Origin of the sequence: Streptomyces sp. NPDC050549, from assembly GCF_040655035.1 — a bacterium.
In the GTDB taxonomy this organism is placed as follows: domain Bacteria; phylum Actinomycetota; class Actinomycetes; order Streptomycetales; family Streptomycetaceae; genus Streptomyces.
In genome coordinates this window covers 1-56,498 of the sequence record NZ_JBFAJD010000039.1, presented here as the reverse complement: position 1 = coordinate 56,498, position 56,498 = coordinate 1, and the positions used below count along the sequence as shown (strand labels likewise).

Here is a 56,498-nt window from a genome sequence, read left to right as displayed (position 1 = left end):
CGGCTCCGTGACGGTGCCGGACGTGCTGGAGGGGACGTGCCCGCCGTCCTCCGTGCCCGTGTCGGACGTGATGCGGCCGTCGGCGAGCCGGACGGTGCGCCGGGTGCACGACTCGGCCAGAGCCAGGTCGTGCGTGACCACGAGGATCGTCTGACCGTCGGCGTTCAACTCCCGCAGCAGCCGGCTGACGTCCTCCCCGGACGCGGAGTCCAGCGCGCCGGTCGGTTCGTCGGCCAGCAGCAGTGCGGGACGGTTCATCAACGCCCGTGCCACCGCGACCCGTTGACGCTCACCGCCGGACAACCGGCTGGGAAATGCGCCGGCGTGCCGGGCGATGCCGAGCGACTCCAGCAACTCGGCCGTCCTGGTCCGGGATTCGCGCCGCCCGAGGCCGCTCAGCTGGGCGGGCAGGGCGATGTTGTCGGCGACCGACAGATCTTCCAGCAGATTGAAGAACTGGAACACCGTCCCGATCCGTGCCCGCCGGTAACGGGCCGCCCCGGCCTCGCCCAGCCGGTCGACACGTACGCCGTCCACCGTGACCGTCCCGGAGTCGGGCCGGTCCAGACCGGCGACGAGATTCAGCAGCGTCGACTTGCCGCTGCCCGAAGGTCCGAGGACCGCGACGGCCTCACCGGCCCGCACGCTCAGCGACGCGTCCTCCAGCGCGGGCGGTCCGCTGCCGTAGCGGCGGCTCACGTCGAGGAGTTCGATGAGCGGTGTCGTCATGGTGGCCTTCTTCAGGGTGAGTTGCTCGCATCGGACGCCACCGACGCTAGGAACACCCCCGCCCGGGGCGCGCCGGTCGCCCGGGGTAATTGCCGTACCGCACCGGGCCGATGGCCCGGGATCTCATCCCCGAGATGTAGCCGCCGGATGTAGGCGGCCCGTCCGCCGGAGGGATTCCGGGCGGTGCGATCACCCGGGACAATGGGCCGGTGACGGTGGGAGAGGAAGTTCCGGTCCGGCTGCGCCGGGCGGCCCGGGCGCTGCTGCGTCCCGGTGGCCTGCTGCCGCGCCCCACAGGACAACAGCGGCTCGTCGACGCCGCGTTGGCGCTCGTCCTCACCTTCGTGGCGATGCAGTACGCGTGGGGCGACGGCTACGACGAGGCGCACCGGCACCGTATGACCGACCTGGTGGTCGTCGTGTTCCTGGCCTCGGCCTCGCTGGCGTGGCGGCGCCGCTACCCGCTCGCCGTGCTGTGGATCGTGACGGCCGCGATGGCACTGACCCCGGACGACGTGGCCCGCCTCACCTTCTACTCCTGCGTCATCGCCGCCTACAGCGCGGCGGCCTACAGCCCCCACCGGCTGCCCACCCTGGCGAGCCTCACCGTGGCGATCGTCCTCATCAGCAGGTCGGGCGCCACGGGGCCGCCCAATCCGTACGCCTACGTCGCACCCACCGTGCCCACCCAGTACGTCGCCCTCTTCATCTCGGCGCCGCTCGTCGTGGCCGCCATCGGTCTCAGGACCTGGAAGCTGCGGGCGGCCGAGACCCACACCCGGCTGACGGCGGTGCAGAACGCCAGGACCGAAGAGCTCCACCGGGCCGTGGAACACGAACGCGCCCGTATCGCCCGCGAGTTGCACGACGTCGTCACGCACAACGTCAGCGTGATGGTCATCCAGGCCGGTGCCGCCCGCAAGATCATGGACAAGTCCCCCGACCGGGCGCGCGAGGCGCTCCTCGCGGTCGAGGCGGGCGGCCGGGCGGCGATGGGGGAACTGCGCGACGTGATGGGCCTGCTCACGATGGACGTGCGCACCGAGATGGACGCGGGTGACGAAGAGGGCTTCGAGCCTGCGGGGACGGAGCCGGAGACTCTCGCCCCGCAACCGGGCCTGGACCGGCTGGAGGCCCTGGTCGGCCGGATACGCGGTGTCGGAGTGCCGGTCGAACTGACCGTCTCCGCAACCCCACGCGCACTGTCCCCGGGAGTCGAACTGGCCGCCTACCGCGTGGTCCAGGAGGCCCTGACCAACACCGTGAAGCACGCGTCCGGAGCCCGTGCGAGGGTCCAGGTGTCGTACGGCGAGGACGAACTCCGCGTCGAGGTCACCGACACCGGCGGCAGGCCCGGCCCCGCCGCGGCCACCGGCAACGGCCGCGGACTGATCGGCCTGCGCGAACGCCTCGCCGTCTACGGCGGCACCCTGCGCACGGGCCCCCGCGCCCTCGGCGGCTACCGCGTACAGGCCCGGATCCCGCTGCTTCCCCTGGGGGACTTGTGAACGGCGCGCCGCGCGTTGTGGTCGCGGACGACCAGGCCCTCGTACGCACCGGCTTCCGGCTGATCCTCGACGCCGACGGGATCGAGGTCGTCGCCGAGGCGACCGACGGCGCCGAAGCCGTCGAGGCGGTCCGCCGTACCCGGCCCGACGTGGTGCTGATGGACATCCGGATGCCCGACATGGACGGTCTGGAGGCAACCCGGCGCATCCTCGGTGGTGCCGCGGACGCGCCGCGCGTGGTCATGCTCACCACGTTCGACCTCGACCACTACGTCTACGCGGCGCTCGCCGCCGGAGCCAGCGGCTTCCTCCTCAAGGACGTCACGCCGGAACACCTCGTGGCCGCCGTCCGCACGGTCCGGGCCGGCGACGCGCTGCTCGCCCCCGCCATCACCCGCCGCCTGGTCCAGCGATTCGCCCGCCGCAGTGCGGAACGACCGTCCCTGCACCGCGACCTGGCCGCCCTCACACCCCGCGAACTGGACGTCCTGCGCCTCCTCGCCCAGGGCCTGAGCAACGCCGAACTGGCCACCGGACTCCACCTGTCCGAGGCCACGGTGAAGACCCATGTCTCCCACATCCTCGGCAAACTCACCCTCCGCGACCGCGCCCAGGCAGTCGTCGTCGCCTACGAGACGGGCCTTGTCAGCCCCGGGTCGTACGACAACGGTGATGGCGCGGAGCCGCGCGGGTGGCCGCGCGGGGCGTAATGGCTTGGTCGTCACCGCGTGTCGCGGAGCCGAAGAAGGTACGTGGCGGTCAGCGCGACGGCACGGTCACCGTCCTGCGCCAGTTCCACCAGGGCACGTGAGGCCGTCGGCCCCGGAATGTCCGCCAGTGCCTGGGTCAGCCGTCCGCGTGCGGGTGCCTCGGTGGTGTCGTCGGCAAGGCGGTCGACGAGTCCGGTCGCGATCCGGTCCGCTGTTTCCGTGCCGCTCGCCAGCACGCTCAGCGCGTCGGCTGCGTCGGTGTCGTTCCTTCCCTCCACGACCATGGCGATGAGCGCCGGGACCGCGTCGGCCACACCACGTGTACCGAGCGCCAGAGCCGCATACCCGCGGACCACGGCGTCGGGGCTCGCGAGGGCGTCCCGCAGCCGCGCGGCGGCTTCGTCGCCGGGCAGCTCGACGAGGGCTTGCACAGCACGTTCCCGCACCGTGGCCACCGGTGAGCCGAGGGCCTCCGCCAGCAGCGCCGGGGCGCCGCCGTCCTCCGATCGCGCGAGCGCCCAGCGCAGGGCGCCCGCGACGTTCGGCTCGCTCTCGCCGAGTGCCGCCTCGACGAGAGCCTCCACGGGAACCTCGTCGCCCGAGGAGAGGACCGCGCGCTGACGCGCGTCGGCGCTCTTCGACCCCAGTGCCTGGAGGAGCGCGACGATCTGGAGCACATCCTCCCAGCCGGCGGGGTCCGCGGCACGGATCCGGCGGAGCCGGGTGAGCAGCTCGGTCTCCGCCGCGATGCGGTCACACGTCTGCCGGACCAGGTCGCCGACGAGCGCCGAGGGCGTGAAACCGGGGTCGTCGAGCGCGCCCGATGTCACGCAGCGACAGGCCCAGCGACCGTAGGCTCTCGATGTGGAAGATCCGCCGGATGTCCTCCGGGGAGTACTCCCGATAACCGGATCCCGTACGACCCGAAGGCCGCACCAGGCCGAGGGATTCGTAGTGCCGGAGCATGCGGGCACTGACTCCGGACCGTCTCGCCACCTCACCGATCAGCACGGTTCTCATCGTCCGTCCCGGGCGCGCCGGTGAGGGCCACGACGCGCTTGGCCTCCTCGATCGCCGATTCGAACCCGGCGTCCGGGTCGCGCAGCAGCCTCTGTGTGGCGAGTGCGTGCGCACGCACCTGGGGGGCGGGGGACGTCGTCGCAGCACGCAGAGCCGGCACGATCACCTCGCCCAGCGCGACCAGCGCCTTGCTCAGACTCAGCTGTGTCCCCTGCTCACCGCGCCCGAGTTGCGTCGCCAGCGCCGTGGCCAGCGCGGACTCCTCGCCTTCCGGCACAAGCACGACCGCGGCCCGCCACGCGCTCCTCGCCACCTCCTCGTCGGCGTCGGACAACAGTGCCCGGGTGATTGCCGGCCATGCCTGCCGGTCCCCGATCTTGGACAGCGTGTGCAACGCCTGGCTGCGTGCCTGCGCACGCTCCGAACGGACTTCGCGGAACAGCTCGGGGAGCGTCAGGGACACCGGATGGCGGGTGAGCGCCCAGGTCAGCATGTCCCGGATGAAGAACTCGGGCTCGATCGCGCATCGCTCGACGAGCTTGCCGACGAAGCCCGGGTCAGGCGCCGTCCCGACCGCCAGGGCCGCCCGCAGCCGCACGGACGAGCTCGTGTCCTCCAGCGCCTGGAGCGTACGTATCGCATCCGTGTCCTGTCTCGTCATGGTCATCGGGACCACCTCCTGGCAAGCAGTGAAGACCTTGTCACCGTGTCAAGGTCAAACGGTGGTGCACGCACCGCGGTCCGTTCGAAGGGTCCGGACCCTTCGGTGCGTCCGCCGGGCAGGTCATCGGTCGGTGGACAGGGCGAGGAGGTCGGCGAACAGGCCGCCTCCGGCGGCGAGCTGGTCGTAGGGGCCCTGTTCGGCGATCCGGCCGTGGTCCATGACGAGGATCCGGTCGGCGATCTTGGTGTTGACGAGCTGGTGGGTCACCACGATCGTGATGCAGTCGCCGGAGAGCGCCTTGATCCTCCGGAGGATGGTGTGCTCGCCGCGGGCGTCCATCTCCGAGGTCGGCTCGTCCAGGATCAGCAGTCCCGCCCTGCGGTAGAGGGCGCGTGCGCAGGCCAGGCGCTGCCACTGCCCGCCGGAGAACTCACTGCCGCCCCACACGTCCCGGGCCAGCAACGTGTCCAGCCCGGCCGGGAGTTGGCGCACGGCCTCGGTCAGGCCGACCGCGTCGATCGCCTCCCGGACCAGGGCGTCGCCGTCCTCGCGGGGCTGGCCGAGGGTGACGTTGTCGCGCACCGACAGCGGCCACTGCGCGAAGGACTGGGGCACCAGCCCGGACCGGACCCACAGACTGTCGGGGTCGAGGCGGGTGACGTCCTCGCCGTTCCAGGAGACCGTGCCCTTGTCGGCCAGGAGGATTCCGGCGAGCAGCCGGACCAGGGTGGACTTCCCGGACCCGTTCTCACCGACCAGGGCGAGGATCTCCCCCCGGCGCACGGTCAGCGACACTCCGGCGACGGCCGGGGCCTCCTTGCCCGGATACCGGTACACCGCCTCTTCGACCCGGATCTCCGTGACCGGCCCGGTCACCGTCGACTCACCCCGTTTGGGGGCGTGTTGGTCGGCGTAGTCGAGGAAGGAGTCCATGTCGGCGAGGTAGAGCGAGGTGTGGAACATGGCCGCGCCGTAGATGACGACCTGGGAGAGCGCCGCGAGGGTGGTCTGCACGGCGACGACCGCGGTCCCGGCGATCGCCGGCTCGATCCTCCCGGTGCTCACCAGCCACGCCAGCGCCGCCCAGGTCGCGACGAGGAAGATCCCGCCGATCGCCGAACTGGACAGCACGATTCTCAGCATCCGGGGAGCGGCGGTCAGCGTGCGGGCGTCGATCCGCTCGGAGATCGTCCGGTACCAGAAGTTGAGATAGCCGGTCATCGTGTTGGCGCGGATCTCGTCGGTGAACTTCGCGCTGGTCGCCCAACCCCGCAGGTTCTGGCGGACGTTGCGGTCCCCCACGTTCGCGTAGTGCGTCTCGTAGGTGACCCGGGCGTGCAGCACGGCGCCGACGCCGGCGGGGACCACGGCGAGCAGCAGCAGGGGCAGCAGCAGCGGGTGCAGCACCGTCAGCACCCCGCTCGCGGTGACCATCCGGATGACGGCGGCGGTGAGACGGGTGGCGTCCTGGACCATGACGTGGCCGCGGACCACACCCATCTCCGCGGCCTCCTGCCGGTCCGCGCACCCGTCCTCGGCGCGCGCGGCGGCCTCGATCCGGCACACCGCGGCCACCAGGGAACTGTCCGCCTCCGTGGTCAGCACCGGAGTGATCCGGCCGTCGGCGTACGACGACAGCGCGGTCGCCGTCCTGCTGACGATCGCGGCCACCGTGATGACGAGGAGGGCGGGCAGCGCCTGGTGGAGGCGGTCGGGCACCGGGCCGGTGCCGAAGACCGCGCGCATCGCGTGCGCGGTGGCCGTCAGCTGGACCGCGGCGCCGGCGCCGACAGCCAACTGGCAGCCGGCCAGCAGCAGTACGGCCTGCCGGTCGATCGCCCAGGCCGTGCACGCGGTCCGCGACAGCACCGACGGCAGCCGCCGCACCATCGCCGCGAACGAGACCTCCTCCAAGGGGTTCTTGCTGTACTTGCCGCCGTAGCGCAGCTCGGCGGGCGGCGGCGGAGCGACCCGCCCCGCCCCCACGGGCAGCGTCGGCCGGGAAGCGGCGCTCACCGGGCCGCTCCCCGTGCCTCGCCCGGGCAGCACACGGATGCCCGGCCGGACGGTACGGCCTTCGGATCGGGCCTCACACGCCCACCTCGCTCTTGAGCCGGTCCAGTACCGTCCTGGCGGTGTCGGCCGCCGCCCGGTCCTCGCGGACCAGACCCCCGGCCAGCGACCGCACCGCGTGCAGCCCCGTCAGACAGCGCAGGGCCTGCTGCTCCTCGGCGCTCGGCGTGCGGCCGTAGCCTTCGAAGAACGCGGCGCGCACCCGCGGCCGTTCGGCCCACGGCCCGTGGGCGAGGTGGACGAAGTCGACGACGACCGGGGCGAAACGCGCCCGGTCGAAGTCCTGGAGGGCCGGCCGCGCGGCGCCGGACCAGCGGAGGCCGGCTTCGACGCCGCCTCCGTGGACGAAGCCCAGGGGCAGCCGGTCCAGGACGCGCAGGTGGTCGGCGAGCGATGTGACGAACTTCCGTTCCGCCGAAGACAGTTGGTCACCGACCGCGTCGGTATGGCGGGCGGCCGCGTCGGCGAGACGGGACAGGAACGCGGACGCCTCACGGCGCGCGGTGGGGGTGGGCCGTCCGGCCTGGTGCAGTTCGGCGACGAGCATTCCGGCCCGCCAGTGGACCGTCTGCAGCGCGGTCTCCGTCAGCCGTGCCTGTGACAGGGGTGTGCCGGGCAGGGGGGTCAGGATCATCGCCAGGTGCCGGGCCGAAGTAGCCACCAGGCGCGGTGCGTTGCCGGGACCGAGGGCGGGCACGGCGTGCCGGTAGGCGAACGTCTCCCGGGTGAAGGCCCCTGGCGACGGCGCGGTCTTGAGGTGGAAACGGGCGTTGTCCGACCCGCGGACCACATGCCACACGGCCGCGGGCGACGAGCCGGGCGGGAGACGGCGTACGCCGGTGAGCGGGCCCAGGGTCTTCTCGGCCCAGGAACGGAGCGGGGACGCAAGGAAGTTCGGGTCGGTCATGCCCCCCACCTCGGTGTCGGTCGTGACATATCCGCGACGGGCGACACGGCGGCCCTGGCACCGGACGCCGTGACGGCGGCACCGGTACCGCACGTCGGACGAGGACCGGCAGCCGCCCGAGTGGCCTCGGGCCGACCGGGGACGGGATGGGCGCAGACGACGGGGGTGGGGTTCATGGTTCCTCCAGTGGTCGGTCAGGCGGGCATCACCAACAGGGCTGCGTACAGGCAGGGTTGGGGATGACTGATGATGACCGGGACAACGAGGCCGCCGCTGGTTTCGAACACGCGTGTTTGAGCCGCTTCCTCACCGCGTGGTTGCGGGGCGTCCCGGTCGGCCACCCCTGAATTGCGGGGCTCACGGGGGTACCGGTCGTGGCCGAATCGCCGCCTGCGGCACCGCGGCACCGCGTCGGCGATGTAGCCGCGAGCGCGCACGCGACTGGCGGTCGGGGGCGGGGCGCAGGTCGCCGAGATCGCGCTGGAGATGTTTCTGTCGCGCGGCTTCGAGCGGACCGCGATCGAGGGGATCGCCAAGGCCGCGGCCAGGTCCCGGGCGACGTTCTTCCGCTACTTCCCCACCAGGATGACGTCCTCCTGGTCATGACGGAGGACCACGTCCGGCACGCGCAGGAAGCCCTTGAGCGGCGGCCGGACGACGACCGATCGGACGGCGCTGCGGCACGCCCCGGAGCCCGCCGTTCGGCAGGGCGAGGACGGTGCCGCCGCACTCCGGACGGCCCGGGCGATCCTTCGGTCGCCCTCGGTGCGCGGCCGCTACCAGGAGCACCACCCGCAGATGCGGGAACTGCGGCGCCCCGAGGTGGTCCGCCGGACCGGCGCGGCGGCCGACCCGGGTGCGTCGGCTCTCATCGCCGGCGCCCTCGGCCGCCTCGACGCGGCCATCGAGACCCGGGCCGGGCGCGACGGCACCGTCCCTCTGCCCCAGCGCTTCTCGACCAGGCCATGGGCGCGGTTCACCCACTCATCCCGTAGCCCTGGCCCACCTGCCGCGCACCCCGGCGTCCGGGACCGTGAGCGCTGCCCACCCCCGGCCCGGACACGCTCGACCACCGGTAACAACCCGGAAACCTGCACCTTGCAAGTTGCGTTGCTCGCAACCTGGTGCGTATGGCGATACCCGTATTAGCATGCCTCGCGTATCTACGGCGCGAGCGAGACGAGAGATCATGGCTCCCCTGCAATACGACTTCGTCATCGTCGGCGGTGGATCCGCCGGCAGCGCACTGGCGAACCGGCTCTCCGCGGACCCGGGCAACCAGGTGCTCGTCCTGGAGGCAGGCCGGCCCGACTACCCGTGGGACGTCTTCATCCACATGCCCGCCGCGCTGACCTACCCGATCGGCAGCCGGTTCTACGACTGGAAGTACGAGTCGGAACCCGAGCCGCACATGGGCGACCGGCGCGTCTACCACGCGCGCGGCAAGGTGCTGGGCGGTTCCAGCAGCATCAACGGCATGATCTTCCAGCGTGGCAACCCCATGGACTACGAGCGCTGGGCCGCCGACGCCGGCATGGAGAGCTGGGACTACGCGCACTGTCTGCCGTACTTCAAGCGCATGGAGAACTGCCTCGCGGCCGAGCCCGACGACGAGTTCCGCGGCCACGACGGCCCGCTCGTCCTCGAACGCGGGCCCGCCACCAACCCGTTGTTCGGCGCCTTCCTCAAGGCCGTGCAGGAAGCGGGCTATCCGCGCACCGACGACGTCAACGGCTACCAGCAGGAGGGCTTCGCGCCCTTCGACCGCAACGTCAGCCGGGGCCGCCGCCTCTCCGCCTCCAAGGCCTACCTGAAGCCCGTACGCAAGCGGCCCAACCTCACCGTCACCACCCGCGCGATGGTCAACCGAGTCCTCTTCGAGGGCAAGAAGGCCGTCGGAGTCGAGTACCGGCACCGCGGCAGGATCCACCAGGTGCGCGCCCGCGAGGTCATCCTCTGCGGCGGCGCCATCAACTCCCCCCAGCTGCTTCAGCTTTCGGGCGTCGGCAACGCGGAGGAGCTGAGCGCGCTCGGCATCGACGTCGTCCACGACCTGCCGGGCGTCGGCGAGAACATGCAGGACCACCTGGAGGTGTACATCCAGTACGCCTGCAAGCAGCCCGTCTCCATGCAGCCGTACATGGCGAAGTGGCGCGCCCCCTTCATCGGCCTGCAGTGGCTCTTGCGCAAGGGCCCCGCCGCCACCAACCACTTCGAGGCCGGCGGCTTCGCCCGCAGCAACGAGGACGTCGACTACCCCAACCTGATGTTCCACTTCCTGCCGATCGCGGTCCGCTACGACGGCTCCTCGCCGGCCGGCGGCCACGGCTACCAGGTGCACGTGGGGCCCATGTACTCCGACGCGATCGGCTCGGTGAAGATCAAGAGCAAGGACCCGCTGGAGCACCCGGCGCTGCGCTTCAACTACCTGTCCACGGAACAGGACCGCCGTGAGTGGGTCGAGTCGATCCGGGTCGCCCGCAAGCTCCTCAACCAGCCCGCGCTGGCCCCGTACAACGACGGGGAGATCTCGCCCGGCCCGTCCGTCGAGACCGACGAGGAGATCCTCGCCTGGGTCGCCAAGGAGGGCGAGACCGCCCTGCATCCCTCCTGCACCTGCAAGATGGGCACCGACGAGATGTCGGTCGTCGACCCGACCAGCATGCGAGTGCACGGAGTCGAGGGGCTGCGGGTGGTCGACGCGTCGGTGATGCCGTACGTCACCAACGGCAACATCTACGCGCCCGTCATGATGATCGCCGAGAAGGCGGCCGATCTGATCCTGGGGAAGGAGCCGCCGGCTCCCTCCAAGGCCGTCTACTACCGCCACCGCGACGCCCAGAAACAGGCCGGGTAGGCCGCGTTGGGCGGCGACGGTCTCAAGGCGCTGCTGGCGAGCGTCCGTTACGAGGTGCTGCCCGCGAAGACGACCGAGGAGAAGGTCCTCGCCCATGTACCGCGCGATGTCGTCGTCACCGTGACGGCGTCGCCGGTCAAGGGGCTGGAACCGACCCTCGACCTCGTCGGACGGCTCGCGGCACACGGCTACCGCGTGGTCCCGCATGTGCCCGCGCGGCTGCTGCGGGACGACGCGCACCTCAAGGATGTCGTCGACCGGCTCCGCCAGGCCGGCGTCGACGACGTGTTCGTCCCGGCGGGCGACGCCGATCCGCCTGCCGGGGCCTACGACGGGGCACTGCCGGTACTGCGCCGGCTCGGTGAACTGGGCGGTCCGTTCGCCCACGTCGGCATCACCGGCTACCCCGAGAGCCACCCCCTCATCCACGACGACCTCACCATCCAGGCCATGTGGGACAAGCGCGCGCACGCCACGTACATCGTGAGCAACCTGTGCTTCGACGCGCGCGTGCTGGGGGAGTGGGTCGGCCGGATCCGCCGCCGTGACGTCACCCTGCCGCTGTACGTGGGCGTCGCGGGGCCGGTGCAGCGGGCGAAGCTGCTGGCCATGGCGACGAAGATCGGCGTGGGGGAGTCGACCCGCTTCCTCACGAAGCACGCGTCCTGGTTCCTGCGGTTCGCCGCGCCCGGTGGTTACTCGCCGGACCGGCTCCTCACCCGTACCGCGGGGGCGCTCACCGCGCCCTCCGCGGGGGTCGCCGGCCTGCACGTCTTCACCTTCAACCAGCTCGCGGAGACCGAGCGTTGGCGTCGCGCGGCGCTGGACCGGCTGGGCGGCTAGCCGAACCGCGCCCGTATACGAGCGTCGCTCAGCGGAACACCACCGTACGGTTCCCGTCCACCATCACCCGGCTCTCGCTGTGCCACTTCACCGCGTGCGCCAGCACCTGCGCCTCCACGTCCCGCCCCACCGTCACCAGCTCCTCCGCGTCGAGCGAGTGGTCGACGCGGACCACGTCCTGGTCGATGATCTGGCCCTCGTCCAGCTCCGGCGTCACATAGTGCGCGGTCGCGCCCACGAGCTTCACCCCGCGGTCGTACGCCTGCTGGTAGGGGCGGGCGCCCTTGAAACTGGGGAGGAAGGAGTGGTGGATGTTGATGGCGCGCCCCTCCAGCTCCTTGCACAGGTCGTCGGAGAGGACCTGCATATAGCGGGCCAGCACCACCAGTTCGATGTCCAGGTCGCGTACCAGCTCCAGAAGACGCGCCTCGGCCTCGGCCTTCGTGTCCCTGGTGACCGGGATGTGGTGGAAGGGAATGCCGTAGGTGTCCGCGAGGCCCTCGAAGTCCCGGTGGTTGGAGACGATCGCGGGGATCTCGATGTTGAGGGCGCCGGTGCGCTTGCGGAAGAGCAGGTCGTTCAGGCAGTGGCCGAACCTGGACACCATGATCAGGGTGCGGGTCGGCGTCGAGGCGTCCCGGAGGGTCCAGGAGATGCGGTAGGCCTCGGCGACCGGACCGAATCGGTAACGCAGTGTTTTCAGGTCGGCGTTTGGATCGGAAACGTCGAAGTGGACCCTCATGAAGAAGCGGCCCTTGAGCCGATCATCGAATTGCCGGCTCTCCAGGATGTTTCCGGAGTTCCGGACGAGGAAGCCGCTCACGGCATGGACCAGTCCGGTGGTGTCCGGGCACGAGAGGGTGAGGACGAATTCGCGGCCAGGGTGCGGTCGAGGGGACATGGGCGGCCTCCGTCGGTGCGTGTTGCGCAACATGGTGAGCAATACGCAACATGGTTGGGCCGGGCGCCGCTCGCGGTCAAGAGGTGGCCGGGCAATGGGCCGCATGGCGAAATCGTCATCTGCCAACCCCTTGACGTATGTCTGCACATTCGCCAGGGTGTTCCACCACAAGCAATACGGTGCACAATGCGCAACGGAATTCGCTCGAAGGGCTCCACACGTGGCAGACCTGTATGTGGACGGAGAATGGCGCGACGCGGTGGCCGGTGGTCACCGTGAGATCCGCTGTCCCGCCGACGGCACGCTCACCGCGACCGTGTCCGAGGGAACACGTCCCGACACCGAGGCCGCGATCGCCGCCGCCCGCCGCGCCTTCGACGAAGGACCCTGGCCGCGCACCCCGGAGCCCGAGCGCGCCGCGCTGCTGCTGCGCACCGCCGACATCCTCGAGCGCGACGCCAAGGAGTTCGCCCGCGCCGAGTCGCTGGACAGCGGCAAGCGGCTGGTGGAGAGCGAGTACGACATCGCCGACGTCGTCTCCTGCTTCCGCTACTACGGCGGGATCGGCGGCACCGACGCCGGACGGGTCGTCGACACCGGGCGCGAGGACGCCGTAAGCCGGGTCGTCTATGAGCCTGTTGGAGTGTGCGGGCTCATCACGCCCTGGAACTACCCGCTGCTGCAGGCCAGTTGGAAGGTCGCCCCGGCGCTCCTCGCGGGCAACACGATCGTCCTCAAGCCCAGCGAGCTGACGCCCTCCACCTCCATCCTGCTGATGAAGGCGCTGGAGGAGGCCGGACTGCCGGCCGGTGCCGCCAACCTCGTCCTCGGGACCGGGCCCGAGGTGGGCGCACCGCTCTCCGAGGACCCCGCCGTCGACATGGTCTCCTTCACCGGAGGCCTGGAGACCGGCAAACGCATCATGGCCACCGCCGCCGCGACCGTGAAGAAGGTGGCGCTGGAGCTGGGCGGCAAGAACCCCAACGTCGTCTTCGCCGACGCCGACTTCGAGACGGCCGTGGACTTCGCGCTCACGGCCGTCTTCCTGCACTCGGGCCAAGTCTGCTCCGCCGGCGCCCGGTTGATCGTCGAGGACTCGCTGCACGACCGGTTCGTGGATGAAGTCGTCCGCCGTGCACGGCAGATCAGGCTCGGCGGCCCGTTCGACCCCGAGGCCGAGACCGGGGCGCTGATCTCCGCACAGCACCGGGAGAAGGTCGAGGCGTATGTCGCGGCCGGTATCGCGGAAGGAGCCGTGCTGCGGTGTGGTGGGGAGCGGCCGGCCGAACCCGCCCTCGCCGACGGGCACTTCTACCCGCCGACCGTCCTCGACGGCTGCACGCAGGACATGCGGGTGGTGCACGAGGAGTCCTTCGGGCCCGTGCTGACCGTCGAGCGCTTCACCGACGAGGACGACGCCGTACGCATCGCCAACGACACCGAGTACGGACTCGCCGGCGCCGTCTGGACCCAGGACGCGGGCAAGGCCCAGCGGGTCGCCCGGCGGCTGCGGCACGGCACGGTGTGGATCAACGACTACCACCCCTATGTGCCGCAGGCGGAATGGGGTGGCTTCGGACACTCGGGCGTGGGACGGGAGTTGGGACCGACCGGCCTGAACGAGTACCGAGAGCCCAAGCACATCTGGCAGAACATCCAACCCCGGCCGCAGCACTGGTTCCGCGGCTGAACGCCGAAAAGAGGTCGATCGTGACCCCAGCACAGACCGAGGTGCCGCAGCGGCGCGGCACGCCCCAGGACTCGGCTCCCACCCCGGTCATATCCGTGCGCAAGCTGTGGAAGGTGTTCGGGCCGAAGGCGGACCAGGTACCCGACTCAGAGGAACTGTGCGGGCTCACCCGCCGTGAGCTGATGGACCGCACGGGCTGCACCGCCGCCGTACGCGATGTGAACTTCGAGGTCTCGCCCGGCGAGGTCTTCGTCGTCATGGGCCTGTCCGGCTCCGGGAAGTCCACCCTGGTGCGATGTCTGACCCGGCTGATCGAACCCACCTCCGGTGAGATCGTCTTCGAGGGCGAGGACATCCGGGACGCGGACGCCAAGCGGCTGCGCGAACTGCGGCGCCGCAAGTTCTCCATGGTCTTCCAGCACTTCGGGCTGCTGCCGCACCGCAGGGTCGTCGACAACGTGTCGTTCGGCCTGGAGATCCGTGGCATGAGCAAGGCCGAGCGCACCAAACGGGCCCTGGAAGTCGTCGAGTTGGTGGGCCTGTCGGGATACGAGAACTCCTACCCCGACCAGCTCTCCGGCGGTATGCAGCAACGCGTCGGTCTCGCCCGGGCGTTGGCGGGCGACCCGGACGTCCTCCTTTTCGACGAACCGTTCTCCGCGCTCGACCCGCTGATCCGCCGCGACATGCAGAACGAGGTCATCCGGCTGCACCACGAGGTCGGCAAGACCATGGTGTTCATCACCCACGACCTGTCCGAGGCCCTCAAGTTGGGCGACCGCATCCTCATCATGCGCGACGGCAAGATGGTGCAGTGCGGTACCGGGGACGAGCTGGTCGGCGCCCCCGCCGACGACTACGTACGCGAGTTCGTGAAGGACGTGCCGCGCGGCGACGTCCTCACCCTGCGCTGGATCATGCGCCCGGCGGTGGACGGAGACGCCCTGGACGGCCCCGAGCTGGGCCCGGACGTCGTCGTACGTGAGGCCACGCGCGCGGTGCTCGCGGCCGACAAGCCCGTCAAGGTCGTCGAGAACGGCAAGCTGCTCGGCATCGTCGGCGACGAGGAGATCCTCGCGGTCGTCGCCGGGCAGGAAGGCGACGAGTGATGACCGTCGCCGTGGAGAAACCGGAGCCGGCGCAGCAAGTCGCGGACGCCGCACCGGACTTGAAGGGTCCGCGACGCAAGGTCACCCGGCCCATGATGGTCGGCGCCATCCTCGTCGTGTGGCTGGTGCTGTTCGCCGTGCTGCGCGGGAAGCAGACGCTGACGCTCGCGGCGGCCGACCTCACCGGACTGCACCGGTGGTTCAACGACCTCAACGACTCGGTCGGCGCCAACCGCAACTCCAACCCGCTCTTCCTCTACTTCTTCAACGAGATCCGCCTGGTCATCGACAACCTGGTGACCTTCGTCCAGGACCTGATCTCACAGCCGAGCGGAGACCGCCCGCTGCCGCAGATCGGCTGGCTCGGGGTCGTCGGCATCGCCGGCTTCGTCTCCTGGGCCGTGGGCAACTGGCGGGTCGCGCTCCTGGCCATGGCCGGCTTCGCCTTCTTCGGGCTCCAGGGCCTGTGGCAGGAGAGCATGGACACCCTGGCGCTGACGCTCTCCGCCGTGCTCGTGGCGCTGGTGTTCGCGATCCCGCTGGGGGTGTGGGCGGGGCTGTCCGACCGGTTCAACCGGATCATCACGCCCTTCCTGGACTTCATGCAGACGATGCCGACCTTCGTCTACCTGGCCCCGCTGACCCTGATCTTCCTGATCGGCCCGGCCTCCGCCGTCATCGCCACGGTGATCTACGCGGCCCCGCCGGCGATCCGCATCACCGCGCACGGCATCCGCTCAGTGCCGGAGACGACCGTCGAGGCGGCCGACTCGATGGGCTCGACCCGCTGGCAGTCGCTGCTGAAGGTGCTGCTGCCGATGGCCAAGCGGACCGTGGTGGTGGGCGTGAACCAGACCATCATGGCCGCCCTGGCCATGGTGACCATCGCCGCCCTGATCGACGCACCTGGTCTCGGCAAGACCGTCATGCAGGCACTGCAGTCGCTCGACGTCGGTACGGCCTTCAACGCGGGCCTGGCCATCGTCGTCATGGCGATCGTGCTGGACCGGGTCACGACGGCGTCCAGCACGCGTGCGGAGCAGGCCCGGAACTCGACGGGCCGCTTCCTGAAGTGGCGCCGCCCGCTGCTCGGTGCGGGCGCGATCGGCGTCGTAGTGCTGGTCTATCTCTCCCACACGTATCTGTGGGCGGCGCAGTTCCCCGGCGACGGCACCACCGGCAGCCACATCGCCAGCGCGGCGGACAGCGTGACGACCTGGGTGCAGGACAACCTGTCGGGCCTCACGAACGCCTTCCGCAACGCGATCACCAACGGCCTGCTCAACCCGTTCCAGTCGCTGCTCACCGACTCCCCGTGGTGGCTCGTCGGCGCGGTGCTGGTCGGGCTCGCCGTGGTGCTCGGCGGGTGGAAGGTCTCCGTCACCACGGCCGTGTGCGTGGGCCTGCTGGTGGGCACCGGCATGTGGTCGGACGCCATGACGACGCTGGCCTCGACGATCGTGGCGACGGTACTGGTGATGGTGTTCGGCATCGCCTTCGGTGTGTGGATGGGGCGCAGCATGATGGTGGACCGGCTGCTGCGGCCCACACTCGACGCGGCACAGGTCATGCCGCCCTTCGTCTATCTCGTGCCGTTCCTCGCATTGTTCGGCCCGTCGCGCTTCACCGCGATCGTCGCCGCCGTCGTGTACGCCGTACCGGTCGCCATCAAGATCACCGCCGACGGGATCCGGGACGTGCCCGAGACCACCGTCGAGGCGGCGACCGCAGCCGGCTGCAACACCTGGCAGATCATCACCAAGGTTCAACTCCCGATGGCACGCAGCGCCCTGACTCTTGCGACCAACCAGGGCCTGATCTATGTGCTGTCGATGGTTGTTGTGGGCGGCCTGGTGGGAGCCGGCGCCCTCGGCTACGACGTCGTAGCCGGATTCTCGCAGGGCGAGCTGTTCGGAAAGGGCCTGGCGGCGGGGCTGGCCATCGTACTGCTCGGAGTCATGTTCGACCGGATCACGCAGGCGGCGGCGCGCCGAACCAGCGCTTAAGGAGCTCGACACCATGGCAAGACACTGGCGAACCGGCGCGGCCGGTCTGGCCGTCCTCGGCCTCACCCTCACCGCCTGCGGCGGGGCGAAGGTAGGCGACACGTCCTCGGGATCGAGCAGCAGCTCGGGCAAGTGCGGGACCTTCAACCTCGCGGTCAACCCGTGGGTGGGCTACGAGGCGGACGCGGCGGTCGTCGCGTACGTCGCCCAGCACCAACTCGGCTGTACGGTCAACAAGAAGGACCTCAAGGAGGAGATCGCCTGGCAGGGCTTCGGGACCGGCGAGGTCGACGCCGTCCTGGAGAACTGGGGCCACGACGACCTCAAGAAGAAGTACATCACCGGCCAGAAGACCGCCGTCGAGGCCGGCCAGACCGGCAACAAAGGCCTCATCGGCTGGTACGTGCCGCCGTGGCTCGCGAAGGCCCACCCGGACATCCTGAACTACAAGAACCTCAACAAGTACGCGTCCAAGTTCAAGACCTCCGAGTCGGGCGGCAAGGGTCAGCTCCTCGACGGCGACCCCTCGTACGTCACCAACGACGCCGCGCTGGTGAAGAACCTGAAGCTGGACTTCAAGGTGGTGTACGCGGGCAGCGAGACCGCGCTCATCCAGGCCTTCCGCACCGCCGAGAAGAACAAGCAGTGGGTCATCGGCTACTTCTACGAGCCGCAGTGGTTCCTCTCCGAGGTGGCGCTCAAGAAGGTGTCGCTGCCCGCGTACACGACGGGCTGTGACGCCGTCGCGTCGAAGATCGCCTGCGACTACCCGGTCTACAACCTCGACAAGATCGTCAGCGCGAAGTTCGCCAAGTCGGGCAGCCCCGCCTACAACCTGGTGAAGAACTTCAACTGGACGAACGAGGACCAGAACACCGTCGCCAAGTACATAGCGCAGGACAAGTTGTCCGACGACGCGGCGGCCAAGAAGTGGGTCGACGCCAACAAGGACAAGGTGGACGCCTGGCTCAAGTAGCCGTAGCGGAAAGCCGGTTGACCATGCCCGGTGGGCGGTGCGCGCGGACGCGTACCGCCCACCGGGCATCGCCGTGTTCGGGCCGGTGATCAGGGGCGTCGCCCGGCGTCTCGGACCTCTTGACACCCGCTCCTCGCGCCGGGCACATTGAGTTGCGCAACCTGAAGCATGTTGCGCAGACAGCAACTGGATTGCTTTCTAGCCGGAGGTGCGGCGATGGCGGGACCCCGAGTGGTCATCATCGGAGCGGGCGTCGTGGGGGCGGCGCTCGCGGACGAGATCTCCGCGCGAGGCTGGACCGAAGTGACCGTGGTCGACCAGGGCCCGCTGCCCGCCACCGGCGGCTCCTCCTCGCACGCGCCAGGACTGGTCTTCCAGACCAACTCCTCCAAGACCATGACCGAGTTGGCCCGCTACACCGTCGAGAAGTTCTGCTCCCTCGACGTCGACGGAAAGCCCTGCTTCCTCCAGGTCGGCGGCCTCGAAGTCGCCACCACCCCCGAGCGCGTCGCCGAGCTCCACCGCCGCCACGGCTGGATCACCGCCTGGGGCATCGAGGCCCGCCTGCTCACCCCCGAGGAGTGCGTCGCACAGCACCCGCTCCTCAACCCCGACAAGGTCCTCGGCGGTCTCCTGGTCCCCACCGACGGACTCGCGAAGGCCGTCCTCGCCGTCGAGGCCCAGATCCGCCGTGCCACGGACCGCGGCGTGACCTTCCTCGCCCGCCACGAGGTCCTGGACGTTCAGCAGTCCGAGGGCCGCGTCACCGGCGTCCTCACCGACCAGGGCGAGATCCCCGCCGACATCGTCGTGTGCTGCGCCGGCATCTGGGGCCCGAAGATCGCCCGCATGGTCGGCATGAACCTCCCGCTGACCCCGCTCGGCCACCAGCTCGCCTGGACCGGCCCGGTCCCCGCCCTCGCCGGCCAGACCGAGGAGGCCGTCCGCCCGATCCTGCGCCACCAGGACGCCGACCTCTACTACCGCGACCGCTTCGACGCCATCGGCATCGGCTACTACGGCCACCGCCCCATGCCGATCTCGGCCGACGACATCCTCTCGGTCGACGAGGCCGACGACATGCCGTCCGTCCTCAAGTTCACCGAGGACGACTTCGCACCCGCCTGGACCGAGACCCGGTCCCTGCTCCCCGCGACGAAGGACGCGAAGGTCGAGGAGGGCATCAACGGCCTCTTCTCCTTCACCACCGACAACTTCCCCCTCCTCGGCGAGTCCCCGGACGTCAAGGGCTTCTGGGTCGCCGAGGCCGTCTGGGTCACCCACTCGGCGGGCGTGGGCCGCGCGATGGCGGAGTGGCTGGCCGACGGCCACTGCTCGTCCTTCGACCTCCACGAGTGCGACGTCAACCGCTTCGAGCAGCACCAGCTCGCCCCGGAATACGTCCTGGCCCGCGACTGCCAGAACTTCGTCGAGGTCTACGACATCCTCCACCCCCTCCAGCCCTCCGGGAAGCCACGCCCGATCCGCACCAGCCCCTTCCACACCCGCCAGCAGGAACACGGAGCGTTCTTCCTGGAGGCGAACGGCTGGGAGCGCCCGCAGTGGTACGAGTCCAACTCGGGCCTGGTGGAAGGCCGTTCGATCCCCACCCCGAACGACTGGGCGGCCCAGTACTGGTCGCCCATCGTCGGCGCCGAGGCACAGGCCACCCGCGAGACCGTCGCGATGTACGACATGACGGCCCTCAAACGCCTGGAAGTGACCGGCCCCGGCGCCGCCGACTTCCTGGAGGGCCTGGTCACCGGCAAGGTCGCCAAGTCGGTCGGCTCGGTGACGTACACCCTCCTCCTGGACGAGGACGGCGGCATCCGCAGCGACATCACCGTCGCCCGCCTGTCCCGCGACCTCTTCCAGGTCGGCGCCAACGGCAACCTGGACCTCGACTGGTTCACCCGCCACCTCCCGGCCGACGGCACGGTCCAGGTCCGCGACATCACCCCCGGCACCTGCTGCATCGGCCTGTGGGGTCCACTGGCCCGCAAGGTCCTCCAGCCCCTGACGGACGAGGACTTCAGCAACGACGGCCTCAAGTACTTCCGCGCCAAGAAGGCCTACATCGGCACGGTCCCCGTCACCGCCATGCGCCTCTCCTACGTCGGTGAACTCGGCTGGGAGCTGTACACCACCGCCGACCAGGGCCAGAAACTCTGGGACACCCTGTGGCAGGCCGCTCAACCGCTTGGCGGTGTCATCGCAGGCCGCGGCGCCTTCAACAGCCTCCGCCTGGAGAAGGGTTACCGCTCCTTCGGCACCGACATGACCTACGAGCACGACCCCTACGAGGCCGGCGTCGGCTTCGCCGTCAAGCTCGACAAGGGCGACTTCGTGGGCAAGGCGGCCCTTGAGCGCCGAAAGGCCGACGTGCAGAGGCAGTTGACCTGCCTCACCATCGACGACCCCGGCTCCGTGGTCATGGGCAAGGAGCCGGTCTACGACGGCGAGCGCGCCGTCGGCTACGTCACCAGCGCCGCCTACGGCTACACGATCGGCAAGGGCATCGCCTACGCCTGGCTGCCGTCCGAACTCACCACGCCCGGCACGACGTTGCACATCGGCTACTTCGACGAGCGCGTCGAGGCGGTCGTCGCCCAGGAGCCACTGTTCGACCCGACGATGTCCCGCCTCCGCGGTTAGCCGGAAGGACGAGAACGCCGAATGAACGCGCTGAACACCCCCCTGTCGGAACTGGACCCCGAGGTCCACGCCGCGCTCCGCGCCGAACTGCACCGCCAGCAGTCCACGTTGGAGATGATCGCCTCCGAGAACTTCGCGCCCTCCGCAGTCCTGGAGGCGCAGGGCTCGGTCCTCACCAACAAGTACGCGGAGGGCTACCCGGGCCGCCGCTACTACGGCGGCTGCGAACACGTCGACGTCACCGAGCGGTTGGCGATCGAGCGGGTCAAGTCCCTGTTCGGCGCGGGCTTCGCGAACGTCCAGCCGCACTCGGGCGCACAGGCCAACACGGCAGTCTTCTTCGCCCTGTTGAAGCCCGGCGACACGATCCTCGGCCTCGACCTCGCGCACGGCGGCCACCTCACGCACGGCATGCGCCTCAACTACAGCGGCAAGATGCTGAACGTGGTGCCGTACCACGTCTCCGAGACCGACAACCTCGTCGACATGGACGAGGTGGAACGCCTCGCCAAGGAACACCGCCCCAAGATGATCATCGCGGGCTGGTCGGCGTATCCACGGCAGTTGGACTTCGCGGCGTTCCGGCGGATCGCCGACGAGGTGGGCGCCCTGCTGATGGTCGACATGGCGCACTTCGCGGGCCTGGTCGCCGCAGGCCTGCACCCCAGCCCGGTCCCGCACGCACACGTGACCACGACGACGACGCACAAAACCCTCGGCGGCCCGCGTGGCGGAGTCATCCTCACCAACGAGGCCGACCTCGCCAAGAAGATCAACTCGGCGGTGTTCCCCGGCATGCAGGGCGGCCCCCTGGAGCACGTCATCGCCGCGAAGGCGGTGTCGTTCAAGGTCGCGGCCTCACCCGAGTTCGCCGAACGCCAGGCCCGCACACTCGCCGGCTCCCGCATCCTCGCCGAACGCCTCACGCGGCCGGACGTGGCGGACACCGGGGTGAAGGTCCTCACCGGCGGCACGGACGTCCACCTGGTCCTCGTCGACCTGCGCGACTCCGAACTGGACGGCAGGCAGGCGGAGGACCTCCTCCACGAGATCGGCATCACCGTCAACCGCAACGCCGTCCCCTTCGACCCGCGCCCGCCCATGGTCACGTCGGGTCTGCGCATCGGCACCCCGGCGCTGGCCACGCGAGGCTTCGCGGAGGAGGACTTCGAGGAAGTCTCCGACGTGATCGCGCTGGCCCTCCAACCGAACCCGGACGTCGGCGCGTTGCGCACCCGCACGGAAGCCCTCGCGGCGAAGCACCCGCTCTACCCGCACCTGTCCGAGGAGGACGACCCCCGATGACCCCGCGCACCCCGGGCGCCGACCTCCCCGAACACCCCGACTGGCTCTGGCGCACACCCGAGCCGAAACGCTCGTACGACGTGATCGTGGTCGGTGGCGGAGGCCACGGCCTGGCCACCGCCCACTACCTGGCGAAGAACCACGGCATCACCAACGTCGCGGTGCTGGAGAAGGGCTGGCTCGCGGGCGGAAACATGGCCCGCAACACCACGATCATCCGCTCCAACTACCTCTGGGACGAGAGCGCGGGCATCTACGAGCACGCGCTGAAGCTGTGGGAGGGACTGGAGGAGGAACTCGACTACCCGATCCTCTTCTCCCAGCGCGGAGTGCTCAACCTCGCCCACAGCCTCCAGGACGTCCGCGACAGCGTGCGCCGCGTCGAGGCGAACCGGCTCAACGGCGTGGACGCCGAATGGCTCGACGAACGGCAGGTCAAGGAGGTCTGCCCGATCGTCAACATCTCGCCGGACGTTCGCTATCCGGTGATGGGCGGCACCTACCAGCCGCGCGCCGGCATCGCCAAGCACGACCACGTCGCCTGGGGCCTGGCCCGATCCGCCGACGCCGCAGGCATCGACATCATCCAGAACTGCGAGGTCACCGGCCTCGACATCGAGGGCGGCCGGGTGGTCGGCGTACAGACCACACTCGGGCCGATGGCGGCGGGCAAGGTGGCACTCTGCTCGGCAGGCCACACCTCCGTCCTCGCGGCCATGGCGGGCATCCAACTTCCGCTCCAGAGCCACCCGTTGCAGGCGCTGGTGTCGGAACTGCTGGAGCCGGTCCACCCCACGGTCGTCATGTCCAACGCGGTGCATGTGTACGTGAGCCAGGCACACAAGGGCGAGTTGGTGATGGGCGCGGGCATCGACTCGTACAACTCGTACACCCAGCGCGGCGCGTTCCACATCATCGAGGAACAGATGGCGGCGGCGCTGGAACTCTTCCCGGTCTTCGCCCGAGCGCACGTGCTGCGCACCTGGGGAGGCATCGTGGACGTCACCCCCGACGCCTCACCCATAGTGGGCCTCACCCCGGTCGACAACCTCTACCTGAACTGCGGCTGGGGAACGGGCGGTTTCAAGGCCACTCCGGGCGTCGGCTGGGTCTACGCGCACACCATCGCCCACGACACCCCCCACCACCTCAACGCCCCCTTCTCGCTCGACCGTTTCACCACCGGCGCGCTCGTCGACGAGCACGGCGCCGCCGCGGTGGCCCACTAGGGAGCCCGAACGATGCTGCTGATCCCCTGCCCCTGGTGTGGGCCCCGCGACGAAGCCGAGTTCCACTACGGCGGCCAGGCCCATGTGGCCTACCCGGAGAACCCGGCCGATCTGACCGACGAGGAGTGGGCGCGCTACCTCTTCTTCCGCGCCAACCCCAAGGGTCCGTTCGCGGAACGCTGGAGCCACGCGGCGGGCTGCCGCCGGTGGTTCAACGCGGTACGGGACACGTCGACGAACGAGATCCTGAGGGTGTACAGGGCGGGGGAGCCGCAACCGACCGAGATCTCAGCCCGTCCGGCGTCCACTTCCCAGCGAAGGCCCGCACCATCAGCCCGTCCGGCGTTCGAGGACGAGGCCCCTTCGGGGCCGACGGGGGTCCAGGGGGCGGAGCCCCATGGGAACGGGACGGGCAGGGGCGGCGGCGGGGGTGCTGCATCCATCGGCGGCTCTGCCACGGGCCATCCGTTCCGCCACTCCACCCGCGGCCGAATCCACCGAGACACCCCCCTCACCTTCACCTTCGACGGCACCGAATACCAGGGCTACAGAGGCGACACCCTCGCCTCCGCCCTCCTCGCCAACGGCGTCATCCAGACCGGCACCAGCATCAAACTCGGCCGCCCCCGAGGCATCTTCACCGCCGGCGTCGAAGAACCCAACGCCGTCATCCAGATCGAGGCACCCTTCCCCGAGCCGATGCTGCCCGCGACCACGGTCGAGCTCTACGACGGCCTGGTCGCGACCGGCCTCCCCGGCCAGGGCCGCCTGGCCACCGAACCGGACCCGGCCCGCTACGACGCGGTCCACGCCCACTGCGACCTGCTCGTGGTCGGCGCGGGGCCCGCCGGTCTTGCAGCGGCCGCGGCCGCCGCCCGCAGCGGAGCCCGAGTCATCCTCGCCGACGACCGCCCCGAACTGGGCGGCAGCCTCCTCGACACGGGCCAACTCCTCGACTGGGTGACGGAGTTGAGCGAGGAGCTCACCACCGCCCCCGACGTACGCGTACTGACCCGCACCACCGTCTTCGGCCACTACGACGACAACCACCTCCTCGCCGTGGAACGCCGCACCAACCACCTCGGCGCAGCGGCCCCCACCCACGTCTCCCGTGAACGGGTCTGGCGCATCCGGGCCCGCCGAGTGGTCCTCGCAACGGGCGCCCACGAACGCTCACTCGCCTTCGCGGACAACGACCGCCCCGGAGTGATGCTCGCCGCCTCGGCCCGCGCCTACGTCAACCGCCACGGCGTCCTGCCCGGCCGCCAGGCCGTCGTCCTCACCACCAACGACAGCGCCTACGCGGCCGCGTTGGACCTGGCGGGGGCCGGGATCCACATCGCGGCGATCGTGGACACCCGTCCGTCCGAACCGGAGGAGTGGGCACGCCGAGCCCGCGAGGCCGGCATCGAGGTGCTGACCGGACACGCCGTCGTCGCCACCGAGGGCGCCCCGCGACTCACCGCGGTGACCGTAGCCCCGTACGCCGAAACCACCGGCACGACACGGCACTTCGGGACCGACCTCCTCCTGGTCTCCGGCGGCTGGAACCCGGTCGCCCACCTCTTCAGCCAGGCGGGCGGCAAACTCCGCTACGACGACACCCTCGGCTCCTTCGTCCCCGACACCTGCCGACAGGCGGTCGAGGTCGCGGGCAGCGCGAACGGCGTCCTCGACCTGGCCGGAGTCCTCGCGCAGGGCGCAGCCGCAGGCACCCGCGCGATCGAGGCCGAGGGCTACACGCCCGAGGCACCGAACCTGCCCCAGGTGCCCACCGAACCCGACACCACCCCCGCCATGCAGGTCTTCCTCGTCCCCTCCGCCACCGAAGCCCCCCGCTTCGTGGACCTCCAACGCGACGTCACCGTGGGCGACTTGACCCGCGCCACCGGTGCCGGCCTCAACTCGGTCGAGCACACCAAGCGCTACACGACGGCCGGTACGGCCAACGACCAGGGCAAGACCTCCGGCGTCCTGGCGAGCGGGGTGGTCGCCGAACTCCTCGGCGTCGACATCTCGGCCCTCGGCACCACGACGTTCCGCCCGCCCTGCACGCCCGTCTCCTTCGCCACCCTCGCGGGCCGCGACCGGGGCGCGCTGCACGACCCGATCCGCACGACAGCGCTGCACGACTGGCACGTCATGCAGGGCGCCCTGTTCGAGAACGTCGGCCAGTGGAAGCGGCCCTGGTACTACCCGCGCGACGGCGAGGACATGGAGACCGCCGTCCTGCGCGAGTGCGCGGCGGCCCGCGAGGGCGTCGCCCTCATGGACGGATCGACCCTCGGCAAGATCGACGTACAGGGCCCGGACGCGCCCGTCTTCCTCGACCGGCTCTACACCAACATGATGAGCAACCTGAAGGTCGGCATGATCCGCTACGGCGTCATGTGCCGCCCGGACGGCATGGTCTTCGACGACGGCACCGCCATCCGCCTCGCACCGGACCGCTACCTGGTCACCACGACCACGGGCAACGCGGCTGCCGTACTGGACTGGATGGAGGAGTGGCACCAGACCGAGTGGCCCGAACTCCGCGTCCACTGCGCCTCGGTGACCGAACAGTGGGCCACCGTGGCCCTGGTCGGCCCCCGCTCCCGCGAGGTGCTCGGCTCGCTCGCGCCCCAACTGGCCGTCGGCAACGACGACTTCCCGTTCATGGCCTGGCGGGACACGAACGTTGCCGGCATCGAGGCAAGGGTGTGCCGGATCAGCTTCTCCGGCGAACTCGCCTACGAGATCAACGTGTCACCGTGGGAGGCCCTCGCCCTGTGGGAGGCGCTGTACGAGGCCGGCGCCCCCTTCGGCATCACCCCGTACGGCACCGAGACCATGCACGTCCTGCGTGCCGAGAAGGGCTACCCGATCATCGGCCAGGACACCGACGGCACGGTGACTCCGCAGGATCTCGGCATGAGTTGGGCGGTGTCGAAGAAGAAGCCGGACTTCATCGGCAAGCGCTCCTACGCCCGGGCCGACGCGGTCCGCCCCGACCGCAAGCACCTCGTCGGCCTGCTCCCGGACGACCCCGCCGCCTTCCTCCCCGAGGGCACCCAGCTGATCGCCGACAGCGTGCTCCCGGCCCCGCCCGTTCCGATGCTCGGCCACGTCACCTCCAGCTACCGCAGCGCCGCCCTCGGCCGCACCTTCGCCCTCGCCCTGATCAAGGGCGGCCGGGACCGCATCGGCGAACGCCTCTACGCCCCGGTGGGCGACCGGCTGATCCCGGTCACCGTCGCAAGCCCCGTCCTCTACGACCCCGAAGGAGCCCGCCGCGATGGCTGACACCGCCCTCTCCGTGCCGCGCCGCAGTCCCCTCGGGGGTGCCGCGGGCCGGCTGGCCGCCGCGACCCGCTCCTCCGGCGGTGCGGTCCGACTGGCCGAGCTGCCCTTCCTGGCCCAGGTCAACGTCCGCCTCGACGCGAAGGGCGCGGCGGCGGACGCCGTAGGACTCGCGCTGGGTCTGTCCCTGCCCCTGGAGCCCAACACGGTCGTGCGTGCCGGGGAGTTGAGGGTGCTGTGGCTCGGCCCGGACGAGTGGCTGTTGGTGGGACCGCCGGACACGCAGCGGGACGTGGAGCACCGGATCCGGGCGGCGGCCGGTGACGAACACGTCGCCGTCACCGATGTGTCCGCCCAGCGCACCACCCTCCTCGTCTCCGGCGCCCGCGCCCGGGACCTGCTCGCCCACGGCTGCCCCCTGGACCTGCACCCGCGTGCCTTCGGCGCCGGACGCTGCGCCCAGACCACGCTCGCCCGCGCCCAGGTCGTGCTGGTCGCCCGGGACGAACCCGGCGCCGGATTCTGGGTGTTGGTGCGGTCGTCCTTCGCCGGGTATCTGACGGACTGGCTGCTGGACGCGGCAGCCGAATACATGCAGGGAGTCTGAAGCGGCTTTACGCCGAAGGCCGTTCGCCCGTCACCGGGAGAACGGCCTTCGCGGCACACCGACTTCAGGCCGCCTGACCGACCTCCACCTCGTCGAGGCGCTTGCTCCTGGGGATAAGAGCCACGAGACCCGCGCCCACGGCGACGCAACCGACCACCAGCCAGAGCCCGTTGGTGAACCCGGCGTCGAGATAGAACTGGGTGCCCTTGAGGACCGCCCCGTGCTGGGCCATCACGACGAAGGCCAGCTGGGAGACGACGATCTGGGCGACGCCCTGACCGAGGGTCTGGACGCCGTTGGCCAGCGCCTGTTCCTCGGGGGTGACCACCTCGATGATCATGATGGGCACGATCGCCATCACGATGCCCGTTCCCAGTCCCGCGATCACGCCCATCTCGATGATCTGCGGGGCGCTGTGGTGCAGATGGGTGCCGATGCCGTAGCCGAGGACCGCGAGCGCGGCGCCCGTGCCCAGCAGGATGCGGGCGTCCATCCGCCGGAGAGCAGGCCGGTACCGACGGCCCCCACGATGATCATGGCGCTGATCGGGCTGGTGACGATGGCGTTGTGGGTGCCCGACCAGCCCAGGCCCTCGGAGACGGTGGGGATCTTCGGCATCAGGATCAGCAGCTGGATCACCACGCCGACGGCGCTCGCGAGCCGGCCGCGATGGACGTGGCCGGCAGGACCGTCCACACCGGGCGGCGGCGGGTCATGGAGAGCGGGAACAGGGGTTCGGCGACCCTGCGCTCCACGAAGACGAAGACGATCAGTGCGAGCGCCGCCCCGACGACCCAGCCGATGAACTTTCCGCTGCCCCAGCCCCAGTGCGTGCCCTGGCCCACGGCGTAGATGAGCGCGGTGACCCCGCCGCCGAGAAGGATTCCGCCGCGCCAGTCCATGCGGCCGGCCGCGGCGCGGACCGGGCTCTCCGGCACGAAGGCCAGAACCAGCAGGAAGCTGACGGCCGTGCTGATGGCCATGAACCACAGGACGCCCCGGAAGCCGTAGTCGTCCAGCAGCCAGCCGGACAGGAACGGCCCGCCGAACGCGACGAGACCGACACCGCCGGCCAGGATCCCGCTGGCGACCCCGACCCACTCGCGGGGGAAGACGTCGCGGGTGATGGCGTAGGCGAGCGGCGCGCTGGCGGCGTAGATGCCCGCGATGCCGCGGCCGATCAGCAGGGTGCGGTAGTCGGTGGCGACGGCGGCGATCAGGTCGCCCGTGAAGCCGAGTCCCGTGGCGACGGGCAGGACGCGCTTCTTGCCGAAGACGGCAGCGGCCTTGACCGCGAACGGCAGGAAGAACGTGCCGGTCAGCAGGGTCATCAGGGTGAACCAGGCGATCTCGGTGGTCCTGAAGTGGATCGCTTAGACCTAACGATCGGTACAATCAATGAGTTCCGCAGAAAGAAAGAAAACGGTGCGGCGGGTGTCGGCTTCGGCCCAGGTCAGCGGTATCGGGCCAAGTCTTCGATGGAATCGTCAACAATAAAGTCGACGCTATTGCCTGCGGATTTCCGGAGAGCTACGTTCCTCGCCGTGCCTGCACGACCCCGGTCCGGCGAGCGAACGGAGTGCCCAGCATGCCCAAGCTGTTCAGAGGGTGTCGGTGGAACCCGGGTGCCGGCACCATGACGACCATCCGACGCGGCGAGTCGACGACGGACGCGACGAGTTCGGGACGCAGCCCCCAGCCCTCGGCGAGGATCGGGCGGCCCGAGACGAGCGCGCGCAGGTCGTCCAGGGCCGGGCTCGGTGAGCGGTTCACCGAGGGCGAGACGGCGGGCGATCCTGCGGTCGTTGTGACCGCGGGCGTCGTGGAAGTCGTAGTGACACGCGGCGATCCCGTATCGGACGGCCAGCAGACGGGCCACGGTCGACTTGCCCGCACTGGTAGCCGCCGATCCACAACGCGCTGCCCAGGGTGCCGAAAGGGTCACGGATCCCGCTGTCGGCAGAGGACTCGGAGCCGGTCATCTGATGCTCTCCTCGGGGGCACCCGCGACGGAGCGGTCGCGTCCGGCGGGCGAAGGCGACCGGGACGGCATCCATACGTTTCGGATCGTGCCGGGTGTCGTGTCCGTGCGGTCGGCCCGACTCTCCGGCACCATCGAGTCGTTGCGCACCCCTGTCACCCCGGAGCCGTCATGTCCCGATCGGAAGCACGCGTCGTCACCGACCGACCGCAGCGCTATGCCAAGCAGCTCGCCTCCCACCTGGGCCGGCGCAGCGAGACCAGCTGGGACGAGGAGACCGGGGAAGGGCGTCTCGTCTTCCGGGACGGCACAGGATCGCTGACCGCCACCGAGGGGGCGTTGCTGCTCGCGGTGGAGGCTGAGCCCGAGTTCCTCGATCGGCTGGAAGACGTGGTGGGCCGGCATCTGGTCCGCTTCGGCACCAAGGACGAGCTGGTCGTCGAGTGGCGGCGCGACAACGGGGACCCCGGCAGCAGTCAGCGCAGCCCGGGCGAGTCCGCCTGAGCCACGGCGACGGCCCCGGTCAGGACACGCAGCCCACGTGTGCCAGCGCCTGCTTGAGCAACACCCCGTGCCCGCCCGGCATCTCGCTGCGCAGCGCCTCCGAGGCAGCCTCCTCCGGGCTGAACCACACCAGGTCGAGAGCGTCCTGCCGGGGCCGGCAGTCACCGGTGACGGGCACGACGTAGGCGAGGGACACCGCGTGCTGGCGGGGGTCGTGGTACGGGGTGACCCCGTGCGTGGGGAAGTACTCGGCGACCGTGAACGGCTGCAGCGAGGTCGGGATGCGGGGCAGCGCGACCGGGCCGAGGTCCTTCTCCAGGTGGCGCAGCAGGGCGTCACGGACCCGCTCGTGGTGCAGTACACGGCCGGAGACGAGGGTGCGGTTGACCGTGCCGTCGGGGCCGATGCGCAGCAGCAGGCCGATGCTGGTCACCTCGCCGCTGTCGTCGACGCGGACGGGCACCGCCTCGACGTACAGGATCGGCATGCGGGCGCGTGCCTGTTCGAGGTCGTCGGCGGACAGCCAACCGGGCGTGGTATCGGTCATGTCAGACATTGCTTGATCATACTTTCAGTGTCCGTCGGATAGCCGGTAGACCCGGCGGGCGTTGTCCGCTCCGGCCCAGCGCGCCAGCCGCAGCGCGTCGGGCAGGCCCAGTTCGTCGGCGTCCACCCGGTCCTGGAGCAGATCCCCCAGGCCCCGGCGGAACGCCAGCGCGCCGAGCCCGTAGAACTCGGCCAGACCATAGGCGTCGGAGCTGTACAGCAGTTTGCGGAAGGGTGTGACCTCCAGCGCCTCCGCCAGTACCGCCCGAGCCCGGACCGGACCTACATGATGCAGGGTGAGCCCCACATCCAGGTACACCCGCTCGAAGACGGCCGCCAGGTAGCCGGCCTGGCGCTGGTACGGCCAGCAGTGCAGGAACAGCACCGGGATCGTGCCGGAGATCAGGTGCAGCCAGTCCGTCAGCAGCGCGGGGTCCGTGCGGTGCAGCCGGATGTCGTTGTCGCCGAAGCCCGTGTGGAGCTGGAGGGGGAGTCCCAGGTCGACCGCGGTCCACAGCAACTCCCGCATCAGCACCGGGTCTTCGAGGCGTCCGCCGCGGGCCAGCCAGCCGCGGGCCGCCCGGGTCACCTCCGCCTCCGACGGCCGGGCGGGGTCGAGATCGAACCCGGTCCGGTACGCGGCCACCGACTTCACCCCCACCACCCCCGGCCGCCGCACCGCGTCCAGGGCGGCGGCCCGAAAAGCGTCCGCGTAGCCGTCCGGCTCGACACCCCGCGCGGCCACGGCCTCCGCGACGGTTTCGAGTCGTACGACCTCATGGGCGACCGCACCCGTCGCCCCGGCGAGTTCGGCGGGTGTCGTGACGGCGTGCGGGGCGAACCCCGTGTCGACGCAAAAAACCGCGGTCCCGGCCGCGGCGAGGAAGCGCCTGTTGACCTCGTCCGGCCCCAACTCGGCGCGCCGGGCGAGGTATTCGTCGGCGGGCGTGTGCCGCTCCAGGTCCAACAGAGGCGCGCAGTAACGGCGTACGGCGATCCCCACCGGGCTGTCGAACGGTGAGATCCCGCTCCCGGGCCAGGCGTCCCCCTCCGTGAGCAGCGACCCGAAGGCGGTCAGATCCAGGTCCTCGGTGACGACTCCGTGGCAGTGGTGGTCCACCAACTCCAGCGCGGCGAGCGCCTCGTGGACCGGTCCGGTGCGCATCGTCAGTACTTCCAGCGGTAGGCCGCCGCGATCCGCTCGTCGTCCAGCTCGGCCACGGCCGCGATCTCGCCCTGTCGTACGGCGATCACCGCGTCGGCGAGGACCGGGCCCAGCGCGGTCCGCAGCAGCTCGTCCTTGCGGAACTCCGCGACGGACTCGGCCAGCGAGGTCGGAAGTCGCCGTACACCACGGGCCGTTGCCTCCGCCGCGCCCAGGTGTGCGGGATCGCCGGTGGTCTCCTCGGGGAGGACGGCGGAGGAGGTGAGGCCGTCGAGTCCTGCGGTGATGAGGCAGCCGAGGGCGAGATAGGGGTTGGCGGCCAGGTCGACCGGCTTCACCTCCAGGTTCGCCGCCCGGGCGCGCAGCCCGGCCGTACCGGTGACGACGCGCACCGCGGCCTCGCGGGTCTCCCGGCCCCAGGCGGTGAACACCCCGGCCCACTGGGAGGGTTGGAGGCGGAAGTAGCTGACCGGGCTCGGCGCGGTCACGGCGGTGAGGGCCGGGAGGCGGGCGAGGACACCGGCCGCGAACGACTCGGCCTCGGCCGTCATGCCGTAGCGCCGGTCGCCCCCGGTGTGCAGGTTCGCGCCGTCGCGCCAGGCCGAGAGGTGGATGTGCCCGCCGTTGCCGACGCCCTGTGCGAGGACGGCCGGCGTGAACGAGGCGCGCAGGCCGTGCCGCCGGGAGACCGCGCGCACGGTCTGCCGTACGAGGACACTTCGGTCGGCCGCCGCTACCGGGTCGAGCGCGCCGACCGACAGCTCGAACTGCCCGGCGGCGTACTCGGGATGGAACTGGTCCACCTCCACGCCCTGCGCCGCCAGCGCCGCCAGCAACTCGGCGCCGTAGTCGCTCAGTTCGACCTGTCGGGCAGCGCTGTACGCCGGGCCCGTCGTGGCGGGGACGAACTCGCCGGCGGGTGCCGTGTCCAGGCCGAGCGCCCACTCGATCTCGATGCCCGCCCGGAAGGTGACCCCGTGCCGATGCTCCGCGTCCGTGACGACGCGGCGCAGGAACGTGCGGCTGCAGCCGGGGTGTTGCTCGCCCTCCTGGGTGATCCGGTCGACCGGCGCCCAGGCCCAGCCGGGCTGTCCGGACAGGACGGCCAGCTGGTCGAGGTCGGGGTACAGCCGCAGGTCGCCGTCCGGTGAGCCGAGGACGTCGGTGGTGACGATGGAGTCGTTCGCCAGGAAGGTGTCGAACACCGGGGACATGCCGACGCCCCAGGCCGCGGCCGAGGCGAGCTTCGCGGCCGGGACCGTCTTCACCCGGCCCACGCCCGCGGTGTCGACGTAGGCCAGGACGATCCCGTGCACCCCCCGCCCGGTCAGCTCCGTGGCCAGCGCGGTGGCGCGCTCGACCTCGCCGGGGCGTCCTCCGGGCAACGGGTCGGCAAGGGTGGTCATACGTCCTCCACGGTCGCGTCCTGTGCGGTCGGCTGCCCCGTCAGGGTTTCACGGCCACCGCTCCGAACTGCGGTACCACGGCCGGGGAGTCGGAGTCCGGGCGCCACCGGGAGCACGGCACCAGACCCGGGTCGAGGAGGTCGAGGCCCTCGAAGAAGGCGGCGACGTCGGCGCGGCTGCGGGCGGTGATCGGGGGAGTGGCGTTCTCGTTCCAGAACTCCATCGCCGGGATGTTGCCCTCGCCGCCGAGGTCCGCGTCGAAGGTGGGGTGGGTGAGGACCAGGAAACTGCCCGACGGGACCGAGGCCATGACGCTGCGCACGACCTCCCGGGCGGCCTCGGTGTCGAGGATGAAGTTCAGGATGCCCAGCATCATCACCGCGATGGGACGGTCGAAGTCCAGGGTGCTCGTGGCCCGTTGGACGATCGACGCCGGGTCGTGGACGTCCGCGTCGATGTAGTCGGTGACGCCCTCGGGGGTGCTCGTCAGCAGCGTGCGGGCGTGGATCAGCACCAGCGGGTCGTTGTCGACGTACACGATCCGCGCGTCCGGTGCCACGCGCTGGGCGATCTCGTGCGTGTTGTCGACCGTCGGCAGTCCGGTGCCGATGTCGAGGAACTGCCGTACCCCGAGCTCACCGGCCAGGAACCGCACCGCCCGGCCGAGGAAGTCCCGGTCGGCGCGCGCCACTTCACGGATCACCGGGAACATGCCGGCCACGTGCTCGCCGACCCGCTGGTCGATCTCGTAGTTGTCCTTGCCGCCGATCCAGTAGTTCCACACCCGCGCGTTGTGCGCCACACCGGTGTTGAGCCGGGTAGGTCCCTCTGCCGGGGTGTCGCTGTCACTCACGTCCTGGCTCCTTGTCGCCCGCGTCGCCGTCCCCGCCATTGTGCCGCGAGTTGATCACCCGGCCCAAGGGTTCGCGACGATCGGGCACATGTTCTTCGGGACGGCGAACCGTCAGTCCAGGTTGCCGGGTTGGGCGGGCGGCGTCTTCCCGGCGAGTACGTCCTTCAGGTGCGAGGTGCCCTGCTCGACGGCAGCCCTGGTCGTGCCGGACTCCGTGCCGTCGAGGCCGCCCGACGTCACGGTGATCGCGTCGGTCCCGACCCGGACGACGGCCAACTCCAGGGTGAGCGTGGTGGGTTGGGCGGCGCCCGTGCTCGTGACGGTCACCTGGAGACCCTGCCGGGCGTCGCCCACGGCCGGCACCTCGTCCTCGATGACCTGGACCGTTCGCCGGCCGCCCTTGGAGTCGGTCGCGGTGAACTGGTCGCACTTCACCGGCAGCGTCTTCAGCCAGTTCAGGGAGGCGCCGAGCCGGGCGCGGTCGTAGGCGGCGACCTGGTACAACAGCCGGGACTCGCTCTGCTCGAACCCGGTCAGCGCGGACGCGCCCGACGGCTTGCCGAGGAGATCGTCGTCGTAGAGCGCGTCGAGGAGTTTCTGGCAGTCGGCGGCGTTCGTCTTCGCGGTGAGGAGGGCGCCGACGTCGACCTTGCCGATGAGGAGCTTGTCACCCCAGGCGGCGGCGTCCTTGACCTGCGTCCAGTCGTCCTCCAGGTCCGCCTCGGTGATCAGCGCGGCCTTGGCCCCCGCCCCGGTGAGAGCGGGGGCGGCGGACTTCCCGGTGCGGGGTGAGGCGAGCGGGGACTCGGCGGCGAGCGGGGAGGCGGCGACGTCCGAGGCGCCGTCAGCGCCCGCATCAACGCTGCCGCCGGAACAGGCCGCGCAGGTCAGCAGCGTGCCCGCCGCCAGGGCTGCGGCGAGGACACGGACGGGGCGGGAGGACGGGCGACGGTGCATGGCGGGGCCTCCGGGGGGAGTGGCGGTCCTCCTCAGGGCACCATCGGGCCGCCCGGCCCTCCAGCGCAGGGGGCCGTTCGGGTGAGAGGCGCGGTGTCAGGGTGTACGGTCCGGCGGCGGCTCGGGCGGGCCGGAATGCCGGTGCGGCAGATGCGGATGGTGCTCGTGCGGTGGGTGGGGTCCGTGTTCCGCGCGGCGCGCCCGTTCGGCCAGCCCGGCCTCCAGCACATGCACCGTGCGCCCGCCGCACTTCGGGCAGACCGCGTCGGCGAGCGGCGACCTCATGGCCCTGCCCTCCTCGTCGACGTACTCCTGCGTGGTCAGGCCGAAGGCGTCGGTCGGGTCGGTGAAGAACATGACCTGGAAGGTCGCCTCCCAGAAGTGGCCGCAGTCACCGCAGGTGAACGCGAAGGTCTCCGGAACGGCTCGGGGTTCCGCCGTCATGGCACGGTCCTCCCTCTGGTGGGGCGGGCGGTCGGAGCAGGCAGCAGTGCCCTCCAGCGCACAACGCCGCACGTCGTACGGCAACTCGAACGCCCCGTCCGGCATGCCCGTACCGGTCCCCGGCCCGACACTGGCCCAAGGCCCCGGCACCATGACGCGAAGGAGTGACCATGCTGCCCGGATTCCTCACCAGGGCGGTCGAGTTGCTGCTCGGCCGGGAGGGCCGCTCGCTCCATCTGAAGGCGGCGGGCGCGGCGACGGCGCTCCTCGGCGCGGTGATGCTCGTCGGCTCCTGGGCCGTGGTCGCCGCCGAACAGGGAGCCCGCGGCGCCAACCTGACGACATACCCGAGGGCCCTGTGGTGGTCGATCGAGACGGCGACGACGGTCGGGTACGGCGACTTCTTTCCGGTCACCCCGTGGGGCCGCGTCGTCGGCTCGGTGGTGATGGTCGTCGGCATCACCACCTACGGCCTGGTCACCGCGGCCCTGGCCACCTGGTTCGTCGGCCGCGAACAGCGCCGCCGCCACCGTCTCGCCCACGGAGCCAAGGAGTTGAGCGAGGAGACGGCCCGCGCGCTGCACGAACGCTTCGACCGGCTGGAGCGGTTGCTCGCCGGGAAGGGGGAGACCCCGTGACAGTACGCGGCCCGGTTCTCCACCTCGGCTACTCGGCCAGCGGCAGCGCGCGGAAGGCGTAGCCCTCCCACAGCCGCCGTGAGGTCTCCTCGGGGTAGGCGGTGACCACGGGGTGGGCGTCGAGGATCTGCACAGACCGCCGCTCGGTGTCGTAGGCAGGCCAGCCCGGGTCGCCCGTCCGCGCGAACTCCGTCCAGGACGAACGGAATCGGGACGACAGTGCCAGGGCCTCGGGGGAGGGCTCGACGTCGGCGAACAGCAGATTCCCCAGGTCGGCGTCGAAGGTGCCGAACAGCAGTGGGACGTCGAGGCCGTGGCAGGCGCCCAGCACACCGCCCAACCCCGGGGCGGGCCAGGTGAGTTCGTAGACGTGCGCGCGACCGCCGCCGGCGAACTGTGCCTCGGCCAGGTGCAGCGAGGGGATGCCGAGCAGCCAGTCGGTCTGGACGCGTTCGTACAACTCCTCGGGTGAGCCGTCCGGGAAGGCGTCGCGATACGCCGATTCGGCGTCCGGCCCGGGACCGAACCGCCGCAGTGCCGTCCTCGCGTCCGCCGGCATGATCTTGCCGGCCTGCCCGGAGAGTACGATGAACAGCCGGTACTCCTCCCGGTTGTGACCGACCATCAGCTCCACGTCCCGGGCCGCACCCGCAGCCAGCCCCTCCCAGGGCGTGACGGGCAGCACCTCGCCGTCCACGACGGGCGAGAACGGAGTCACCGTGTGGACGACCGAGCCCCAGCGGTCCTCGTACTGCGGCATTTTGGGGCCCAAGGTCTCGCCCACCGAGGGCAGTTGGCGCGGGTCCACGGTCGCCAGGTCGGCGGCCGTGGGGCGCAGTCCCGCCTCGGCGGCGAGCGCGGCGGCGATGTCCTTGGCCAGCGGGTCGGAGAAGAAGGTGCCGGGCGCGCTCTGTGCGATCGCCCGCCGGAACAGTCCGGACGCGCTCGGCATGACCAGCAGCGAGGCCACCGATCCGCCGCCGGCCGACTCGCCGAAGACCGTGACCTGCTCCGGATCGCCGCCGAACGCCGTGATGTTGTCCCGCACCCACTCCAGTGCGGCGACCTGGTCGAGCAGCCCCCGGTTGGCCGGCGCCCCCTCGATGCGCGCGAACCCCTCAATACCCACCCGGTAGTTGAGGCTCACGACCACGACGTCGCCGTCGCGCGCGATGTGCTGGGCGTCGTAGCCGGGGCTGCCCGCGTGCCCCAGCTTGTAGGCCCCGCCGTAGATCCACACCATGACCGGGCGGCGGGCCGCCGGATCGGGTGCGGGTGTCCAGACGTTGACGGTCAGCCAGTCGTCGCCCGTCGTTCCCGTCAGCACGCCCCGGCGGCCCTGGATGCCGGCCTCCTGCGGGGGCGGGGGCCCGAACTCAAGGGCGTCGCGCACGCCGTCCCAGGTGCGCACCGGGCGCGGTGCCTGGAAGCGGGCCTCTCCGACGGGCGGTTCGGCGAACGGGATGCCGCGGAACACCGCGAGCCCGTCCTCCAGCCGTCCGCGCACCGCACCGGCGGCGAGCCGCACCACGGGTGCGGCGGCCGAATCGGCAGCCTTGTCACGGGAGTTGGGGATCGTCATCGTGGACTCCTCGCTGGGGAACGACGGGGTGCGCGGGCAAGCCGAGGGCGGTCGCCGTCCCGCTGGGTGCGGGGCGGCGACCGCCGTGTGCTCGATGAACCAGAATGCCTCAGGCCTTGGCCTCGGAGACCTCCGGAGCCGGGGTCGGTGCCGCGTCGGCCGGTGCCTCGACGGCCGCACGGGCCTTCGGGATCAGGCTCGCGAGGAAGAAGGCCAGCAGCGCGGCGCTCGCACCGATCACCATGACCACCTTGAAGCCGTTCTCCGACGGAAGGGCGTGGCCGCCGAAGTCGGTGGTCATCTGGGCCAGGATCACACCGGCGATGGCGCTGGCGAAGCTGGTGCCCAGGGACCGCATCAGGGTGTTGAGGCTGTTGGCGGCGCCGGTCTGGGACGGGTCGACTGCGCCCATGATCAGGGCGGGCAGGGCGCCGTAGGTGAAGCCGACACCCGCGCCGATGATGCAGGACACCAGGATGAGGTGCCAGACCTCGGACATCAGCAGGATGTTCAGGGCGTAGCCGGAGGCCACGATCAGTGCGCCGATCATCAGGGTGACCTTGGGGCCCTTGGCCTTGGTGATGCCCGCCGACACCGCGGACATGGCCATCATGACCAGGCCCTGCGGGGCCAGCACCAGGCCGACCGTCAGCATCGACTTGCCCAGGCCGTAGCCGGTCTGCGTGGGCAGCTGGAGCAGCTGGGGGAGGACCAGGGACATCGCGAACATCGAGAAGCCGAGGGCGATCGAGGCCAGGTTGGTGAAGAGCACCTGCGGCTTGGCGGTCGTCCGCAGGTCGACCAGCGGCTGCGGGCCGCGCAGCTCGTACCAGCCCCAGGAGAGCAGGATCACGACGGCGGCGACACCGAGGACCAGGGTGGTCGCGCTGGTCCACCCCCAGTCGGAGCCCTTGGAGATCGCGAGCAGCAGCGAGACCAGTCCGGCGGACAGCCCGAGCGAGCCGACCAGGTCGAAACGGCCCCCGGTGCGGACCTTGGACTCGGGCACCAGCACCAGGACCAGCAGGAAGGACAGAACACCGAGGGCGGCGGAGATCCAGAAGAGGGAGTGCCAGTTGTAGTGGTCCGCGATGAAGGCGGCCGAGGGCAGACCCAGGGCGCCGCCGACGCCGAGCGAGGCGCTCATCAGGGCGGTGGAGCCGGCCAGCCGGTCGCTGGGCAGCACGTCCCGCATGATGCTGATGCCGAGCGGGACGACTGCGGCGGCCAGCCCCTGCAGCGCGCGGCCGATGACCATCGGGACCAGTGAGTCGGCCAGGGCGCACACGATCGAGCCGGACACCAGCAGCACGATGCTGGTCAGCAGCATCCGGCGCTTGCCGAACATGTCGCCGAGCCGGCCCACGACCGGGGTGGCCACGGCGGCGGCAAGCAGGGTGGCGGTGACCGCCCACGCGGTGTTCGACGCGGAGGCGTTCAGGTACTTCGGCAGCTCCGGGATGATCGGGATGACCAGCGTCTGCATCAGCGAGACGACGATTCCCGCGAAGGCCAGTACCGCGACGACGGCATTCGACCTCGGCGGAGCGGAGGAACCCGCCTCGGCGGGTCGGGCAAGGGCGTCGGACATGGCGGAGCCTCCATCGGGAACGAGCTGAGACGATCAGGGACAAGCTAACTTGCTTGACTCACTCAACCATAATGAGGTTGAGTGAGTTACGCAAGCACATTCTGGGTGTGGGCCGGTGAACGGGGGAGCAACGGCAGTTCGGTGACGACCTCGAAGCCGCCCTCGGGCCGGTGACCTGCGCGGAGCCGGCCACCGGCCGAGAGAGCGCGCTCCCGCATTCCGATGACGCCGTACCCGCCTCCGGTGGCGGGGGAGGAGGGCGGTGCCGTACCCCCGTGGTCGGTGACGGTGATGCCCAGCCGGTCGTGCGAGTAGCTGAGCCGTACCTCGGCCGAGCCGGCGCCCGCGTGCTTGGTCACGTTGGTGAGCGCCTCCTGCACGATGCGGTACGCCGTGAGATCCGTACCGGCGGACAGCGGCCGCGGTCTGCCCTCCGTACTGACGTGGACGACGAGCCCTGCGGGCTCGAACGAGGCGGCCAGCTCGCCGAGTCGGGCCAGCCCGGGCGCGGGCCCCGGGGGAGTCTCCGAGTCGTCCGCGTGCCGCAACAGGTCCACGGTGGCCTTGAGTTCGCGGACGGCCGACAGCGTGGTGCCCGCGAGTTCGCCGGCGATCCGCTCGGCCTCCTCGGGGCGGCTGCGCATCAGCCGTACGACGGTGCCGGCTTGGAGGTTGGCCAGTACGAGGTGATGGGCGACGACGTCGTGCAGATCGCGGGCGATCCGCATGCGTTCCTCGGTGACACGGTGCCGGGCCTCCTGCTCGCGGGTGCGTTCCGCGTGCTCGGCGCGGGCCTGCACCGCCTCCAGACAGGCCGCGCGGAGCCGGGTCGTGGTGCCCAGCGAGGTGGGCAGCAGCAGCCAGAAGGCCGGGCCGAGCAGTTTCAGGATCAGTGGTTCGCTGCCCGGGCCGACGATCACGGCCGTGCCCATCAGCAGGGCGATGCCGGAGGCGGTGAAGAGGTTCGCGGTGGTCCGCTCGGAGCGCAGGGCCAGCGTGTACAGCGCGACCATGAGCGGCCCGATCACCAGAACGGTGACGACGTAGCCGAGCGCGGCCACCGCCATGGCGCAGCAGAGCGTGACCACCACGGTGGTGCGCGGCAGGGTGCGCCGCCACAGCAGGGCGAGCGAGGCGAGACCCGAGACCAACACGCCGGGCCACCAAGGGACTTCGAGGTCGCGGCCCGGGATCGTCAGCACACTGCCGGGGAAGGCGCAGGCGAGGAGCGCGGCGGCGAGGACCAGGTCGACGGTACGGGGACGGCAGCGCAGCACCCGCTGCAGGCGGTGGATCATGGTGTGGGGGTCCTGTCCGGGGCGGCCGGGCGCGCGCCGGTGGCCGCCGGGGGCGGTGGGGCCGGCGCGCCGTCCGCTGCTCGTCTACTCGTGGAAGGTGACGACGATCTTCTCCGCCGCGCCCGGCGTCAGCGCGAGCTCGAAGGCATGCTCGACCTCGCCGAAGGGCACCCGGTGACTGATCAGCTTGGCGAACCGCTCGTGGTGCTCGACGATCTCCTGCGTGACCTCGAAGATCTCGGTGGGGTAGCCCTGCGAGGCGATCAGCGTCAGCTCGCTGCGCAGCATCCCGCCGAGGTCGATGTCGGCGCCCTTCTTCTGCACGGCGACCATGACCAGCTTGGCGCCCCACTTCGCGGAGTCGACCGTGGTGTTGACGACGGCCGCGACACCGGCGGCGTCGATGTAGATGTCGGTGCCGGCGCGCGGCTGGCCGAGCGCGTTGGCGGCCTGCCCGTGCAGCTCGGTGAGGCGTGAAGTCACGTCCTCCTCCGCGGAGTTGATCACGGCGTCCGCGCCGACCGCGAGCGCGGTCTCCAGGCGGGAGGCGATGACGTCGGCGACGACGACATGCTCGACCCCGCGCAGCTTCAGCCAGATCGCCGCGCCCAGACCGATCGGCCCGGCACCGAAGATGACGACCTTGTCGCCGGGTTTCGCCTCCGAACGGTTGACGGCGTGCCGGGCCACCGCCATCGGCTCGTTGAGGGCGGCGACGTCGAAGGGCACGGTCTCGGGGAAGACGGTGACGCTCTTGCCGACCTCGCAGTCCTCCAGCAGGAGGTAGTCGCTCATGGCGCCGTGCTTGCCGCCGCAGCCGATGATCCCGGAGGGCGAGCCCTGCGGGTTGACGACCACCCGGTCCCCGGCCTTCAGATCCGCCACCTCGGCGCCGACCTCGACGATCTCACCGGCCGGCTCGTGCCCGAGGGGGACCGGCACCATGGTGCCGCTCGCGCCGAACGGGCCGCCGCCGATGTGCAGAAAGAAGGTGTCGGTGCCGCAGATCCCACAGGCGCGGATCTTCATCAGGGCGTCCTTGGGTCCGGGCGCCGGACGCTCGACGTCCACCACGTCGATCTTGTCGACGGCGCCGGTCTGCACGGACTTCATCGTGGCCATGAGGGCTCGCTTTCCATGTGCGTGAGGGGTGTCACCGGCCCCGGCGGCGGACGGGGGGAGTGCTCCGACCGCCGGGACCGGCGACGGCGCCGTACTCCGTCCCCACGGTGTACGGCGCGACGGGGACACCTCCGCTTCGGTGACCCCAGCTCTGGACTTGCTTGAGTTAGGCAACCATATGCGTGTTACTTAAGTCAAGCAACTGTCCTGAGTCTTGCTTGACTCAGGCAAGTACCTGTTACGGTGGACGCATGCCCACACCGCCACCCGCAGCAGCGCCCGTCCCGGCGGACGTAGTCGAGATCGAGCGGGTCCTGACCCGGATCGCCTATCTGGCCGGGCGGGCCCGGCAGCACGAGCGTCTGATGGCGATGGTCGGGCTGCCCCTGGACCGGGCCGCCGTGGCGATCCTTCGCCACATCGCCGAGAGCGAGCCGCTGCGCCCCGGGGTCCTGGCGGTCCGGCTGTCGGTGGAGGCCTCCCATGTCACCCGCCAGCTGCGGCAGTTGGAGCAACTCGGCCATGTGGTCCGCATCCCGGACCCCGACGACGGCCGCGCCCAGCGCATCCAGCTCACCGACGGCGGACTGGCCGCCGTCAACCGCATCCGGGACGTGAGCCGCCGGGGTATGGAGGTGGCGCTGGCGGACTGGTCCCCGGAGGACCTGCGGCAACTCGCGGCGCTCTTCCACCGGTTGGTCGACGACTTCGTCACGCACGCCGAGGCGGCCGTGGACGTGTCCGCGGACGCCTCCGCCTGACCGTTCGGCGGATGTCCCGGGGCCGGCTCCCGGGTGCCATGTCAGGCCTTGAAGCCGATTCCTCCGTACAGCGAGATCGATCCCTCGCCGAGCGGTGTCTCGCCCTCCGCGAGTTCCGGGTGCCAGTCGGCCACGGACACGATCCCCGGGTCGATCGGCTCAAGCCCCTTGAAGAAGCTGCTCACTTCGGCATGCGAGCGGGCCACCAGGGTCACCCCGCCCGCCGCGTAGGCGGCGATGCCCCGCTCCACCTTCTCCCGCTCGAAGTCGGCGGTCATCGCGGACAGCACCAGAAAACTGCCCGGCGCCAGCGCGCCGATCAAGGTGTCCACCAGTTCGTGGGCGCCGTCCTCGTCCGCGATGAAGTGCAGCAGGGCGATCAGCGAGAGGGCGACCGGCCGGTCCAAGTCCAGGACACGGGCAGCCTGTTCGAGGATCGTGAGCGGTTCGCGGGCGTCGGCCTGGAGGTACTCCGTCGCGCCCTCGGGCGTGCCGCGCAGCAGCGCCGCCGCGTGGGCGAGAACGATCGGGTCGTTGTCGACGTACACGATCCGCGCGTCCGGCGCGGTGGACTGGGCGATCTGGTGGAGGTTGGGCGCGGTCGGTATCCCGGTGCCGACGTCCAGGAACTGCCGGATGCCCGACTGCTGGGCCAGCAGCCGCGTCGCCCGCTGCATGAACCAGCGGTTGGCCCGTGCGGTGCGTGGGGCGCCCGGGTCAAGTGCCGTGATGTGACGGCCCAGTTGCTCGTCGACCGGGTAGTTGTCCTTGCCGCCGAGGAACCAGTCGTACACCCGGGCCGGATGCGGCTTCGACGTGTCGATCCGTTGGACGGCGGGTTCTGTCCCGGTCACGCGAGGCTCCTCTGCTCGACCCTGTTCCACGACGACCCCGACGGGGTGTGCGAGAAGTTTGGCACGGTCATGCCGACCGCGTGCCGCCGGCCGACACGCCGTCCAGGAAACGGATCAGGTCCGCGAAGACCTCCGCCCGGTTCGTCTCGTGGAACACCTCGTGCCGGGCGCCCGGATACACGTACTCGGTCAACTCGCCGCCGCTCAGCCGCTCGACGCCCACACGACTGCCCGGGAGCGGGACGAGCCGGTCGTCGCCGCCGTGCAGCCAGAGCAGCGGCAGCCGGCCGATGCCGCCCGCGTCGGCGACCGTCGTCAGGGTGCGGGCGAAGGCCTCCAGCGTCGGCCGCTTCATCGGACCGTGCCAGACCAGCGGATCCGCGGCGTACGCCGCACCGACCTCCGGGTCACGGGAGAGCGCGGCCGGACCGATCGGGGTGTCCGGGATCTCGGCGAGGGCGAGCAGCCGGCCCGGCAGCTCCCAGGCACCGATCACCGGCCCCGACAGCACCAGCGCGGTGAGCTCGTCGCCGTAGCGCTGGGCGAAACGGGACGCGATCAGGCCGCCCATGGAGTGGCCGATCAGGACCAGGGGGACGCCCGGGTAGCTGGCGCGGGCCAGGTCGGCGACCGAGTGCAGGTCCGTGACCACGTCCTCGAAGTCCTCGATCAGCACGCGCTCTCCGGCCGACCCGCCGTGACCCTGGTGGTCGGGACCGTAGACGGCCGCGCCGTGCGCCACCAGTACGGCGGCCAACTCGGCGTACCGGCCGATGTGCTCGCCGTAGCCGTGCGCGACGAGGGCGACGTACCGCGGATGCTCGTGCGGCCACTCGCGTGCGGCGATCGTGCTCCGGGTACCGGGGAGGACATGCTCGCGGGTGTCGGCCACAGCCAGAAACTAGCATCGCCCGCCGAACCTCATGATCCGCCGGGGTGTGGCAGGGGCCACCTGGCGAGACGCTCCTTACGCAGGCTGATGTAAGGACATACGATCGGTCCTCGCATGAACACGATGACGCTCTGGCACATATCCGGCTGGGAATTCGCCGCGCTCGCCGCCGCGGCGCTGCTCGTCGGCTTCTCCAAGACCGCCGTGAGCGGGGCCAACACGGTCAGTCTGGCGATCTTCGCGGCCGTCCTGCCCGCCCGCGCCTCCACCGGCGTACTGCTCCCGATCCTGATCGTCGGGGACGTGCTCGCCGTCCTCACCTACCGGCGGCACGCCCACTGGCCCACCCTGTGGCGGCTGTTCCCGGCGGTCGCGGCCGGAGTCGTGATCGGGACCCTGTTCCTGGTGTGGGCCGACGACGCGGTCGTACGGACGTCCATCGGTGCGATCCTGCTGCTCATGGCCGGGGTCACCCTATGGCGCCGGCGCAAGGCCGAGACCGACGACGAACCGGACTCGGTGGCCACCAGGGCCGGGCGGGTGAAGGCCCGCTCCTACGGGGTGCTCGGCGGTTTCACCACGATGGTCGCCAACGCCGGCGGCCCGGTCATGTCGATGTATCTCCTCTCCGCGGGCTTCCGGAAACTGGGCTTCCTCGGCACGTCGGCCTTCTTCTTCCTGATCGTCAACGTGACCAAGGTGCCCTTCAGCGTCGGGCTCGGCCTGATCGACGGCCACTCACTGCTGCTCGACGCGGCACTCGCGGCATTCGTCGTGCCCGGCGCGCTGATCGGCAAATGGGCCGTGAACCGCATCAACCAGCGACTGTTCGAGCAACTCGTGATCGCGGCGACGATCATCGGCGGACTGCAGCTGCTCCTGCGCTGACGGCCGGCGCGTCACAGCCGGAGGGTGAACCAGGTCGTCTTGCCCTGGTCGGTGGGGCGGACACCCCAGCCGTCGGCGAGGGCGTCGACCAGGATGAGGCCCCGGCCGGACTCGTCGTCCTCCGCCGCCGGCCGTGGCTGCGGCAGGTGCGGGCTGAAGTCGCTGATCTCGATGGCCAGTTCGGTGGCGGTACGGCGCAGCTGGAGGCCCAGGGGGCCCTCCGCGTGCCGGAACGCGTTGGTGAGTATCTCGGAGACCAGGAGCCGAGCGTCGTCCGCCCGGTGGGCGCAGTTCCAGGCGGTGAGCGTCTCGACGACGAAGGAACGGCCCTCGGCCGCGGCGCGGGCCGTGGCCGGCAGCTCCAGCCCGACGGTGTCCAGGGGCGCGCCGGGAAGCCGGGCCAGCAGCAGGGTGACGTCGTCGTTGTGGCCCTCGGCATCGGGCAGCATGGCCGTCAGTACGCGGTCGGCGGCGGACTCCAGCTCGGCGGTGGCGATGAAGGCGGCGCCGAGAACATCCGCCAGCTCGTCGATCTGGTACTCGATGTCACTGCCGGGGGTCTCCACCAGACCGTCGGTGTAGAGGACGAGCGTCGCGCCGGGCGGGATCTCGGTGGCGGACTGCTGGTAGAGGACGTCGCCCACGCCGAGCGGCGCGTTCACCGGGGCGTCCAGCCGGTGGGCGCGGCCGCCGGTGCCCGCGACCAGAGTGGGCAGATGGCCGGCCGAGCAGGTGGTCACGGAACCCGCGTCCGGCGCGATCACGACGTAGCAGCAGGTGACCAGCTGGTCTGGCAGGTCGAGGTCGGCCACGACCGCGTCCAGCGCCTGCATGAGCTGACGGGGCTGCATCCCGGTCTTGGCCAGCGCGTGGGCCGCGGAGCGCAACTGCCCCATCACGGCCGCCGCTTCGAGACCACGGCCCATGACGTCACCGATGAGGACGCCGACCCGGCCGGCACCGAGCGGAATGATGTCGAACCAGTCGCCGCCCACCCCCGCCCCCTGCGTGGCGGGCAGATAGCGGCTCGCGGCGGCCAGCCCGGGAATGGCCGGAGGAGTGCCCATCAGGCTGCGCTGCAGGGTGAGGGCGATGTGCTTCTGCTGCTCGTACAGGACCTTCAGCTCGGCCTCGGCACGTGTGCGGTCACTGATGTCCCGGACGATGGCACAGGCGCCGATCACCCTGCCCCGCGTGTCGCGGGTGGGCCACAGCGTGACGTCCACGTCGAGCATCGTGCCGGCCCTGGTCAGCCGGAGGGTCTCGAAGTGCTCGATCTTCTCGCCCTGGCTCAGGCGCTTCATGAGCAGGGCGATCTCCTCCTTGCGCTCGGGCGGCGCCAGCATCGACACGTGCCGGCCGATCACCTCCTCGGCCGTGTACTCGTAGAGCCGCTGCGCGGCGGCGTTCCAGTAGGTGATGCGGCCGTCGAGGGTCTTGGCGAGGATCGCGTCCTGGGATGACTCGACCAGGGCGGCGAGTTCGTTGATGCGGGCCTCGGCGGCCTTGCGTTCGCTGACGTCGCGGACGGCGGCTGAGACGAGGAGGCCGTCGGTGGTCTCCAGGGGGCTGAGGCTGATTTCGACGGGGAATTCGCTGCCGTCCTTGCGGAGGCCGTGGAGTTCGAGGCCGGCGCCCATGGGGCGTACTTGTTGGGTGCTGATGTAGCCGTTGCGGTGGACGGCGTGGTGGGCGCGGAAGCGGCCGGGGATGAGTATTTCGACGGGGCGTTCGAGGAGTTCTTCGCGTCGGTAGCCGAAGAGGGACTCGGTCTGGGCGTTGACGAGTTTGATGGTGCCGGTGTCGTCCACGATGACCATCGCGTCCGGGGCCGACTCCAGCAGACTCCGGAACCTCTCCTCGGCGGCCTTGCGTTCGCTGACGTCGCGGACGGCGGCTGAGACGAGGAGGCCGTCGGTGGTCTCCAGGGGGCTGAGGCTGATTTCGACGGGGAATTCGCTGCCGTCCTTGCGGAGGCCGTGGAGTTCGAGGCCGGCGCCCATGGGGCGTACTTGTTGGGTGCTGATGTAGCCGTTGCGGTGGACGGCGTGGTGGGCGCGGAAGCGGCCGGGGATGAGTATTTCGACGGGGCGTTCGAGGAGTTCTTCGCGTCGGTAGCCGAAGAGGGACTCGGTCTGGGCGTTGACGAGTTTGATGGTGCCGGTGTCGTCCACGATGACCATCGCGTCCGGGGCCGACTCCAGCAGAGCCCGGAACCTTTCTTCCACCGCTCCCGGACCGCTCGTCGGCGCCGCCGTGATCGTGTCGTCCATCTCTGCCCCAACCGCGTGGATTCTGACGGTGATCCGGGCAATACCAGCGCATTCCCGCATCCTCCGGGCCTGCCTGCCGCTTACTGGCCCGACAACGGCGGAACCTGCCCACAGGCGTGCCCATACGCGACCGAGTTCCACCACCCCCTGCCTGCGCCGCGACCCCCGGTGCTCGTAACCCGCGGCACGGCCTCGTAGGCTCGCCGCCATGCCCCCGCACCTCCTGATCCTCGGCGGCACCACCGAGGCACGTGAGCTGGCCGCCGAGCCGGCGGTACGGCGTCCCGGGGTGCGGGTGACCGTCTCCCTCGCCGGGCGGGTCTCGCGGCCGGGGGAGCTGGCCGGGGAGGTACGGATCGGCGGGTTCGGCGGCGCCGAGGGGCTGGCCGAGTGGCTGCGCGAACACCGCGTGGACGCGGTCGTCGACGCCACGCACCCCTTCGCCGAGTCGATCACCGCGAACGCGGCGCGGGCCGCGGCGGACACCGGGCTGCCCGTCGTGGTGCTGCGCAGGCCCGGCTGGCGGCCGGGCCCCGGAGACCACTGGCACCTGGTCGACTCCGTGCCCGAGGCCGCCGACGCACTGCCCGGACTCGGACACCGCGTCCTCCTCACCACCGGCCGCCTGGGCCTCGCCGCCTTCGCCCACCTGTCCCAACTGCACTTCCTCGTACGGTCGGTGGAGCCGCCCGAGCCCCCGATGCCGCCGGACACCGAGGTACTGCTGGCACGCGGGCCCTTCACCGTGGCCGACGAGGCGGCGCTGCTCCGCGAGCACCGGATCGACGTCCTCGTGACGAAGGACAGCGGGGGAGCGGCGACGGCGGCCAAGCTGACGGCCGCGCGGGAGGCGGGCGTCCCGGTGGTGGTCGTACGACGGCCGCCGTTGCCGAGCGGGGTGAGCGCGGTGCCCGACGTCGCAGGGGTGCTGGAGTGGCTGGGGCGGCTGGAGTTCAGCCCGGGGCGATGACCGTGGCCCGGAGACGGTCCACCGCGCGCAGCACCTCGTCCCGGTTCTTGGCGCTCTTCATCCACGCCGGGAGCCGGGCGACCAGTGTCATCTTCTGCCCCGTGTCGTACCAGGGCGCGCGTTCGCGCAGGTCGGCGGCGACGAACCGCCTGATCAGGTCCAGGTGTTGGAGGTTGTACGCCCACAACTCTCCGTGTCTGGTGTCGGTCCGCAGCCACAGGGCCGGGCAGGAGCAGGCGCTGGAGTACCGCGAGGAGCGGCCCGCGCCGGCACCGATCCGGCACAGGCCGCAGGACCGGCAGACCACGCGGCTGTGCGGATGGTTCATGCAGTCGGCGTCCGGCGGGGTGCACGGGCGCCGCTCGAAGTGGGCGATCCGCTCGCAGCGCGGGCACCGCACCAGCGTCGACGACGCGAAGTCGGCGAGCGTGGCGCGAGGGTCGTGGAAGCGCACGGGCGTCGGGGACATGCCGTGAGTATGACCATGGCTCAGCTCGCCCGGCACCCGGTCTTTCAGGAGGTGGAGCTCTCCGCCAACTCCGCCGGGCGCTGCGGGAGTCCGGAGCTCAGGTCCTCCACCAGGAGGCGCTTGGCGATGGTGTCGACCGCGGCGCGCAGGTCGGCGCCGGAGGGGCGGCCGATGTCCTGCTGGACCCGGTCCTCCAGCCAGTTGCCCCATGCCCTGCCGATGATCTCGGCCTCGCGTTCGCCCGCCGCGGTGTGGGAGAGGAGGGAGCCGGTGCGGGTGAGGTAGCCCTCCTCGACCATGCGGTCGAAGACCGGGAGGAGCACCTCCGGGGGCATGTGCCGACGGGCGGCGATCAGGCCGAGACTCGCATGGCCGACCATCCGGCCGAACAGTTCGACCTGCATCACGGCCCAGGCGCCGGCGATGTCCAGCCGGGTGTCGGAGTCCGTGATGATCCGCCGGGCGGTGTCGAGGTCCGTGCTGCCGATGACCTTGCCGACGGCCGCTTCGAGGAGGCGTTGCGAGTCCGCGCCGCGCGGCGAGGCGAAGCCCTCGCCCATGTCGGTGGAGCCCATCCGCGCGCTGTCGCGCAGCTCGACCTGCTTGAGGAACAGGGCGACCACGAAACCGATCACCGCGACCGGGACCGTCCACCGGAACACCGTCTGGATGGTGTCGGCGTACGCGTTGATGATCGGCGCGGCGGTGGCGTGCGGCAGCCTGTGCAGGCCCTCGGGACTGGTCGCCGCCTTGGTGATGACGGCCGGGCTCAGCGCACTGGCCTTCGCGGCGGACACGATCCCGTCCTTGAGGTTGGGTCCCAGGGTGTTGGCGTAGATCGTGCCGAAGACGGCGGTGCCGAACGAACTGCCCAGCGTACGGAAGAAGGTGACGCCGGAGGTGGCGGTGCCCAGGTCGGTGTACTCGACGGTGTTCTGCACGGCGATCGTCAGCACCTGCATGCACAGCCCGATGCCGGTGCCGAGCACGAACATGTACACCGATTCCAGGAACGCGCCGGTGCCGGGACCCATGAGGGACATCAGATACAGCCCGACGCCCATCACCGCGGAGCCGACGACCGGGAAGAGACGGTACTGGCCGGTCTTGCTGACCACGTTGCCGCTGAAGACGGACGCGATCAGCAGCCCGATCACCATGGGCAGCGTCCGCACACCGGAGATCGTGGCCGAGTCGCCGTCGACGTACTGGAGATAGGTCGGCAGATACGTGAGCGCCCCGAGCATCGCGAAACCGACGATGAAGCTGAGGATCGAGCAGACCGCGAACACCGGGTTGCCGAACAGCCGCATGGGCAGCATGGGTTGCTCGGCCCGCGTCTCCACCCAGCAGAACAGGCCGAGCGCGATCGCGCCGCCCACGAACAGGCCGATGATGGTCGCCGAACCCCACGCGTACTCGTTGCCGCCCCAACTCGTCGCCAGGATCAGGGAGCTCGCGCCGACCGCGACCAGCGCGATGCCCAGGTAGTCGATGACGGGCCGCACCGCCGACCTGACCACCGGGATGGTGCGCGCTGCCGCGATGACGACGACGATCGCGATCGGGACGTTGACGTAGAACGCCCAGCGCCAGGTCAGGTGGTCGGTGAACAGGCCGCCCAGCAGCGGTCCGACGACCGTGGCCACGCCGAACACCGCGCCGATCGCGCCCTGGTACTTGCCGCGCTCCCGCAGCGGGATGACATCGGCGATCAGCGCCATCGCCGTCACCATCAGCCCGCCCGCGCCGATGCCCTGAACGGCCCGCCAGGCGATCAGCAGCGTCATGTTGGTGGCCAGACCGCACAGGAACGAGCCCGTGATGAACACGATCGCCGAGACCTGGAAGACCACCTTGCGGCCGAAGAGGTCACCGAACTTGCCGACCAGCACGGTCGCCACGGTCTCCGCCAGCAGATAGGCGGTGACCACCCACGACATGTGTTCGGCACCACCCAGGTCCGACACGATCGTCGGCAGGGCCGTGCCCACGATGGTCTGGTCGAGGGCCGCGAGCAGCATGCCGAGCATGATCGTCACGAAGACGACGTTGCGGCGGCGAGGGTCCAGCACGGGGGGCTGCTGCGCGGAGGGCAGCGCGGTTTCCTCGGCGACTGTCACGAGGTCACCTTCACACCGATGGACCCTCCCTGCACAGTGGGCGAGGCCGCTCGGGTGCTGCCCCGCGCGCTACTCCGCGGCCGGATGGCGGCGCAGCAGATACGTGTCCATGATCCAGCCCTTCCGCTCACGGGCCTCCGCGCGCAGCCGCTCGATGCGCGGGGCGGCCTCGGCTATCGGCCCGGAGGCGAGGATCTCGTCCGGAGTGCCGATGTAGGCGCCCCAGTAGATGTCGATGTCCTGGTCGGCGTACTGCCGGAAGGTCTGCTGCGCGTCGAGCATCACGACCACGTCGTCCACCCCCTCCGGGAACCCCTCGGACAGCCGCCGGCCCGTGGTGATCTGCACCGGCCGGGCCACCCGGTTCAGCCCCGTGCGGTGCCGCGCGACGAGCGCCGAGACACTGCTGATGCCGGGCACGACGTCGTACTCGAAGGCCACCGTGCCCCGCTCCAGGATCTCCTCCAGGATCCCGAGCGTGCTGTCGTACAGCGAGGGGTCCCCCCACACCAGGAACGCGCCGCTCTCGTCCTCGCCCAACTCCTCGGCGATCAGCCGCTCGTAGATGTCCGCGCGGGCGCTGCGCCAGTCCCCGACCGCAGGGGAGTACGCGGCACCCCCGGCCTTCCGGTCCCGCTCCGGGTCGCGCGCCTCGACCAGGCGGTACGTCCCCTCCGGTATGTGCGCGTCGAGCATGTCCCGGCGGAGCCCGGTGAGATCGGACTTCACCTCGCCCTTGTCGAGGAGGAAGAACACGTCCGTGCTCCGCAGCGCCCTGACCGCCTGGAGGGTCAGCTGCTCGGGGTCGCCCGCGCCGATACCGATGACATGAATCTTTCGCACGCCCCCGAGTCTGCCCCACGCCACTGACAGTCCGTGCACCGCACCGGCACCGACCGCCTACGACGCCCCACGCGACCGGCTATGGGGCCGCACGCAGCCGGGGCGCCCGCGCCCGCGCGTCCACGTTCCCGCCGCCCCGCTCCACATCGTCCCCGAGCTCCCGCGCCCAGGCGGCGACCCCCGCGAGATCCATCCCGTACGGCCGCTCCCGCCCGGTCAGGGACGCCCACTCCTGCACGCCCCCGGCTCCGCGCCGCAGCAGCCGGGCGCCGCCGGTGACGTTCCCCCGGGCCGCGTGCGTGAGCCCCACCGCGAGCTGGGCGAGCCCGCGCCACAGGGCACGCTCCTCGTCCGGCCCCGACTTCCAGGCGTCCTCGAACACCTCGTGCGCGTGGAACGGCTTCCCCTCGTCGAGCAGTGCCTGCGCCTCGACGACGGTCTCCTCCGGCGCCCGCACGACGCCCTCGGGCTGCCGTGCCACGCCGTCCGCGCCGTACAGCAGCGGCCGCCCGAGCCCGTCCCGGGGCCGGGCGTTGCGCGCCCGCCCGGCATTGTCCCGGTCCCGCACGTCGTTCGTACCGTCCGCAGCGTCCGAGGATGTGTCGCTCATACGACGATTGTCCCGCGCCCGGCACCGGCTTCGGCGCACCCCCGGGCGTGGGGTAGGCTGCTGTTCGCGCGATCACGCGGTTCACCGCAGGAAAGCGCACCGGGACGTGGCGCAGCTTGGTAGCGCACTTGACTGGGGGTCAAGGGGTCGCAGGTTCAAATCCTGTCGTCCCGACTCTACGGAGTCGCAGGTGAGGGGCGGTTTCGGAGAGATCCGGAACCGCCCCTCGATCATTTGGTCACGGCTTGCGCGCGACCGCCCCGTACATCGCGATGTCCTCATCGCGTATGTTCTGCTCGCCCGTGCCGTCCGGGTGCCACTTGTGGACCTGGACGATGCCGGGTTCGACCAGCTCCAGTCCGTCGAAGAACTCGTGGGCCTCGTCGATGGTGCGCAGCCGCATCGGCATGTCGCGGGCCGCGTACTCGCGGGCGACGCGGCCCACCTCCTGCGGCGCGAACTCGGCGGTGCCGATCGACATCGCGAGGTAACTGCCCGAGGGGAGAGGCTCCAGCAGCCGCCGTACGACGCCCACCGCGTCGTCCGCGTCGAGCATGAAGTGCACGATGGCGATCACCGTCAGCGCCACCGGTCGGGAGAGGTCCAGGGTCTCGCGCAGTTCCGGCGCGTCGAGGATGGTGGACGGTTCGCGGAAGTCGGCCTCGATGTACGACGTCCTGCCCTCGGCCGTGCTGGAGAGCAGACCCTGGGAGAGGGTGAGGACGATGGGGTCGTTGTCGACGTAGACCACCCGTGACTCGGGAGCCACCTGCTGGGCGATCTCGTGCAGGTTCGGGGAGGTGGGGATGCCGGTGCCGACGTCCAGGAACTGGCGTACGCCCGCCTCCTCGGCGAGCCAGCGCACGGCCCGGTTCATCCAGTCCCGGTTGGCGCGCATGTGGATCGGGAGCGCGGGCCACTCCCGGGACATGGCGTCGCCCGCCTCCTTGTCGGCGGGGTAGTAGTCCTTCCCGCCCATGATGTAGTCGTAGATCCGCGCGGAGTGCGCGTGTTCGGTGTCGATGCGGTCGGCCGGCCATCCGTTGTCGGTCAACGCCGTGTCTCCCATGCGAGTTGTGAAGGTTCGGGATGAACGCTCAGTAAAAACAATGGGGTTCACAGAAGGAAGTCGGCGTCACCCGCCTTCACGCCAGTGACGAAGCTCGTCATTTCGTTGGGTGTGAATACCAGCGCCGGGCCGTCGGGGTCGGTCGACTGACGTACGGCGACGCGTCCGTCGGCGAGCTTCTTCACTTCCACGCAGGCGCCCCCTGCGTCGTCGCTCCACGGCTTGGTCCAGCCGCGCGCGCCCAGGTTCCGGGACGGTATGCCGTTGCGTATGTGGTGGTGCACGTCAGAGCTCCTTGCGAATCGCACCGAGGAGGGCCTCGGTCTTGCGGGCGGGCGCCGCCTGGGCACCCAGCCGGTCCAGGGCCTCGCGATACACCACGACGTCGTCGCCCTTGTCCAGATAGACAGCGCCCACCAGGCCGTTGAGATAGACGATGTCGGGCAGTTCGGGTGCCCGGAACCGGAAGAGATGGAACGCCCCGGCTCGCATGGCCGGGTGCGGGCCGTTGGCGAACGGCATGATCTGCAGCGTCACCTGAGGCAGCCGGTTGACCTCGATCAAGTGGGCGATCTGGGCGCGCATCACCGCGGCACCCCCGACCGGCCATCTCAGCACCGTCTCGTCCATCACGACCCACACCCGCGGCGGCGCTTCGCGGGTCAGGAGTTCCTGGCGGCGCATGCGAAGGGCGACCCGGCGCTCCGTGGCCTCGGTGGGGGCGTGCGGGTTGCCCGCGCCGAGCAGGGCCCGTGCGTACTCCTCGGTCTGCAGCAGCCCGTGGACGAACTCGTTCTCGTAGGCGCGGACCTGCAACGCCGCCTGTTCCAGGCTCAGATACGCGGCGAACCAGTCCGGCATGACGTCGCGGTACGTGTGCCACCAGCCGCGCTTGCTGGCCTCGCGGACCGACTTCAGGAAGGTGTCGATCTCCTGACGGTCCGTCACCCCGTAGACCTGCAGCAGCTTTTCGGCGTCCGCCAGGCGAAGGCGGGCCACCTTGGCGGCCTCCATCCGGCGGATCGTGGAGTGGCTGACACCGATGGCCGCGCCCGCCTGCTCGTACGTGAGTCCCGCACGGTTCCGCAGTTCCTCCAGCTGGCGGCCGAGGATCATGCGCAGGACGGAGGGGGCGCCGCCCCAGTCGGTCTCTGCGGTCACGGTCTACCTCCCTTGCGCCTCCAGCTCCGGGCGGCAGCCTGGCAGGGCTTGGCTCTTCAAGGACTCTTTCGATCACTTCCTGGCGGAAGCAGCATGCACTTCGCGACGTGCAATTTTCAACTTGTTGGTTGCGATGCGTTGTTGGCAGGTGCCACAGTGAGCATGTCGTTACGGCTCGTCGAAGAGCCGTACGGCGCAGCCCAGTTGGGGGAAGAGGGCTGTGACCTGCGTTGGCCCGGCAGGGTCGCCGTCCGCGCCTCGTACGCGGCCGGTCGGCGCGATACCGGCACCGCCCAGGGTGCGAAGGCACATGAAAGGTGTACGGCGATGGCTCCGCCCTCTGTCCCCCAGCCGCTGGATCGACCTCCCGGAGGCGGGCAGCCTGGCCGACTCCCTGGGCCCCAAGGCCCCGGCCGGCTCGCCTCCGGGAACCAACACCCCCGCCAAAGCCATCTGTTCGGCCTGCCGGCGACCCCGGCGTCGGTCGGTCTGGCCCGCAGGACCGTGGACGAAGTGCTCATCGCGTGGGGCGTCCGCGAAGCCGTCCGGGACAACGCCGTCGTCGTGACCTCCGAACTCGTCACCAACGCGGTCACGCACTCCGCGAGCGACTGGATCGTCTGCGAGGTGCGGAGCACGGACGGAGTCCTCCGGATCGAGGTCGAGGACCAGAACCGCGGTTCCACGCTCCCGGTACCCGGTCGGCCCGGCCCCGACGACCGGGGCGGGCGCGGTCTCCTGCTCGTCGCAGTGCTGAGCAGCGACTGGGGAACGGCGGACGTCCCGCACGGGTCCGGGCGGATCGTCTGGGCCGAACTGGCCACGGACGCGGGCGAACCCGTCCCGCCCTGACGCCCGCCCGTCCAGCCGGCCTCACTTCTCCGCCCGGCCTCACTTCTCCAATCTGCCCCACCTCTCCGCCCGGCCAATCCCCTCACCCGGCCGAAGGGTCATCCCCCCATGTACCGATCGCACAGCCGCGACCCGATCCCGTCCCCCTCCGAACCGTTGGCCCACAGCCTCGCTCCCCCTCCGGATCCCGCCGAGCCGCCGACGCACGAACGCATCCGCTCCGGACGCCTGGTGATCCCCGCGCCGTTACGCGCGAGCCTCGGATACGACGCCGTGGGCATGCCCCGGGAACACGGGGAACGCATCCTGGACCGTCTGCGGCGAGTCGGCTGCATCTTCGCCGACGCCCGGCGCTGGTGGTGGATCGTGTCGGCCGGTTCGCACATCGGCGTCATCTGGCCGCCGTCCGTCAGCTACGCGATCGACGCCCAGATGGCCGACCCCTCCTGGACGAGCACCCGCCCGAAACCGGGCCTGGAGCATCCCCGGCTGATCCATTCGCCCAGGGCCGGGCAGCCCTACACGCCGCCGATACCCCTGTACTTCCTCACCTGCCGCGTCGCCGGCAGCACTCCGCGCTGGTCTCCGGACGCGGCGAACCGACCAGCCGCACAGTGATCCGAGACGGCCCCCGACGCGTTTCCCGTCCGGTGGGGTGTCGGTAGGAACACCCCCGATCCGGTCCTCAGGCCCAGGGACTGTGTGTGCCGTCGGCGGCAGGATTCAAGGCGTACCGAATCCACCACACGGAAATTCCGGGGGACCCCATGAACGAAATGTCGGCCAGGCGTCTTGCGGGCGGTGCGGCAATCGCCGCCGCTGTCGCTCTCATCGTGGAAGTTCCGCTGTACTTCATCTATTCGGGACCGCCGCCGGACGCGAATGTTCTCTCCCGGCTGCTGATCGGGATCGTCGCGCTGGCGTTTCTGCTGGTGTTCGTGACCGCCTTCCGCGAAATGGTGAAGCGTGTGAATCCCGCGTATGAGTGGGCCGGGTCCATGGCCTTCACCGCGGGGCTGGTCTACACGACGATCACGCTGGTCTCCAGCGGTCTGGAAGCCGGTGCCGTCATCGCCGCCGACCATCCGATCGACCCGACGATCGACGTCAGCGGCACCTACATTCTCTACGGGTCGATCTCCCGGCTCATGCTCGCGTTCTTTCTGACCGCGCTGGGATTCGCCGTCTCCCGCACGGAACTCCTGCCGCGCTGGACCAGCAGGTCGGCCTATGTCCTGGCCGGAATCAATCTGGCTTTCGTGCCGTCTCTGTTCTTCGGGAACTCTCCCGCGAATTTCTACGCGGCGAACGGCTGGGGCACCACCGCTCTCATGGGTGCGATTCTCAGCTACTGGCTGCTGGCGCTGGGCATCTCCACCTACCGCAGCGCGAAAGCGCCGGCGCCGCGGAACTGACCGCCCGGAGGCCCCCTGCGGTCGCCATACCCGGGGAGGGGGTGGTGATCGCAGGGCCCGTCCCGGACCTCCCCGGGGGGGGGGGCGGGCCGGGGGCGGCCGGGGGTGCGGCGGGGGCAGCGGTGGGGAGGGGGCGCACGCGGGGGCTCTGAGCGCGGCA

Annotated in this window: 51 protein-coding genes, 1 tRNA gene and 1 pseudogene (1 of these 53 running past the window's edge); 23 read left to right on the top strand and 30 right to left on the bottom strand. The window is 70.7% G+C overall.

What is annotated here, in order from left to right:
* On the bottom strand, positions 1 to 729 hold the 5' portion of the coding sequence (locus tag AB0I51_RS38545) for an ABC transporter ATP-binding protein (RefSeq protein ID WP_362983049.1). The gene continues 15 nt to the left of window position 1, outside the view; 729 of the gene's 744 nt are visible here — the first part of the coding sequence; its start codon is at positions 727 to 729; its stop codon lies off the left edge, out of view.
* A gap of 209 nt (positions 730 to 938) precedes the next feature.
* Between AB0I51_RS38545 and AB0I51_RS38540 the strand changes: the two genes are divergently transcribed.
* Both AB0I51_RS38540 and AB0I51_RS38535 read left to right on the top strand, forming a co-directional pair.
* A complete protein-coding gene (locus AB0I51_RS38540; protein WP_362983048.1) occupies positions 939 to 2,237 on the top strand; it encodes a histidine kinase in 1,299 nt (432 codons plus the stop codon).
* Positions 2,234 to 2,947 carry a response regulator transcription factor gene (locus AB0I51_RS38535; RefSeq protein WP_362983047.1) on the top strand — a complete coding sequence of 238 codons (714 nt, stop codon included), beginning with the start codon at positions 2,234 to 2,236 and terminating at the stop codon, positions 2,945 to 2,947. The genes AB0I51_RS38540 and AB0I51_RS38535 overlap by 4 nt, the downstream gene beginning before the upstream one ends.
* Positions 2,948 to 2,958: 11 nt before the next feature.
* Here AB0I51_RS38535 and AB0I51_RS38530 read toward each other — a convergent pair.
* From AB0I51_RS38530 to AB0I51_RS38515, 4 genes and pseudogenes are all read right to left on the bottom strand, one after another.
* Positions 2,959 to 3,958, bottom strand: a pseudogene (locus AB0I51_RS38530) (MerR family transcriptional regulator).
* Positions 3,945 to 4,634: a HEAT repeat domain-containing protein gene (locus AB0I51_RS38525; RefSeq protein WP_362983046.1), complete on the bottom strand. Its 690-nt coding sequence runs from the start codon at positions 4,632 to 4,634 to the stop codon at positions 3,945 to 3,947. The pseudogene AB0I51_RS38530 and the gene AB0I51_RS38525 overlap by 14 nt, the downstream one beginning before the upstream one ends.
* A gap of 117 nt (positions 4,635 to 4,751) precedes the next feature.
* On the bottom strand, positions 4,752 to 6,647 hold the full coding sequence (locus AB0I51_RS38520; protein WP_362983045.1) for an ABC transporter ATP-binding protein: 1,896 nt from the start codon (positions 6,645 to 6,647) through the stop codon (positions 4,752 to 4,754).
* A 73-nt stretch (positions 6,648 to 6,720) separates the two neighbouring features.
* Entirely contained in the window at positions 6,721 to 7,611 is an 891-nt protein-coding gene (locus tag AB0I51_RS38515; RefSeq protein ID WP_362983044.1) for an aminoglycoside phosphotransferase family protein, read from the bottom strand.
* A gap of 486 nt (positions 7,612 to 8,097) precedes the next feature.
* On the opposite strand from AB0I51_RS38515, the gene AB0I51_RS38510 reads away from it, so the two are divergent.
* The 3 genes from AB0I51_RS38510 (at position 8,098) to AB0I51_RS38500 (ending at position 11,311) form a co-directional block, all read left to right on the top strand.
* The gene (locus tag AB0I51_RS38510; protein WP_362983043.1) at positions 8,098 to 8,217 is read left to right on the top strand and encodes a TetR family transcriptional regulator; all 120 of its coding nucleotides are present in this window, start codon (positions 8,098 to 8,100) and stop codon (positions 8,215 to 8,217) included.
* Between the two features lie 583 nt (positions 8,218 to 8,800).
* Complete coding sequence (gene betA / locus AB0I51_RS38505; protein ID WP_362983042.1) at positions 8,801 to 10,468, top strand: choline dehydrogenase; 1,668 nt, start codon at positions 8,801 to 8,803, stop codon at positions 10,466 to 10,468.
* Between the two features lie 6 nt (positions 10,469 to 10,474).
* Positions 10,475 to 11,311 (top strand): 5,10-methylenetetrahydrofolate reductase, encoded by an 837-nt coding sequence (locus tag AB0I51_RS38500; RefSeq protein ID WP_362983041.1) that lies wholly within the window; start codon positions 10,475 to 10,477, stop codon positions 11,309 to 11,311.
* Positions 11,312 to 11,339: 28 nt separating this feature from the next.
* On the opposite strand, the gene purU is transcribed toward AB0I51_RS38500, so the two are convergent.
* Positions 11,340 to 12,212, bottom strand: coding sequence for a formyltetrahydrofolate deformylase (gene purU / locus AB0I51_RS38495; RefSeq protein ID WP_362983040.1), 873 nt, complete (start codon positions 12,210 to 12,212; stop codon positions 11,340 to 11,342).
* 220 nt (positions 12,213 to 12,432) lie between these two features.
* On the opposite strand from purU, the gene AB0I51_RS38490 reads away from it, so the two are divergent.
* The 9 genes from AB0I51_RS38490 to AB0I51_RS38450 all read left to right on the top strand — a co-directional run bounded on the left by AB0I51_RS38490 (position 12,433) and on the right by AB0I51_RS38450 (position 27,071).
* Positions 12,433 to 13,902: an aldehyde dehydrogenase family protein gene (locus AB0I51_RS38490; protein ID WP_362983039.1), complete on the top strand. Its 1,470-nt coding sequence runs from the start codon at positions 12,433 to 12,435 to the stop codon at positions 13,900 to 13,902.
* Positions 13,903 to 13,922: 20 nt separating this feature from the next.
* Complete coding sequence (locus AB0I51_RS38485) at positions 13,923 to 15,011, top strand: glycine betaine/L-proline ABC transporter ATP-binding protein (RefSeq protein ID WP_362983038.1); 1,089 nt, start codon at positions 13,923 to 13,925, stop codon at positions 15,009 to 15,011.
* The gene (locus AB0I51_RS38480) at positions 15,011 to 17,017 is read left to right on the top strand and encodes an ABC transporter permease subunit (RefSeq protein ID WP_362983037.1); all 2,007 of its coding nucleotides are present in this window, start codon (positions 15,011 to 15,013) and stop codon (positions 17,015 to 17,017) included. Before AB0I51_RS38485 ends, AB0I51_RS38480 begins: the two co-directional genes overlap by 1 nt.
* A gap of 13 nt (positions 17,018 to 17,030) precedes the next feature.
* Positions 17,031 to 17,993: an ABC transporter substrate-binding protein gene (locus AB0I51_RS38475; RefSeq protein WP_362983036.1), complete on the top strand. Its 963-nt coding sequence runs from the start codon at positions 17,031 to 17,033 to the stop codon at positions 17,991 to 17,993.
* Positions 17,994 to 18,209: 216 nt separating this feature from the next.
* Positions 18,210 to 20,648, top strand: coding sequence for an FAD-dependent oxidoreductase (locus AB0I51_RS38470; protein WP_362983035.1), 2,439 nt, complete (start codon positions 18,210 to 18,212; stop codon positions 20,646 to 20,648).
* 21 nt (positions 20,649 to 20,669) lie between these two features.
* Positions 20,670 to 21,953 carry a serine hydroxymethyltransferase gene (gene glyA / locus AB0I51_RS38465; protein ID WP_362983034.1) on the top strand — a complete coding sequence of 428 codons (1,284 nt, stop codon included), beginning with the start codon at positions 20,670 to 20,672 and terminating at the stop codon, positions 21,951 to 21,953.
* A complete protein-coding gene (locus tag AB0I51_RS38460; RefSeq protein ID WP_362983033.1) occupies positions 21,950 to 23,182 on the top strand; it encodes a sarcosine oxidase subunit beta family protein in 1,233 nt (410 codons plus the stop codon). The genes glyA and AB0I51_RS38460 overlap by 4 nt, the downstream gene beginning before the upstream one ends.
* A 12-nt stretch (positions 23,183 to 23,194) precedes the next feature.
* Positions 23,195 to 26,467, top strand: a complete 3,273-nt coding sequence (locus AB0I51_RS38455) for a sarcosine oxidase subunit delta family protein (protein WP_362983032.1) — start codon at positions 23,195 to 23,197, stop codon at positions 26,465 to 26,467.
* Positions 26,460 to 27,071, top strand: a complete 612-nt coding sequence (locus AB0I51_RS38450) for a sarcosine oxidase subunit gamma family protein (protein ID WP_362983031.1) — start codon at positions 26,460 to 26,462, stop codon at positions 27,069 to 27,071. Before AB0I51_RS38455 ends, AB0I51_RS38450 begins: the two co-directional genes overlap by 8 nt.
* A gap of 64 nt (positions 27,072 to 27,135) precedes the next feature.
* On the opposite strand, the gene AB0I51_RS38445 is transcribed toward AB0I51_RS38450, so the two are convergent.
* From AB0I51_RS38445 to AB0I51_RS38435, 3 genes are all read right to left on the bottom strand, one after another.
* A complete protein-coding gene (locus AB0I51_RS38445) occupies positions 27,136 to 27,564 on the bottom strand; it encodes an MFS transporter (protein WP_362983030.1) in 429 nt (142 codons plus the stop codon).
* Positions 27,565 to 27,706: 142 nt separating this feature from the next.
* Positions 27,707 to 28,402, bottom strand: coding sequence for an MFS transporter (locus AB0I51_RS38440; RefSeq protein WP_362983029.1), 696 nt, complete (start codon positions 28,400 to 28,402; stop codon positions 27,707 to 27,709).
* 199 nt (positions 28,403 to 28,601) lie between these two features.
* On the bottom strand, positions 28,602 to 28,844 hold the full coding sequence (locus tag AB0I51_RS38435) for a hypothetical protein (protein ID WP_362983028.1): 243 nt from the start codon (positions 28,842 to 28,844) through the stop codon (positions 28,602 to 28,604).
* 379 nt (positions 28,845 to 29,223) lie between these two features.
* On the opposite strand from AB0I51_RS38435, the gene AB0I51_RS38430 reads away from it, so the two are divergent.
* On the top strand, positions 29,224 to 29,556 hold the full coding sequence (locus AB0I51_RS38430) for a DUF2218 domain-containing protein (protein ID WP_362983027.1): 333 nt from the start codon (positions 29,224 to 29,226) through the stop codon (positions 29,554 to 29,556).
* Between the two features lie 19 nt (positions 29,557 to 29,575).
* On the opposite strand, the gene AB0I51_RS38425 is transcribed toward AB0I51_RS38430, so the two are convergent.
* From AB0I51_RS38425 to AB0I51_RS38400, 6 genes are all read right to left on the bottom strand, one after another.
* Positions 29,576 to 30,103: an NUDIX hydrolase family protein gene (locus AB0I51_RS38425; RefSeq protein WP_019070873.1), complete on the bottom strand. Its 528-nt coding sequence runs from the start codon at positions 30,101 to 30,103 to the stop codon at positions 29,576 to 29,578.
* A gap of 24 nt (positions 30,104 to 30,127) precedes the next feature.
* Positions 30,128 to 31,267 carry an amidohydrolase family protein gene (locus tag AB0I51_RS38420; protein ID WP_362983026.1) on the bottom strand — a complete coding sequence of 380 codons (1,140 nt, stop codon included), beginning with the start codon at positions 31,265 to 31,267 and terminating at the stop codon, positions 30,128 to 30,130.
* A gap of 2 nt (positions 31,268 to 31,269) precedes the next feature.
* On the bottom strand, positions 31,270 to 32,673 hold the full coding sequence (locus AB0I51_RS38415; RefSeq protein ID WP_362983025.1) for a glutamine synthetase family protein: 1,404 nt from the start codon (positions 32,671 to 32,673) through the stop codon (positions 31,270 to 31,272).
* Between the two features lie 40 nt (positions 32,674 to 32,713).
* Complete coding sequence (locus AB0I51_RS38410) at positions 32,714 to 33,526, bottom strand: SAM-dependent methyltransferase (protein WP_362983024.1); 813 nt, start codon at positions 33,524 to 33,526, stop codon at positions 32,714 to 32,716.
* A 111-nt stretch (positions 33,527 to 33,637) separates the two neighbouring features.
* A complete protein-coding gene (locus tag AB0I51_RS38405) occupies positions 33,638 to 34,483 on the bottom strand; it encodes a hypothetical protein (RefSeq protein ID WP_362983023.1) in 846 nt (281 codons plus the stop codon).
* 96 nt (positions 34,484 to 34,579) lie between these two features.
* Complete coding sequence (locus AB0I51_RS38400; RefSeq protein ID WP_362983022.1) at positions 34,580 to 34,927, bottom strand: hypothetical protein; 348 nt, start codon at positions 34,925 to 34,927, stop codon at positions 34,580 to 34,582.
* Positions 34,928 to 35,097: 170 nt separating this feature from the next.
* Between AB0I51_RS38400 and AB0I51_RS38395 the strand changes: the two genes are divergently transcribed.
* The gene (locus AB0I51_RS38395) at positions 35,098 to 35,565 is read left to right on the top strand and encodes an ion channel (RefSeq protein ID WP_362983021.1); all 468 of its coding nucleotides are present in this window, start codon (positions 35,098 to 35,100) and stop codon (positions 35,563 to 35,565) included.
* 28 nt (positions 35,566 to 35,593) lie between these two features.
* Here AB0I51_RS38395 and AB0I51_RS38390 read toward each other — a convergent pair whose 3' ends face one another.
* From AB0I51_RS38390 to AB0I51_RS38375, 4 genes are all read right to left on the bottom strand, one after another.
* Positions 35,594 to 37,147, bottom strand: coding sequence for a carboxylesterase family protein (locus tag AB0I51_RS38390; RefSeq protein WP_362983020.1), 1,554 nt, complete (start codon positions 37,145 to 37,147; stop codon positions 35,594 to 35,596).
* 109 nt (positions 37,148 to 37,256) lie between these two features.
* Positions 37,257 to 38,738, bottom strand: a complete 1,482-nt coding sequence (locus AB0I51_RS38385; protein WP_362983019.1) for an MFS transporter — start codon at positions 38,736 to 38,738, stop codon at positions 37,257 to 37,259.
* A gap of 86 nt (positions 38,739 to 38,824) precedes the next feature.
* The gene (locus AB0I51_RS38380; protein WP_362983018.1) at positions 38,825 to 40,036 is read right to left on the bottom strand and encodes a sensor histidine kinase; all 1,212 of its coding nucleotides are present in this window, start codon (positions 40,034 to 40,036) and stop codon (positions 38,825 to 38,827) included.
* Positions 40,037 to 40,120: 84 nt separating this feature from the next.
* Positions 40,121 to 41,158 (bottom strand): zinc-binding dehydrogenase, encoded by a 1,038-nt coding sequence (locus tag AB0I51_RS38375; RefSeq protein ID WP_362983017.1) that lies wholly within the window; start codon positions 41,156 to 41,158, stop codon positions 40,121 to 40,123.
* Positions 41,159 to 41,409: 251 nt separating this feature from the next.
* On the opposite strand from AB0I51_RS38375, the gene AB0I51_RS38370 reads away from it, so the two are divergent.
* Positions 41,410 to 41,919 (top strand): MarR family transcriptional regulator, encoded by a 510-nt coding sequence (locus AB0I51_RS38370; RefSeq protein ID WP_362983016.1) that lies wholly within the window; start codon positions 41,410 to 41,412, stop codon positions 41,917 to 41,919.
* Between the two features lie 41 nt (positions 41,920 to 41,960).
* Here AB0I51_RS38370 and AB0I51_RS38365 read toward each other — a convergent pair whose 3' ends face one another.
* Positions 41,961 to 42,773 carry an SAM-dependent methyltransferase gene (locus tag AB0I51_RS38365; RefSeq protein WP_362983015.1) on the bottom strand — a complete coding sequence of 271 codons (813 nt, stop codon included), beginning with the start codon at positions 42,771 to 42,773 and terminating at the stop codon, positions 41,961 to 41,963.
* 67 nt (positions 42,774 to 42,840) lie between these two features.
* A complete protein-coding gene (locus tag AB0I51_RS38360) occupies positions 42,841 to 43,665 on the bottom strand; it encodes a lysophospholipase (protein ID WP_362983014.1) in 825 nt (274 codons plus the stop codon).
* 114 nt (positions 43,666 to 43,779) lie between these two features.
* Here AB0I51_RS38360 and AB0I51_RS38355 point away from each other — a divergent pair, with 114 nt between their 5' ends.
* Positions 43,780 to 44,553, top strand: a complete 774-nt coding sequence (locus AB0I51_RS38355) for a sulfite exporter TauE/SafE family protein (RefSeq protein ID WP_362983013.1) — start codon at positions 43,780 to 43,782, stop codon at positions 44,551 to 44,553.
* Between the two features lie 11 nt (positions 44,554 to 44,564).
* On the opposite strand, the gene AB0I51_RS38350 is transcribed toward AB0I51_RS38355, so the two are convergent.
* Positions 44,565 to 46,826 carry a PAS domain S-box protein gene (locus AB0I51_RS38350; RefSeq protein WP_362983012.1) on the bottom strand — a complete coding sequence of 754 codons (2,262 nt, stop codon included), beginning with the start codon at positions 46,824 to 46,826 and terminating at the stop codon, positions 44,565 to 44,567.
* Positions 46,827 to 47,034: 208 nt separating this feature from the next.
* Here AB0I51_RS38350 and AB0I51_RS38345 point away from each other — a divergent pair, with 208 nt between their 5' ends.
* Positions 47,035 to 47,796: a cobalt-precorrin-6A reductase gene (locus AB0I51_RS38345; protein ID WP_362983011.1), complete on the top strand. Its 762-nt coding sequence runs from the start codon at positions 47,035 to 47,037 to the stop codon at positions 47,794 to 47,796.
* Here AB0I51_RS38345 and AB0I51_RS38340 read toward each other — a convergent pair.
* From AB0I51_RS38340 to AB0I51_RS38325, 4 genes are all read right to left on the bottom strand, one after another.
* On the bottom strand, positions 47,780 to 48,265 hold the full coding sequence (locus AB0I51_RS38340) for a hypothetical protein (protein WP_362983010.1): 486 nt from the start codon (positions 48,263 to 48,265) through the stop codon (positions 47,780 to 47,782). The two genes, AB0I51_RS38345 and AB0I51_RS38340, sit on opposite strands and share 17 nt — an antisense overlap.
* A 44-nt stretch (positions 48,266 to 48,309) precedes the next feature.
* Positions 48,310 to 50,388: an MDR family MFS transporter gene (locus tag AB0I51_RS38335; RefSeq protein ID WP_362983009.1), complete on the bottom strand. Its 2,079-nt coding sequence runs from the start codon at positions 50,386 to 50,388 to the stop codon at positions 48,310 to 48,312.
* 69 nt (positions 50,389 to 50,457) lie between these two features.
* Positions 50,458 to 51,231, bottom strand: a complete 774-nt coding sequence (gene cobF / locus AB0I51_RS38330) for a precorrin-6A synthase (deacetylating) (protein WP_362983008.1) — start codon at positions 51,229 to 51,231, stop codon at positions 50,458 to 50,460.
* Between the two features lie 79 nt (positions 51,232 to 51,310).
* Positions 51,311 to 51,841, bottom strand: coding sequence for a DUF309 domain-containing protein (locus AB0I51_RS38325; protein ID WP_362983007.1), 531 nt, complete (start codon positions 51,839 to 51,841; stop codon positions 51,311 to 51,313).
* A 100-nt stretch (positions 51,842 to 51,941) separates the two neighbouring features.
* Here AB0I51_RS38325 and AB0I51_RS38320 point away from each other — a divergent pair.
* A tRNA-Pro gene (locus AB0I51_RS38320) sits at positions 51,942 to 52,015 on the top strand.
* A 64-nt stretch (positions 52,016 to 52,079) separates the two neighbouring features.
* On the opposite strand, the gene AB0I51_RS38315 is transcribed toward AB0I51_RS38320, so the two are convergent.
* The 4 genes from AB0I51_RS38315 to AB0I51_RS38300 form a co-directional block, all read right to left on the bottom strand.
* The gene (locus AB0I51_RS38315; protein WP_362983006.1) at positions 52,080 to 52,895 is read right to left on the bottom strand and encodes an SAM-dependent methyltransferase; all 816 of its coding nucleotides are present in this window, start codon (positions 52,893 to 52,895) and stop codon (positions 52,080 to 52,082) included.
* Positions 52,896 to 52,957: 62 nt separating this feature from the next.
* Positions 52,958 to 53,194, bottom strand: coding sequence for a DUF397 domain-containing protein (locus tag AB0I51_RS38310; RefSeq protein ID WP_362983005.1), 237 nt, complete (start codon positions 53,192 to 53,194; stop codon positions 52,958 to 52,960).
* A 1-nt stretch (position 53,195) separates the two neighbouring features.
* Entirely contained in the window at positions 53,196 to 54,071 is an 876-nt protein-coding gene (locus AB0I51_RS38305) for a helix-turn-helix transcriptional regulator (RefSeq protein ID WP_362983004.1), read from the bottom strand.
* A 168-nt stretch (positions 54,072 to 54,239) separates the two neighbouring features.
* Entirely contained in the window at positions 54,240 to 54,383 is a 144-nt protein-coding gene (locus AB0I51_RS38300) for a hypothetical protein (RefSeq protein ID WP_362983003.1), read from the bottom strand.
* 15 nt (positions 54,384 to 54,398) lie between these two features.
* Here AB0I51_RS38300 and AB0I51_RS38295 point away from each other — a divergent pair, with 15 nt between their 5' ends.
* The 3 genes from AB0I51_RS38295 (at position 54,399) to AB0I51_RS38285 (ending at position 56,338) form a co-directional block, all read left to right on the top strand.
* Complete coding sequence (locus AB0I51_RS38295) at positions 54,399 to 54,923, top strand: ATP-binding protein (RefSeq protein ID WP_362983002.1); 525 nt, start codon at positions 54,399 to 54,401, stop codon at positions 54,921 to 54,923.
* A 108-nt stretch (positions 54,924 to 55,031) separates the two neighbouring features.
* On the top strand, positions 55,032 to 55,541 hold the full coding sequence (locus tag AB0I51_RS38290) for a hypothetical protein (protein WP_362983001.1): 510 nt from the start codon (positions 55,032 to 55,034) through the stop codon (positions 55,539 to 55,541).
* Between the two features lie 149 nt (positions 55,542 to 55,690).
* Entirely contained in the window at positions 55,691 to 56,338 is a 648-nt protein-coding gene (locus AB0I51_RS38285) for a hypothetical protein (protein ID WP_362983000.1), read from the top strand.
* Positions 56,339 to 56,498 lie beyond the last annotated feature (160 nt).

Bases quoted from the DNA above. Each gene is read 5' to 3' on its own strand.
- glyA (WP_362983034.1), top strand. From the start codon at position 20,670: ATGAACGCGCTGAACACCCCCCTGTCGGAACTGGACCCCGAGGTCCAC.
- AB0I51_RS38480 (WP_362983037.1), top strand. From the start codon at position 15,011: ATGACCGTCGCCGTGGAGAAACCGGAGCCGGCGCAGCAAGTCGCGGAC.
- AB0I51_RS38390 (WP_362983020.1), bottom strand. From the start codon at position 37,147: ATGACGATCCCCAACTCCCGTGACAAGGCTGCCGATTCGGCCGCCGCA.
- AB0I51_RS38380 (WP_362983018.1), bottom strand. From the start codon at position 40,036: ATGATCCACCGCCTGCAGCGGGTGCTGCGCTGCCGTCCCCGTACCGTC.
- AB0I51_RS38395 (WP_362983021.1), top strand. From the start codon at position 35,098: ATGCTGCCCGGATTCCTCACCAGGGCGGTCGAGTTGCTGCTCGGCCGG.
- AB0I51_RS38510 (WP_362983043.1), top strand. From the start codon at position 8,098: ATGTTTCTGTCGCGCGGCTTCGAGCGGACCGCGATCGAGGGGATCGCC.
- AB0I51_RS38450 (WP_362983031.1), top strand. From the start codon at position 26,460: ATGGCTGACACCGCCCTCTCCGTGCCGCGCCGCAGTCCCCTCGGGGGT.
- AB0I51_RS38340 (WP_362983010.1), bottom strand. From the start codon at position 48,265: ATGTCCCCGACGCCCGTGCGCTTCCACGACCCTCGCGCCACGCTCGCC.
- AB0I51_RS38430 (WP_362983027.1), top strand. From the start codon at position 29,224: ATGTCCCGATCGGAAGCACGCGTCGTCACCGACCGACCGCAGCGCTAT.
- AB0I51_RS38415 (WP_362983025.1), bottom strand. From the start codon at position 32,673: ATGACCACCCTTGCCGACCCGTTGCCCGGAGGACGCCCCGGCGAGGTC.
- AB0I51_RS38300 (WP_362983003.1), bottom strand. From the start codon at position 54,383: ATGTGCCTTCGCACCCTGGGCGGTGCCGGTATCGCGCCGACCGGCCGC.
- AB0I51_RS38420 (WP_362983026.1), bottom strand. From the start codon at position 31,267: ATGCGCACCGGACCGGTCCACGAGGCGCTCGCCGCGCTGGAGTTGGTG.
- AB0I51_RS38440 (WP_362983029.1), bottom strand. From the start codon at position 28,402: ATGACCCTGCTGACCGGCACGTTCTTCCTGCCGTTCGCGGTCAAGGCC.
- AB0I51_RS38295 (WP_362983002.1), top strand. From the start codon at position 54,399: ATGGCTCCGCCCTCTGTCCCCCAGCCGCTGGATCGACCTCCCGGAGGC.
- AB0I51_RS38445 (WP_362983030.1), bottom strand. From the start codon at position 27,564: ATGGACGCCCGCATCCTGCTGGGCACGGGCGCCGCGCTCGCGGTCCTC.
- AB0I51_RS38525 (WP_362983046.1), bottom strand. From the start codon at position 4,634: ATGACCATGACGAGACAGGACACGGATGCGATACGTACGCTCCAGGCG.
- purU (WP_362983040.1), bottom strand. From the start codon at position 12,212: ATGTCCCCTCGACCGCACCCTGGCCGCGAATTCGTCCTCACCCTCTCG.
- AB0I51_RS38370 (WP_362983016.1), top strand. From the start codon at position 41,410: ATGCCCACACCGCCACCCGCAGCAGCGCCCGTCCCGGCGGACGTAGTC.
- AB0I51_RS38475 (WP_362983036.1), top strand. From the start codon at position 17,031: ATGGCAAGACACTGGCGAACCGGCGCGGCCGGTCTGGCCGTCCTCGGC.
- AB0I51_RS38455 (WP_362983032.1), top strand. From the start codon at position 23,195: ATGCTGCTGATCCCCTGCCCCTGGTGTGGGCCCCGCGACGAAGCCGAG.
- AB0I51_RS38385 (WP_362983019.1), bottom strand. From the start codon at position 38,738: ATGTCCGACGCCCTTGCCCGACCCGCCGAGGCGGGTTCCTCCGCTCCG.
- AB0I51_RS38375 (WP_362983017.1), bottom strand. From the start codon at position 41,158: ATGGCCACGATGAAGTCCGTGCAGACCGGCGCCGTCGACAAGATCGAC.
- AB0I51_RS38350 (WP_362983012.1), bottom strand. From the start codon at position 46,826: ATGGACGACACGATCACGGCGGCGCCGACGAGCGGTCCGGGAGCGGTG.
- AB0I51_RS38400 (WP_362983022.1), bottom strand. From the start codon at position 34,927: ATGACGGCGGAACCCCGAGCCGTTCCGGAGACCTTCGCGTTCACCTGC.
- AB0I51_RS38355 (WP_362983013.1), top strand. From the start codon at position 43,780: ATGAACACGATGACGCTCTGGCACATATCCGGCTGGGAATTCGCCGCG.
- AB0I51_RS38345 (WP_362983011.1), top strand. From the start codon at position 47,035: ATGCCCCCGCACCTCCTGATCCTCGGCGGCACCACCGAGGCACGTGAG.
- AB0I51_RS38425 (WP_019070873.1), bottom strand. From the start codon at position 30,103: ATGACCGATACCACGCCCGGTTGGCTGTCCGCCGACGACCTCGAACAG.
- AB0I51_RS38290 (WP_362983001.1), top strand. From the start codon at position 55,032: ATGTACCGATCGCACAGCCGCGACCCGATCCCGTCCCCCTCCGAACCG.
- AB0I51_RS38405 (WP_362983023.1), bottom strand. From the start codon at position 34,483: ATGCACCGTCGCCCGTCCTCCCGCCCCGTCCGTGTCCTCGCCGCAGCC.
- AB0I51_RS38515 (WP_362983044.1), bottom strand. From the start codon at position 7,611: ATGACCGACCCGAACTTCCTTGCGTCCCCGCTCCGTTCCTGGGCCGAG.
- AB0I51_RS38325 (WP_362983007.1), bottom strand. From the start codon at position 51,841: ATGAGCGACACATCCTCGGACGCTGCGGACGGTACGAACGACGTGCGG.
- AB0I51_RS38470 (WP_362983035.1), top strand. From the start codon at position 18,210: ATGGCGGGACCCCGAGTGGTCATCATCGGAGCGGGCGTCGTGGGGGCG.
- AB0I51_RS38285 (WP_362983000.1), top strand. From the start codon at position 55,691: ATGAACGAAATGTCGGCCAGGCGTCTTGCGGGCGGTGCGGCAATCGCC.
- betA (WP_362983042.1), top strand. From the start codon at position 8,801: ATGGCTCCCCTGCAATACGACTTCGTCATCGTCGGCGGTGGATCCGCC.
- AB0I51_RS38460 (WP_362983033.1), top strand. From the start codon at position 21,950: ATGACCCCGCGCACCCCGGGCGCCGACCTCCCCGAACACCCCGACTGG.